Source organism: Deinococcus deserti VCD115, assembly GCF_000020685.1.
GTDB lineage: Bacteria > Deinococcota > Deinococci > Deinococcales > Deinococcaceae > Deinococcus > Deinococcus deserti.
Genome location: NC_012526.1, coordinates 1,559,340 through 1,613,868 on the forward strand (window position 1 = coordinate 1,559,340; position 54,529 = coordinate 1,613,868).

General features: G+C 62.6%; 57 protein-coding genes and 1 tRNA gene. 30 read left to right on the forward strand and 28 right to left on the reverse strand.

The genetic code is table 11. From position 1 onward, the window contains the following. The first annotated feature begins 65 nt into the window (after nt 1-65). A complete protein-coding gene (locus DEIDE_RS07395; RefSeq protein WP_012693326.1) occupies nt 66-914 on the forward strand; it encodes an alpha/beta fold hydrolase in 849 nt (282 codons plus the stop codon). Nucleotides 915-933: 19 nt separating this feature from the next. Here the strand turns inward: DEIDE_RS07395 and lysA are convergent, their stop codons facing one another. Then, nucleotides 934-2,073: a diaminopimelate decarboxylase gene (gene lysA, locus DEIDE_RS07400; RefSeq protein ID WP_012693327.1), complete on the reverse strand. Its 1,140-nt coding sequence runs from the start codon at nt 2,071-2,073 to the stop codon at nt 934-936. Between the two features lie 153 nt (nt 2,074-2,226). On the opposite strand from lysA, the gene mnmA reads away from it, so the two are divergent. Then, nucleotides 2,227-3,402: a tRNA 2-thiouridine(34) synthase MnmA gene (gene mnmA, locus DEIDE_RS07405; RefSeq protein ID WP_012693328.1), complete on the forward strand. Its 1,176-nt coding sequence runs from the start codon at nt 2,227-2,229 to the stop codon at nt 3,400-3,402. Between the two features lie 53 nt (nt 3,403-3,455). On the opposite strand, the gene DEIDE_RS07410 is transcribed toward mnmA, so the two are convergent. From DEIDE_RS07410 to DEIDE_RS07430, 5 genes are all read right to left on the reverse strand, one after another. Then, nucleotides 3,456-4,379: an NAD(P)-dependent oxidoreductase gene (locus DEIDE_RS07410; protein ID WP_012693329.1), complete on the reverse strand. Its 924-nt coding sequence runs from the start codon at nt 4,377-4,379 to the stop codon at nt 3,456-3,458. 3 nt (nt 4,380-4,382) lie between these two features. Beyond that, complete coding sequence (locus DEIDE_RS07415; RefSeq protein WP_012693330.1) at nt 4,383-4,964, reverse strand: GNAT family N-acetyltransferase; 582 nt, start codon at nt 4,962-4,964, stop codon at nt 4,383-4,385. Continuing rightward, nucleotides 4,961-6,013, reverse strand: a complete 1,053-nt coding sequence (locus DEIDE_RS07420) for a 3'(2'),5'-bisphosphate nucleotidase CysQ (RefSeq protein WP_012693331.1) — start codon at nt 6,011-6,013, stop codon at nt 4,961-4,963. The genes DEIDE_RS07415 and DEIDE_RS07420 overlap by 4 nt, the downstream gene beginning before the upstream one ends. Beyond that, nucleotides 6,010-6,789, reverse strand: a complete 780-nt coding sequence (locus DEIDE_RS07425; RefSeq protein ID WP_242402883.1) for an endonuclease III domain-containing protein — start codon at nt 6,787-6,789, stop codon at nt 6,010-6,012. The genes DEIDE_RS07420 and DEIDE_RS07425 overlap by 4 nt, the downstream gene beginning before the upstream one ends. A 76-nt stretch (nt 6,790-6,865) precedes the next feature. After that, nucleotides 6,866-7,435, reverse strand: coding sequence for an Ig-like domain-containing protein (locus DEIDE_RS07430; RefSeq protein ID WP_012693333.1), 570 nt, complete (start codon nt 7,433-7,435; stop codon nt 6,866-6,868). 98 nt (nt 7,436-7,533) lie between these two features. On the opposite strand from DEIDE_RS07430, the gene DEIDE_RS07435 reads away from it, so the two are divergent. Together DEIDE_RS07435 and hisG are read left to right on the forward strand one after the other, a co-directional pair. After that, on the forward strand, nt 7,534-8,736 hold the full coding sequence (locus DEIDE_RS07435; protein ID WP_012693334.1) for an ATP phosphoribosyltransferase regulatory subunit: 1,203 nt from the start codon (nt 7,534-7,536) through the stop codon (nt 8,734-8,736). Continuing rightward, nucleotides 8,733-9,377: an ATP phosphoribosyltransferase gene (hisG, locus tag DEIDE_RS07440; RefSeq protein ID WP_012693335.1), complete on the forward strand. Its 645-nt coding sequence runs from the start codon at nt 8,733-8,735 to the stop codon at nt 9,375-9,377. The genes DEIDE_RS07435 and hisG overlap by 4 nt, the downstream gene beginning before the upstream one ends. A gap of 46 nt (nt 9,378-9,423) precedes the next feature. Here the strand turns inward: hisG and DEIDE_RS07445 are convergent, their stop codons facing one another. Beyond that, nucleotides 9,424-10,605, reverse strand: a complete 1,182-nt coding sequence (locus DEIDE_RS07445) for a MalY/PatB family protein (RefSeq protein ID WP_012693336.1) — start codon at nt 10,603-10,605, stop codon at nt 9,424-9,426. A gap of 182 nt (nt 10,606-10,787) precedes the next feature. On the opposite strand from DEIDE_RS07445, the gene DEIDE_RS07450 reads away from it, so the two are divergent. From DEIDE_RS07450 to DEIDE_RS07465, 4 genes are read left to right on the forward strand one after another with little or no spacing between them, the layout of a single operon-like run. Next, the gene (locus DEIDE_RS07450) at nt 10,788-11,486 is read left to right on the forward strand and encodes a 5'-methylthioadenosine/adenosylhomocysteine nucleosidase (protein ID WP_012693337.1); all 699 of its coding nucleotides are present in this window, start codon (nt 10,788-10,790) and stop codon (nt 11,484-11,486) included. Next, nucleotides 11,483-11,893, forward strand: coding sequence for a CidA/LrgA family protein (locus tag DEIDE_RS07455; RefSeq protein ID WP_012693338.1), 411 nt, complete (start codon nt 11,483-11,485; stop codon nt 11,891-11,893). Before DEIDE_RS07450 ends, DEIDE_RS07455 begins: the two co-directional genes overlap by 4 nt. Next, a complete protein-coding gene (locus DEIDE_RS07460) occupies nt 11,890-12,558 on the forward strand; it encodes an LrgB family protein (protein ID WP_012693339.1) in 669 nt (222 codons plus the stop codon). The genes DEIDE_RS07455 and DEIDE_RS07460 overlap by 4 nt, the downstream gene beginning before the upstream one ends. 58 nt (nt 12,559-12,616) lie before the next feature. After that, nucleotides 12,617-13,213: a TetR family transcriptional regulator C-terminal domain-containing protein gene (locus tag DEIDE_RS07465; RefSeq protein ID WP_012693340.1), complete on the forward strand. Its 597-nt coding sequence runs from the start codon at nt 12,617-12,619 to the stop codon at nt 13,211-13,213. Here DEIDE_RS07465 and DEIDE_RS07470 read toward each other — a convergent pair. Further along, entirely contained in the window at nt 13,200-13,940 is a 741-nt protein-coding gene (locus DEIDE_RS07470; protein ID WP_012693341.1) for a helical backbone metal receptor, read from the reverse strand. The genes DEIDE_RS07465 and DEIDE_RS07470 overlap by 14 nt on opposite strands. A gap of 99 nt (nt 13,941-14,039) precedes the next feature. Here DEIDE_RS07470 and DEIDE_RS17985 point away from each other — a divergent pair, with 99 nt between their 5' ends. Genes DEIDE_RS17985 through sppA form a run of 3 tightly spaced genes read left to right on the forward strand, consistent with a single transcriptional unit; the run spans nt 14,040 to nt 17,358 of the window. Next, on the forward strand, nt 14,040-14,855 hold the full coding sequence (locus DEIDE_RS17985; protein WP_012693342.1) for a c-type cytochrome: 816 nt from the start codon (nt 14,040-14,042) through the stop codon (nt 14,853-14,855). Next, nucleotides 14,856-15,737, forward strand: coding sequence for a group III truncated hemoglobin (locus DEIDE_RS07480; RefSeq protein WP_242402884.1), 882 nt, complete (start codon nt 14,856-14,858; stop codon nt 15,735-15,737). 19 nt (nt 15,738-15,756) lie between these two features. Further along, nucleotides 15,757-17,358 (forward strand): signal peptide peptidase SppA, encoded by a 1,602-nt coding sequence (sppA, locus tag DEIDE_RS07485; RefSeq protein ID WP_012693344.1) that lies wholly within the window; start codon nt 15,757-15,759, stop codon nt 17,356-17,358. 77 nt (nt 17,359-17,435) lie between these two features. Here the strand turns inward: sppA and DEIDE_RS07490 are convergent, their stop codons facing one another. From DEIDE_RS07490 to DEIDE_RS07500, 3 genes are all read right to left on the reverse strand, one after another. After that, nucleotides 17,436-19,202 carry a M3 family oligoendopeptidase gene (locus DEIDE_RS07490; RefSeq protein ID WP_041227490.1) on the reverse strand — a complete coding sequence of 589 codons (1,767 nt, stop codon included), beginning with the start codon at nt 19,200-19,202 and terminating at the stop codon, nt 17,436-17,438. Nucleotides 19,203-19,307: 105 nt separating this feature from the next. After that, a complete protein-coding gene (locus tag DEIDE_RS07495) occupies nt 19,308-19,958 on the reverse strand; it encodes a phosphate signaling complex PhoU family protein (protein WP_012693346.1) in 651 nt (216 codons plus the stop codon). A gap of 34 nt (nt 19,959-19,992) precedes the next feature. Continuing rightward, nucleotides 19,993-20,631, reverse strand: coding sequence for an MBL fold metallo-hydrolase (locus DEIDE_RS07500; RefSeq protein WP_012693347.1), 639 nt, complete (start codon nt 20,629-20,631; stop codon nt 19,993-19,995). A gap of 51 nt (nt 20,632-20,682) precedes the next feature. Here DEIDE_RS07500 and DEIDE_RS07505 point away from each other — a divergent pair, with 51 nt between their 5' ends. The 3 genes from DEIDE_RS07505 to DEIDE_RS07515 all read left to right on the forward strand — a co-directional run bounded on the left by DEIDE_RS07505 (nt 20,683) and on the right by DEIDE_RS07515 (nt 22,804). Further along, nucleotides 20,683-21,261 carry a peroxidase-related enzyme gene (locus tag DEIDE_RS07505; RefSeq protein WP_012693348.1) on the forward strand — a complete coding sequence of 193 codons (579 nt, stop codon included), beginning with the start codon at nt 20,683-20,685 and terminating at the stop codon, nt 21,259-21,261. A gap of 62 nt (nt 21,262-21,323) precedes the next feature. Next, entirely contained in the window at nt 21,324-22,664 is a 1,341-nt protein-coding gene (ffh, locus tag DEIDE_RS07510) for a signal recognition particle protein (RefSeq protein ID WP_012693349.1), read from the forward strand. Nucleotides 22,665-22,728: 64 nt separating this feature from the next. Then, nucleotides 22,729-22,804 (forward strand) — tRNA-Lys (locus DEIDE_RS07515). A 1,240-nt stretch (nt 22,805-24,044) separates the two neighbouring features. Here DEIDE_RS07515 and DEIDE_RS07520 read toward each other — a convergent pair. Both DEIDE_RS07520 and DEIDE_RS19860 read right to left on the reverse strand, forming a co-directional pair. After that, entirely contained in the window at nt 24,045-25,379 is a 1,335-nt protein-coding gene (locus DEIDE_RS07520) for a tyrosine-type recombinase/integrase (RefSeq protein WP_012693351.1), read from the reverse strand. Between the two features lie 481 nt (nt 25,380-25,860). Then, nucleotides 25,861-26,094 (reverse strand): helix-turn-helix domain-containing protein, encoded by a 234-nt coding sequence (locus tag DEIDE_RS19860; protein WP_012693353.1) that lies wholly within the window; start codon nt 26,092-26,094, stop codon nt 25,861-25,863. A 149-nt stretch (nt 26,095-26,243) separates the two neighbouring features. Between DEIDE_RS19860 and DEIDE_RS07530 the strand changes: the two genes are divergently transcribed. The 6 genes from DEIDE_RS07530 to DEIDE_RS07545 all read left to right on the forward strand — a co-directional run bounded on the left by DEIDE_RS07530 (nt 26,244) and on the right by DEIDE_RS07545 (nt 29,203). Then, nucleotides 26,244-26,672 (forward strand): hypothetical protein, encoded by a 429-nt coding sequence (locus DEIDE_RS07530; protein WP_012693354.1) that lies wholly within the window; start codon nt 26,244-26,246, stop codon nt 26,670-26,672. 138 nt (nt 26,673-26,810) lie between these two features. Further along, a complete protein-coding gene (locus DEIDE_RS07535; RefSeq protein ID WP_041227164.1) occupies nt 26,811-26,993 on the forward strand; it encodes a hypothetical protein in 183 nt (60 codons plus the stop codon). 119 nt (nt 26,994-27,112) lie between these two features. Then, nucleotides 27,113-27,379 carry a hypothetical protein gene (locus DEIDE_RS19515; protein ID WP_041227165.1) on the forward strand — a complete coding sequence of 89 codons (267 nt, stop codon included), beginning with the start codon at nt 27,113-27,115 and terminating at the stop codon, nt 27,377-27,379. A gap of 102 nt (nt 27,380-27,481) precedes the next feature. Further along, nucleotides 27,482-27,934, forward strand: coding sequence for a hypothetical protein (locus tag DEIDE_RS19015; protein ID WP_162485415.1), 453 nt, complete (start codon nt 27,482-27,484; stop codon nt 27,932-27,934). 226 nt (nt 27,935-28,160) lie between these two features. After that, nucleotides 28,161-28,865 (forward strand): Ig-like domain-containing domain, encoded by a 705-nt coding sequence (locus DEIDE_RS18415; RefSeq protein WP_012693357.1) that lies wholly within the window; start codon nt 28,161-28,163, stop codon nt 28,863-28,865. A gap of 47 nt (nt 28,866-28,912) precedes the next feature. After that, nucleotides 28,913-29,203 carry a hypothetical protein gene (locus DEIDE_RS07545; RefSeq protein ID WP_041227166.1) on the forward strand — a complete coding sequence of 97 codons (291 nt, stop codon included), beginning with the start codon at nt 28,913-28,915 and terminating at the stop codon, nt 29,201-29,203. A 965-nt stretch (nt 29,204-30,168) separates the two neighbouring features. Here DEIDE_RS07545 and DEIDE_RS07555 read toward each other — a convergent pair. Continuing rightward, nucleotides 30,169-30,426 carry a hypothetical protein gene (locus tag DEIDE_RS07555; RefSeq protein ID WP_162485416.1) on the reverse strand — a complete coding sequence of 86 codons (258 nt, stop codon included), beginning with the start codon at nt 30,424-30,426 and terminating at the stop codon, nt 30,169-30,171. A 324-nt stretch (nt 30,427-30,750) separates the two neighbouring features. Here DEIDE_RS07555 and DEIDE_RS07560 point away from each other — a divergent pair, with 324 nt between their 5' ends. Then, nucleotides 30,751-31,323, forward strand: coding sequence for a hypothetical protein (locus tag DEIDE_RS07560; protein WP_012693361.1), 573 nt, complete (start codon nt 30,751-30,753; stop codon nt 31,321-31,323). Between the two features lie 373 nt (nt 31,324-31,696). Here the strand turns inward: DEIDE_RS07560 and DEIDE_RS07565 are convergent, their stop codons facing one another. Together DEIDE_RS07565 and DEIDE_RS07570 are read right to left on the reverse strand one after the other, a co-directional pair. Further along, a complete protein-coding gene (locus tag DEIDE_RS07565) occupies nt 31,697-32,041 on the reverse strand; it encodes a helix-turn-helix domain-containing protein (protein ID WP_012693362.1) in 345 nt (114 codons plus the stop codon). After that, nucleotides 32,038-32,523 carry a hypothetical protein gene (locus tag DEIDE_RS07570; RefSeq protein ID WP_012693363.1) on the reverse strand — a complete coding sequence of 162 codons (486 nt, stop codon included), beginning with the start codon at nt 32,521-32,523 and terminating at the stop codon, nt 32,038-32,040. The genes DEIDE_RS07565 and DEIDE_RS07570 overlap by 4 nt, the downstream gene beginning before the upstream one ends. A gap of 23 nt (nt 32,524-32,546) precedes the next feature. Between DEIDE_RS07570 and DEIDE_RS07575 the strand changes: the two genes are divergently transcribed. Continuing rightward, nucleotides 32,547-33,032, forward strand: coding sequence for a hypothetical protein (locus DEIDE_RS07575; protein WP_162485417.1), 486 nt, complete (start codon nt 32,547-32,549; stop codon nt 33,030-33,032). A 14-nt stretch (nt 33,033-33,046) separates the two neighbouring features. Here the strand turns inward: DEIDE_RS07575 and DEIDE_RS07580 are convergent, their stop codons facing one another. From DEIDE_RS07580 to DEIDE_RS07610, 8 genes are all read right to left on the reverse strand, one after another. Beyond that, entirely contained in the window at nt 33,047-33,307 is a 261-nt protein-coding gene (locus DEIDE_RS07580; protein WP_041227171.1) for a hypothetical protein, read from the reverse strand. Continuing rightward, entirely contained in the window at nt 33,304-33,477 is a 174-nt protein-coding gene (locus DEIDE_RS19020) for a hypothetical protein (RefSeq protein ID WP_162485418.1), read from the reverse strand. Before DEIDE_RS19020 ends, DEIDE_RS07580 begins: the two co-directional genes overlap by 4 nt. Next, a complete protein-coding gene (locus DEIDE_RS07585) occupies nt 33,474-33,692 on the reverse strand; it encodes a hypothetical protein (protein WP_012693365.1) in 219 nt (72 codons plus the stop codon). Before DEIDE_RS07585 ends, DEIDE_RS19020 begins: the two co-directional genes overlap by 4 nt. After that, a complete protein-coding gene (locus tag DEIDE_RS07590; RefSeq protein ID WP_041227172.1) occupies nt 33,689-33,988 on the reverse strand; it encodes a hypothetical protein in 300 nt (99 codons plus the stop codon). Before DEIDE_RS07590 ends, DEIDE_RS07585 begins: the two co-directional genes overlap by 4 nt. A gap of 239 nt (nt 33,989-34,227) precedes the next feature. Then, nucleotides 34,228-34,476 (reverse strand): hypothetical protein, encoded by a 249-nt coding sequence (locus tag DEIDE_RS07595; RefSeq protein ID WP_041227173.1) that lies wholly within the window; start codon nt 34,474-34,476, stop codon nt 34,228-34,230. Beyond that, nucleotides 34,473-35,024 carry a hypothetical protein gene (locus DEIDE_RS07600; protein ID WP_012693366.1) on the reverse strand — a complete coding sequence of 184 codons (552 nt, stop codon included), beginning with the start codon at nt 35,022-35,024 and terminating at the stop codon, nt 34,473-34,475. Before DEIDE_RS07600 ends, DEIDE_RS07595 begins: the two co-directional genes overlap by 4 nt. After that, the gene (locus DEIDE_RS07605) at nt 35,021-38,473 is read right to left on the reverse strand and encodes a DUF927 domain-containing protein (RefSeq protein WP_012693367.1); all 3,453 of its coding nucleotides are present in this window, start codon (nt 38,471-38,473) and stop codon (nt 35,021-35,023) included. Before DEIDE_RS07605 ends, DEIDE_RS07600 begins: the two co-directional genes overlap by 4 nt. A 106-nt stretch (nt 38,474-38,579) precedes the next feature. Next, the gene (locus tag DEIDE_RS07610; RefSeq protein WP_012693368.1) at nt 38,580-38,828 is read right to left on the reverse strand and encodes a hypothetical protein; all 249 of its coding nucleotides are present in this window, start codon (nt 38,826-38,828) and stop codon (nt 38,580-38,582) included. A 1,874-nt stretch (nt 38,829-40,702) separates the two neighbouring features. Between DEIDE_RS07610 and DEIDE_RS07620 the strand changes: the two genes are divergently transcribed. The 3 genes from DEIDE_RS07620 (at nt 40,703) to DEIDE_RS07630 (ending at nt 47,488) form a co-directional block, all read left to right on the forward strand. Beyond that, nucleotides 40,703-43,390 carry a DUF11 domain-containing protein gene (locus DEIDE_RS07620; protein ID WP_012693370.1) on the forward strand — a complete coding sequence of 896 codons (2,688 nt, stop codon included), beginning with the start codon at nt 40,703-40,705 and terminating at the stop codon, nt 43,388-43,390. 930 nt (nt 43,391-44,320) lie between these two features. Then, nucleotides 44,321-46,210 (forward strand): glycoside hydrolase family 2 protein, encoded by a 1,890-nt coding sequence (locus tag DEIDE_RS07625; RefSeq protein ID WP_012693371.1) that lies wholly within the window; start codon nt 44,321-44,323, stop codon nt 46,208-46,210. Between the two features lie 171 nt (nt 46,211-46,381). Further along, nucleotides 46,382-47,488, forward strand: a complete 1,107-nt coding sequence (locus tag DEIDE_RS07630) for a nitric oxide synthase oxygenase (RefSeq protein WP_041227175.1) — start codon at nt 46,382-46,384, stop codon at nt 47,486-47,488. A 44-nt stretch (nt 47,489-47,532) separates the two neighbouring features. On the opposite strand, the gene DEIDE_RS07635 is transcribed toward DEIDE_RS07630, so the two are convergent. The 4 genes from DEIDE_RS07635 to DEIDE_RS07650 are packed head-to-tail and all read right to left on the reverse strand — an operon-like array spanning nt 47,533 to nt 50,299. Then, nucleotides 47,533-47,931 (reverse strand): barstar family protein, encoded by a 399-nt coding sequence (locus DEIDE_RS07635; RefSeq protein WP_012693373.1) that lies wholly within the window; start codon nt 47,929-47,931, stop codon nt 47,533-47,535. After that, nucleotides 47,928-48,428 carry a guanyl-specific ribonuclease gene (locus tag DEIDE_RS07640; protein WP_012693374.1) on the reverse strand — a complete coding sequence of 167 codons (501 nt, stop codon included), beginning with the start codon at nt 48,426-48,428 and terminating at the stop codon, nt 47,928-47,930. Before DEIDE_RS07640 ends, DEIDE_RS07635 begins: the two co-directional genes overlap by 4 nt. After that, nucleotides 48,425-49,426 carry a heme-dependent oxidative N-demethylase subunit alpha family protein gene (locus DEIDE_RS07645; RefSeq protein WP_012693375.1) on the reverse strand — a complete coding sequence of 334 codons (1,002 nt, stop codon included), beginning with the start codon at nt 49,424-49,426 and terminating at the stop codon, nt 48,425-48,427. Before DEIDE_RS07645 ends, DEIDE_RS07640 begins: the two co-directional genes overlap by 4 nt. Before the next feature lie 45 nt (nt 49,427-49,471). After that, complete coding sequence (locus tag DEIDE_RS07650) at nt 49,472-50,299, reverse strand: undecaprenyl-diphosphate phosphatase (RefSeq protein ID WP_012693376.1); 828 nt, start codon at nt 50,297-50,299, stop codon at nt 49,472-49,474. 66 nt (nt 50,300-50,365) lie between these two features. On the opposite strand from DEIDE_RS07650, the gene DEIDE_RS07655 reads away from it, so the two are divergent. The 5 genes from DEIDE_RS07655 (at nt 50,366) to frr (ending at nt 54,481) form a co-directional block, all read left to right on the forward strand. After that, the gene (locus DEIDE_RS07655; RefSeq protein ID WP_012693377.1) at nt 50,366-51,157 is read left to right on the forward strand and encodes an aminoglycoside phosphotransferase family protein; all 792 of its coding nucleotides are present in this window, start codon (nt 50,366-50,368) and stop codon (nt 51,155-51,157) included. 194 nt (nt 51,158-51,351) lie between these two features. Further along, nucleotides 51,352-52,107 (forward strand): 30S ribosomal protein S2, encoded by a 756-nt coding sequence (gene rpsB, locus DEIDE_RS07660; RefSeq protein ID WP_012693378.1) that lies wholly within the window; start codon nt 51,352-51,354, stop codon nt 52,105-52,107. A 136-nt stretch (nt 52,108-52,243) separates the two neighbouring features. Further along, complete coding sequence (tsf, locus tag DEIDE_RS07665) at nt 52,244-53,038, forward strand: translation elongation factor Ts (RefSeq protein WP_012693379.1); 795 nt, start codon at nt 52,244-52,246, stop codon at nt 53,036-53,038. A 104-nt stretch (nt 53,039-53,142) separates the two neighbouring features. Further along, nucleotides 53,143-53,850: a UMP kinase gene (pyrH, locus tag DEIDE_RS07670; RefSeq protein WP_012693380.1), complete on the forward strand. Its 708-nt coding sequence runs from the start codon at nt 53,143-53,145 to the stop codon at nt 53,848-53,850. Nucleotides 53,851-53,929: 79 nt separating this feature from the next. Further along, a complete protein-coding gene (gene frr / locus DEIDE_RS07675) occupies nt 53,930-54,481 on the forward strand; it encodes a ribosome recycling factor (RefSeq protein ID WP_012693381.1) in 552 nt (183 codons plus the stop codon). The last annotated feature ends 48 nt before the right edge of the window (nt 54,482-54,529 follow it).

Here is a 54,529-nt window from a genome sequence, read left to right on the forward strand (position 1 = left end):
GCAGCGTTCCGGCGCGTCGGGCAAGACCGTTCTCAGGGCATCAGTACGCCTGTCAGACTGGCATGATGTGGACCGAACACGAGATCCAAGTCAACGGAGTGCGCCTGCATTATGTGGAGGCAGGACCGGCCCAGGGTCCTCTCGTGGTGCTTCTGCATGGCTTTCCGGAATACTGGCGGGCCTGGGAACATCAGATTGGCCCGCTGGCTCGAGCGGGTTTCCGGGTCGTTGCCCCCGATATGCGGGGCTACAACCTGAGCGAAAAGCCTCAGGATCTGCACGCCTACCGTCTCGAGACACTGCAGGAAGACGTCGCAAAGCTGATTCAGGCGCTTGGTGTCAGCCGTGCTCACATGGTCGGCCATGATTGGGGGGGCATCGTGGCATGGCAACTGGCGATTCGGCAGCCGGACGTCGTGGACCGGCTGGTCATTCTGAATGCACCTCATCCCGGCGCTGCCCTCCGGGCCATGAACGACCCTGAGCAGCTCAAGCGGTCATGGTACGTGTATCTGTTTCAGCTGCCGGTACTGCCAGAGCTGTTTCTCGAGCGTTTCGGCCGGTGGGCGCTGCGGGGAACCCGGCGTGACGCCTTCACACCCCAGGACATGGAGTTGTACCGGGCGGCGTGGAGGCAGCCCGGAGCCGCAAAGGGCATGATCAACTACTACCGGGCGCTCCGCCGCTACGGCACACGCCACGGCCTTGAACGCCGTCCGGACAACGAGCAGGTCGGGCGGCCCACCCTGATCATCTGGGGAGAGCGCGACGTGGCTCTGACGCCCGAAATGGCTGAAGCAGGGCCCTGGGTACCGGATCTGCGCCTCGTGCGTCTGCCCCGCGCCAGTCACTGGGTGATGCGCGACGAGCCAGTCAAGGTGAACAACCTGCTGATTGATTTCCTTCAGGATTAGGAGTCGCCTACCGGATATTTCAGAGTTCTGAAGCCCACACGTCCTGTGGCGTCTCGCGTTTCCGGATCAGGTGCCACTCGTCTCCATTCCAGAGAACCTCGGCAGGTCGGCTGCGGGTCAGGTAGGTGCCGCTCATGGCTGCGCCGTAGGCCCCGGCTTCCCCGATGGCCAGCAGGTCGCCGCGTGACGGAGTGGGCAGCGTGACTGCGCGTGCAAGCAGATCTCCGCTTTCGCAGGCGGGACCGGCAACGTCCCAGCAGCTGTGACCTGCGCCTTCCCACAAAGGAGTGACTGGATGTTCCGCTCCGTACAGCATGGGGCGCATCAGTTCGGTCATACCGGCGTCGACCAGCACAAAGGGCCGCCCGGTGCGTTTGGTACCGACCACCCGGGTCAGCAGGGTGCCGGCCTGCGCCACCAGGTACCGTCCGGGTTCGACCCACAGCTGGGCGCCGAACACGGCAGCGGCAGCATGAGCCTCACGCGCGATGCCGGGCAGATCGGCGCCCAGGCCCCATCCGCCACCCGCGTCCAGGACAGCGAGCGGACCAGTCTGTGACCGCAGATCGCTGAGCCGCCCGAAGGCCGCCGTAAAGTCTGCGGCGTCACGGATGGCACTGCCGATATGCACATGCAGGCCCAGCGCCGTATGGCCAGCAGTGCGCAGGGCCTCCAGGACGCGAGGTGCCTGTTCCAGCGTCACCCCGAACTTGCTGCCTTCCGAACCGGTGGCAAGGTGATCGTGGGTGCTGACGCTCAGTGCCGGATTCACGCGGACCAGCGCACGGGAACCGGAAGGCAGCAGCCCGACCTCTTCCTCACGGTCCACCACAAAGGTCGCACCCAGGCGCGCACCGGCAGCGTATTCGGCGTCGCTCTTGGCTGGCCCGTTGATGATCAGCTTCTCCCCTGCTACGCCGAGGTGCTCGGCGCGGGCGATCTCGCCAGGGCTGACGCATTCAAATCCCACTCCGGCAGCCTGCAGGCGGCGCAACAGGTGCAGGTTGGGGTTGGCCTTCATGGCGTAGTGCACGCGGGCGTCACCAAAGGCGGCGCGCACACGTCCCAGGGCGGCGTCCAGTTCAGCAGCGTCGTACACGTACAAGGGGGTTCCGAAGCGGGCAGCAGCGTCATGCAGGGCAGCGGCAGGCAGAGTCACGACAGCGAGTGTAAGCGATGGGCCCGGCTGACCGTGTCCAGCTGGCAGGCTCCTCTTGTGCCATCCAGGCAGATGAAGTCATGAACAAAGCCCGTTCAATTGCCGTCCACCTCACGCCAGGGAGCGGACAGAACTGTTAAGCTGCCCGGCTGTATGACGACCGTCACGCCCACTTCTGCCCGCACCCACTCGCCTGCTCCCCAGGGGGAACGGGTGCTGTGCGCCATGTCGGGCGGGGTCGACAGCAGCGTCACGGCAGCCCTGCTCAAGGACCAGGGGTATCAGGTGGTCGGCGCCATGATGCGCTTCTGGCCGGATGACAAACGGGTCGATACCTTCGACACCTGCTGCTCGCCGGACGCGGCCTACGAGGCGCGCCGGGTTGCCGAACAGGTTGGCGTGCCGTTCTATCTGCTGGATTACCGCGAGCAGTTCCAGCGGCACATCGTGGGGCCGTTTCTGGACGAGTACGCGCGTGGACGCACACCCAACCCCTGCGTGAACTGCAACACCAAGGTCAAGTTCGACGAGCTGGTCAAGAAAGCCAAGATGCTCGGGTGCCGCTATGTGGCCACCGGACATTACGTCAAGCGGGTGGAAAACGCGGCCGGTGAGGTCGAATTCTGGCGAGGGGACGATCCCCGCAAGGATCAGACCTACTTCCTCTGGGGCACGCCCCGCGACGCCCTGCCGTACATCCTGTTTCCGGTGGGTGAGCTTGAAAAACCGCAGGTGCGTCAGATTGCCGAGGAACGTGGGCTGCTGACGGCCCGGAAGCCCGAAAGCCAGAACATCTGCTTCGTGCCGGGCAAGGTTCAGGACTTTGTGGCCGAGCACCTTCCCCAGGCCACCGGCTTTATCCGTGAGATTGCCAGCGGTGAGGTCGTGGGCGAACACCTAGGTACGCAGTTCTACACGCTGGGTCAGAAAAAGGGACTGGGGCTGTACCAGTCTCACCGGATCCGGCACGTGGTGCACCTGGACCCAGCGACCAATACGGTCTGGGTCGGGGATTACGAGGACTGCATGTGGACCGGTCTGCGCGCCAGCAGCGCCAACTATCTGCTGGACCTGCGCGACCTGCCGCAGGACCTTGAAGTGCAGGTGCGCTACCGGACGGCCCCGGTCAAGGCCCGTGTCGTGCACGCCGATGAGCACGGTTTCAAACTGGAGTTTGCCGAGCCGCAGTTTGCCGTGGCGCCCGGCCAGAGTGCCGTGCTTTACGCTGGCCCGAGACTGCTGGGGGGCGGACTGATCGAGGACCACAGCCGCGATCTGCCTGCTTTGCAGCCAGCACCAAAGCGGCGGCCAGTGAACGCGCCAGTCTGAAAGCGGTCACAAGAGGAGCGGCGAGCACGTATGCTCGCCGCTTCTCTTGTAATTCAGTAACTCCGGCTGAGATCCACCAGTCCGGGCGGCTCTACGTCCTGAAGCAGATCCAGCAGGAAGTCGCGGGTCAACATGGCTCCCCTGTGCACCAGATCCGTGGTGGTGCTGGCAATGTGGGGCGTGAGAATCACGTTTTCCTGCGCCCAGAGCGGATGTCCCTCCGGCAGTGGTTCGGGGTCCGTGACATCCAGCACCGCCCCGCCCAGGGCGCCGCTTTGCAGGGCCGCCAGCAGGTCGTCCGTGACGATCAGGTTGCCGCGCCCCTGATTACTGATCCAGGCTCCGGGGGGCAGCAGCCCCAGGACCTCTGCACTCACGATGCCTCGTGTCTCTGGTGTGCTGGGAAGCAGCAGCACGACCCAGTCGGCTGACCGGAGCAGACGGTCGCGTTCATGGTCCGGGGTGGAACTGCGGATTCCATGCACCTGCGCGCCGAAGGGACGCAGAAAGTCCTCGACATGGCGGCCGATATGACCATAACCCCACAGCACGACATTCCGGCCATCAAGCGTTTCCAGCCCTGAAGCCGCGGGACTGCCGGGCGCCGTCCACTGTCCACGGCCCTGTGCGCCGCGAAAGCGGTGCAGCCCACGCATGGCGCTGAGCATGCCAGCCACCACGTGCACGGCAACAGCACGGTCATGCAGTCGGCTGGCGTTATAGAGCTGCACGCCTTCCGGCAGCTCGTTGCGCACGTGGTCAATTCCAGCAGTCAGCGTCAGGACCCATTTCAGCCCCTGGGCCTGGATCAGCTTCCGGCGGGTTTCAGCGTTTGCCATCCAGAGCACTGCGCCATCGGCTGAGCCGTCCGGCACCTCGGTCCGGGTGTAGTGGCTGAATGTCACTCCCGGCACGCCATGTTCGTCAGGATGAGCCAGGTCACGGAACTCGGGGAGATCGGGAAGCAGAACGCGCATGGCCTATTGTGCCCCGTCTGGCGCCCAGATCGTGAGCCACTCGGCGCGCGTGAGTTCCATGTTCACGTCAGTGCGTCCGGGCCGCTCACTGCGTCCCACCTCACGGAACCCACAGGCCAGAAAGGCCCGCTGGGCGCGGCGGTTATGCCCGAAGGTCGTCAGACGGACCCTGGACAGGGGCTGCTCGCGCCTGACAAAGGCCCACGACAGCAGGGCCTGCACGGCCTCCCGCCCGTACCCCTGCCCCCACAGCTCGGGCCGGCCGATCATAACCCCCAGCGTGGCGCGTGTGGGGGTGGCGGGCGGCGGCGGCGTCATGTCATACAGCTCTGCACTGCCGATGAGACTGCCCGCCTCGTCGAGGACCCCGAAACCGGCGCGCTCTCCGGTTTTTTCCTCTTCCTGCATGACCCGCCGGAACAGCCATTCCGGCATGCGGATGGGGCGGGCATCATTCCAGTCGGCCAGTTCACGGTCCCGGAAAAAGCGGTGTAGGGTGCGCCATTCTCCGGGCGTGAAGTCCAGTACGGGCTTGAGGGTCACGCGGCCCCAACGCACCGGAGCGTCCGGGTCGCGGCTGGTCATGCCTCTCCCGGCACGCCTGCCTTCAGGGTGCTCTGGCCCCGGGTGACATCACGGGTCAGGCGCTCCAGATGAAAAGCGTCGCCTTCCGCACGTTGCACCAGACCAGTGTGGGGGTCCACCACCACCAGCGCCAGGAGCTGTCCGGCTGCGTGCCTGACGCAGACGCCAGAGTGCATCCCGAGCTGCTCACGGTCTAAGTCGGACAGGACTGTCCACGCCGGGTCCTGTGGCCCCAGACCCAGGTGTGCTGTAGGCAGCGCCCGGCTTGCCAGCTCAGTGTCCAGCCAATTCATTGCCTCCAAGCGCCCACCCATCAGGCCCTGCTCGATGTGCGGGCGTGCCGTGTTGTAAGCCACGGGCCGGCCGTCACGGCGGCGCAGGTCACCTCCTGACGCCCGCAGCAGCGCGTGCCCGGCAGCAATGTCCCATTCACTCCGCGGCGATATGGTGAAGGTCACGTCCGCCTCTCCCGCCGCTATGCGCGCAAGCTTCAGGGCAATACTCCCACTGGGCGCCATGCCGGGCAGATCGTGGCGATGCAGCTCACGGCTGAACTCGGTGTCCGACACACTGACGACGTATGCATCGCGGTCACTGAAACCGGCAGCCTGGCCATTTTTCTGGACGCCCTGGCCCACGACGCCGCTAAACAGCTCGTCCGTGGCCGGTGCATACACCACACCCAGTACCGGCTGCTCGTCAATGCTCAGGCCGATGCTGACGCAGTAGTCAGGGCTGCCGGAGGTAAATTCCTTGGTCCCGTCGATTGGATCGACAATCCAGACCCGCTGCCGCGTCAGGCGTTCGGGAGCGTCTATTTCCTCCTCACTGAGCAGGCCGTCTTCGGGGTAGGACTCACGCAGGCTGCGGATAATCAGGGTGGACGCCTCACGGTCAGCAGCCGTCACCGGATCGTCGGCAGACGTTTTATGTTCGACGGTCAGGCCAGCGTGGAGGTGGGTTCGCAGCAGTTCGCCCGCTTCCCTGGCCAGACGCACGGCCAGCTGCAGTTCCGCAGCAAGGCCAGAAGCACTCGGAAGATCAGTCATGCACCGAAGGATACGTGGTCGGAATCCCGGCGCGGCCCGGCGGCCTTGAAAGCGTCCGGTCCAAGCAGAGCAGCCGAGGGGCACAGACCGCGCAGCACACACTGGTCACAGCGGGGATCACGGGGGCGGCAGGTCAGGCGCCCATGCCGGACTCCGGCAACGTGAAAGGTGGCGCGCTCTGCCCAGTCGCGCCGCACGACAGCGTCAAACCAGCGCTCGACCTTCTCGGGGGTCCAGCGTTGGGGTACAAGTTCCAGGCGCTTGGCTATGCGCTCGATGTTCGTATCCACAGGCAGGGCGGGGCGCAACAAGTCGAACAGCAGGATCAGACTGGCGGTCTTCATGCCGACACCCGGCAGGCCTTCAAGCAGGGTGCGGGCCTCCTGGTCATTCAGCTTCCGGACCGCGCTCAGGTCCAGGGTCCCCAGCCGCTCGTCCAGATGCACCAGAATGCCGTGAATGTAGCCAGCTTTCATCTGCGCCAGCCCGCCGCCAGCAGCCCTGAGCACCGTTTCTATTCCGTCTGGTCCGTCCAGCAGGGCCGCCTCCCAGCGCGGGTAGGCCGACTTCAGGGCATTGAACTGGCGCGTCGCGACTGCAGACGTGTTCTGCTGACCCAGCAGCGTACGAATCAGGGCGTCCAGGACCTGGCGTTCCGGGCGCGGCAAGGGTGGGTCCGGGTGGTACTCCGCCCGCAGCCGCGCAATCACTTCGGGAAGCCATTCCGGTGGAGGCATCTGCTCATGCAGTGGCAGGCGGGAAGCTTGGGAAGGCACCGGCCTACCCTAGCGGGAAGGGAAAAATCCGACCGTGTCGCGCCATCCGGTGAGCGCAGCCGTCACCGCACCAGCTCTACCGGGCACGCTGCTTGCGCGTGTTGCCGGCGGCGTCCATCACTTCGATATCGGCCCAGATGCCGCTGGTCTCGGCATAGAATTCCACGCGCGGTCCCGGCGTGATGTTCAGACGATTGCCGTCGACCACCACCTGTGTGACCCGGATATCGTCGGTGACCACGCCCGCGACACGGATGGTGTTGCCGGTGCGCTCATAACGGGTCACCTTGATCTCCGGGCCCCGGTTGTCCACGGTGACCGGCAGGGTCATGGTGCTGCGGTTGCCCGCCGCATCGCGGGCCACAATGGTGTACTGCCTCCTGCCATCTTCTACCTGCGCCTGGAAGCGAAACTGTGCGAGCCGGCGGCCCGACTCCACGCTGACCGGCTGATCGTCCACCGTGATACTGGTCACGCCGGTGTCATCCAGCACATAGCCCTCTACATTGAAGGTCTTTTCGCGGCTGATCCCGCTGCCATTGCCGCTGGTGATGGTAATGCGGGGCTTGAAGGTATCGGTCTGTCGGGCGCAGCTTCCCATGACCAGGGGCAGCATCAGGGGCAGCAGACACAGCGGGCGGTACATGAGAGGAAGTATACGCAGGGCTGATCCAGACACAGAAGGACGTTTTCCGGGCCGCGTTACCTATCCAGCCCGCCACTCCCCCGGTGCCCAACCGTACAATGCTGCGCGTGAGTGCTCCTGTCCGCGCGGCCCAGAACCGCACCGTTTCCCGAAGCGCCCCGGCCCCGTCTGCCATTCCCGAAGGCACGCGGGATGTGCTGCCGCCCGAATGGGCCCAGCGTGAGCATCTGCGTGCGCGCCTCTCGGCGCTGTTCCGGGGTTGGGGATACCGGGGCGTGGAACTGCCCTCGCTGGAGTTCGCCGACCCGGCTCACCCGCAGGACCGGCGCGCCTTCAAGCTGATCGACTCCGGAGGTCAGGTTCTGGCCCTGCGTAGCGAGTTCACCACCGCCATCGGCCGGCTGGTGCGCCTGCGCTTCCCGGAAGGGCCCTTCCCGTTACGCCTGCAATACAGTGGCCGGCTGTGGCTGCGCACCCAGACCAGCGAACTGGGGCGCCTGCGTGAGTTCAATCAGGTAGGTGTGGAGCTCGTTGGCGTCGATACGCCGCAGTCCGATGCTGAACTGCTTCACCTGGCGGCAGCCGCACTGGCTGAAGTCGGCGTCAGTGCCCAGCTGGAACTGGGCTTCCCCGGCTTCGTGGATGCTGTATTGGAAGACGCCGGGGTGTCTGAGGACGTGCGCGACGCGCTGCATGACGCCATCGACCGCAAAAGTGGTGCCGACCTGGAGCTGATGGCCACCCGGGCGGCCCTGGCGCCTGAGGTCACCCGGACCCTGCACGACCTGACCGATCTGTACGGCGGCCCCGAAGTACTGGACGACGCTGCGCGCATGGCACGGGGGGAGCGCGCCCAGGCGGCCGTGGCCCACCTGCGTGCCGTGGCGGCCCACTATGGGGGTCCGCTGCTGTTTGACCTTGGCGTCAGCCGCCGGTACGGCTACTACACCGGCGTGACCTTCCGCGCCTACGCCGACGGGCTGAACCAGCCGGTGCTGGGCGGAGGCCGCTATGCGCTCGACGGTGGTCTTCCCGGCGCAGGTTTTGCCATTGGTCTGGAGCGCCTGACCGGCGTGCTGGCTCCACTGCTGCCGCCTGAACCCGAGGTGGTCCTGGCCCTGGACCTGGAAGGAGCGCTGGCCGCCCGTGCGGCCGGATTCACGGCTGAACTCGCCTGGACCGACGATCAGGCCCAGTTGCTTGCCTTCTGCGCCGCGCGCGGCATCCGCCGCTGGGCCCGGGGCACCGACCTGTTCGAGGCCGGCTCCTCGACCACCGCGCGTCCCAGGAGCGGCGCATGACCCCGGCCGAAACCCGCACGCCCGACCACCTGACCCTGGCGCTGCCCAAGGGCCGGATTCTGGAAGAGGCCGTGACCCTGCTGTCCCGCGCCGGGCTCCCGCTGACCATGCCGGAAAAATCCCGGGCCCTGCGCCACGAGTTCCCCGGAGTGACCCTTCTGGAACTGCGCAATCAGGACGTGCCGGTCTATGTGGATCTTGGAGTGGCCGATGCCGGAATTGTCGGCAAGGACGTGCTGTTGGAATCGGGCCGGCAGGTCTACGAGCCGGTGGACCTGCGCTTTGCCGCCTGCCGCCTGTCTCTGATCCGTGAAGTGGGCGCAGCAGGGCCGGTGCAGCGGGTAGGCACGAAGTATCCGCGCGCCACGCGCGAGTACCTCAATGCGCGCGGGATTCCGGCAGAGATCGTCAAGCTCAGCGGGAACATTGAGCTGGCCGCCCTGACTGGCCTGGCCGACGCGGTTGTGGACCTGGTGCAGACCGGCAGCACCCTGCGCGCCAACAACCTCGAAGAGCTTGATGTACTGTTTCACTCCACCGCGCGGCTGGTGGTTAACCGGGCGGCGCTCAAACTGCGCCGCGATCGGCTGAGGCCTTTGATCGAGCAGTTGCGCGAGCTGGTTCAGAACGAGCCAGCTTGAGACAGAACAGGGCTGCAGTGAATGCAGCCCTGTTCAGCGCCTGAACTTACATTGCGCCGTTGAGAGCGTCACGCATCCGGTTCAGGGCCTCTTCCAGAATCGACCGGCTGGTGGCGAAGTTCAGCCGCACAAAGCCCTGATACTGGGGCTTTTGGGGCTCCGGCGCAAACAGCGGGCCGTTATGTACCGCCACCTTTGCTTCCTTCAGCAGAAAATTCTGAATATCACCAGCATGTGGGTGGGCCCGCAGGTCCAGCCAGGCCAGGTAGGTGCTCTGCGCAGGATGAAAGCGCACCCAGGGCAGATGCTCGTGCAGGTAGCTGCTCAGGAAATCGCGGTTGCCGCGCAGGTACGCCAGCGTCTCCCTGAGCCAGGGGCCGCCTTCGCGCAGCGCGGCCTGCCACATGGTGACGCTGAGGGCCGACTCGTGGCCCATCAGGCCGCCCGCCGCCCCACGCACACGTGCCACCAGCTTCTCGTTGTGGCCCACCATGGCCCCGATGCCCAACCCGGCTGTGTTGTAGGCCTTGCAGGGTCCGGTCAGGGTCAGGGTACGGCTGCGGACCTTCGGGTCGGCGGCAAAAGCCTCAAAGGGGGCGCCGGTGTACCGCAGGTCGGCGTGCAGTTCATCACTGACCACAAAAAGGTCCCGGGCTACGGCGAGTTCGCGCAGGCGGCTGAGTTCTTCGGCACTCCAGACCCGGCCAGTGGGATTGTGCGGGTGACACAGCAGAAGTAGACGGCTCCCGCGTGAGGCGGCGTCCAGCGCGGCAAAGTTGATCTCATAGCCCGTCTCCGTGTCACGCAGCGGCACCCCCGCTACCCGCCGGCCAAGGTCGGTAATGCTCAGGTGGAAGGGGTGATACACCGGCGTCATGGTGACCACAGCCTCGCCGGGGGTGGTCAGGGCGTGCACCGCTGCGTAAATTCCAGGCACGACTCCGGGCAGAAATGCGATTCCTTCGTCGGACAGGCCGTGCAGACCATGCCCGGCCAGATGTTCACGCAAGGCGGCCTTCAGCACCGGGTCACCGCTGAGCTGCGCGTAGCCGAGGCTGCGGGTCAGGCGCTCCTGCAACGCCGCGACAATGGGCGGCGCCACCGGAAAATCCATATCGGCAATCCACATGGGGATCACGTCTTCCGGGTGCAGGGTCCACTTGTAGGAGTCCGGGTGGCGCAGCGACTCCCGTGAGAGTGCGCCGTGAGGATCGGCAACCTGGGTCATAGGGCGCAGGATAGTGCGCCTCGCTGAGACCCATGTGCGGCCTCTGTGCTGGCTTCGCTGGCATCATGGTCTTGCGTCTGGATCAGACCTTTCCAGGAGCGACGAAAAGGCCTGTCTTTCAGCTCCGTCATTCTGACCGGGCCGGTACGAAGGTCTACTGGCCCGGCGGTACACTGACAGGAATGCTGGCAATTATTGGCGCAATGGATGAAGAAATCGAGTTGCTTCTCGCGGACCTCACCGCCCACGAGCAACTGACCTTTCCCGGAGTCACCCTTCACCGGGGGGTCCTGGACGGCGTGCCAGTGCTGGTGACCCGGGGCGGGATCGGCAAGGTCAACGCGGCCATGACCACCACCTACCTGCTGACCCAGGGGGCCACCCGCGTCATCTTTACCGGCGTGGCCGGCGGTGTTCATCCGGAACTGCGCGTGGGAGACATCGTGGTCAGCACCGACTGTATCCAGCACGATGTGGATGTCCGCGCCCTGGACTACCCGCTGGGCACCGTTCCGGGCGAACTGCCCGCCTGGCCCGCAGACGAGGTCCTGCGCGCCGCAGCGCTGGACGCTGCGCGGGAAGTCGGCGGGGTGCACGTCGTCTCCGGACGGATTGCCAGTGGAGACCAGTTCATCGCCTCACGTGAGGGCGTGCAGCGGCTGTGGACTACTTTCGGCGCCGCATGCGCCGAAATGGAGGGGGCCGCCGTGGCGCAGGTATGTTCCAAGGCGGGGGTTCCCTTCGTGGTGATCCGCAGTGTCAGTGATACCGCCGATCACGACGCCAACGTCGACTACCGCACCTTCATGCCCCTGGTGGCGCGACATGCCAAGCAGGTGGTGCGCGGCATGCTGTCGCGGCTGGCCTCCATGCCCGCGTGACGCCCGCCGCGCCACCGTCCATTACGGCCCGTCTGCCGGCGACCACCCGTTTTGTGCTGGGGCTGGGGTTGCTGATGGCCTTCGCTGCGGCGGGCGACGTGCTGGTGCGTGTGACCGGGCTGCCACTGCCTGGCTCGGTGGTGGGGCTGGCGCTGCTGTGGGCCGCGCTGGGGACCGGCCTGATGAAGCTGCACTGGATTGCACCGGCGGCCGACGGGCTGCTGGGCGTGCTGGGGCTGCTGTTCGTTCCGGCCACCGTGGGATTCATCCAGTTTCTGTCAGCCGGTGCGGCCTGGGGGCTGTGGCTGCTGGTCATGACTGCTGGGGTTCTGGTCGGCGCGGGCGTGGCCGGCGTGGTCGCCTCGAAACTGGTCCGGCCTGAGCCCCAAGCGACGGAACAGGCATGATCTGGCTGATGCTGACACTGCTCGCCTTTGTGCTGGGCAGCCTGCTTCAGAACCGGCTCCGCTCGCCGCTGACGAATCCTACCCTGGTCGCCACGCTGCTGATTGCCGGAACGCTGCTGCTCACGCACTATCCCTACGCGAGTTACCTGCGAGAGGTCGAGTCCATGACCTTCCTTCTAGGACCGGCTGTGGTAGCGCTGGCAGTTCCGATGTACCGGCTGCGTGCGCTGCTGGCAAGACAGTGGCGTGCGCTGCTGGTCGGCGGGGTGTGCGGCACCCTGTCGGGGATGGCGGTGGATACGTGGCTGCCGCGTGCCCTGCAGCTGTCGCCCGACGCGACCCGCAGCCTCAGCACCGCGCCGGCCACCAGTCCTGTCGCCCTGCAACTCGCCGAGTTCACGCAGGCTCCACCGGCCCTGGCGGCCACACTGGCGGTACTGTCCGGTCTGGTAGGAGCACTGGTTCTGCCGCCAGCCCTGAATCTGCTGCGCGTGCGCCATCCCCTGGCCCGCGGGATTGCCATGGGCAGCGTGGCTCACGGGGTCGGCACGGCCCGCGCCCGCGAGGAAAGTGAACAGACCGGTGCGGCCAGCAGCCTGGGCATGGGGTTAGCAGCCCTCAGCGTGACCCTGGTCGTTGCGCTGCTGGCAGGACGCCCGGGCTGAAGGCCGGTCTGACCGAGCGGTTGACTCTTGCCTGCCGGGCGCGGGATGCTGTCCGGCAATGGCGCGCAAGGTCAACCCCATCCAGGACCGGTCCAGGCGTGCAGCGCTGGAAAAGGCGGCATACCTGGCTATCTACGAGCGCGGCTATGCCGGCGTCACCCTGGCCGACATCGCCGCGCATGCCGGGGTGAGCCGCGGGACCCTGGTGTACCACTTCGGCAGCCGCGCCGGTCTGCTGGCCGCAGTGGTGCGGCGGTTCACCCGGACCATCGGGGTAGCGACCCGCCGCGCGCTGCGGCAGGCAGAGTCCCCGGACGCCAAGCTGGTGGCCTTTGTTGAGAACCAGTTTTTTGGCGTGGAAAACACCCGGCGGTTCTATACCGTTTCCCTGGATTTCCTTGCTGCTGCCACGCGGGACCCTGAGCTGATGGCCGTTCAGCGCGACTTTGTGCGTGAAACACTGGAACTGGATCTGGAACTGGCCCGCCTGGCTGGCGAAGACGGCGCCGAGAGGCGCGCACGGCAGCTGCGCGCCCTGGTTGAAGGCCTCAGCGTGCGCTTTGTAGCAGACCCGGCTCCCGATCTGGAGCTGTACCGGGCGGACTGCGTGGCCGGCGTGCAGGCGATTCTGGGTAGCCCTTTCAGGCCAATCTGAGCTCGTCCAGCGCCTGACGTAAGGCCCGCGCGCCCTCAAGGAGCCGTGGACCAGGCCGTCCCAGTCCGCTTTCATGAATGGCGCTGACCGGCACGCCCAGTCCACGCGCCTCAATCACCTCGGGGCGCAGCTTGCGCGCACCGCACCACGAACAGACGATGAGATCCGGCCGCGCGGCACGAACCTCATCGAGGGTCAGCGAGCGGCTGCGGCCCGGCTCTTTACCCAGCGCATTCTCAGCGCCCAGTGCAGTCAGCAGTTCAGTGACCCAGGACTCGCGGGTCGCGGCGATGATGGGCCTTGGCCACCACTCCACCAGGACCCGTGGCGGCCGGGGATAACTTCCCCGCAGCGCTGCCAGCTCGTTCTGGAAGCCCATTACCAGCGCCTCGCCACGCTCCGGCAGGCCAATCGCGTGGGCAATGGTACGGATGTCGGCCAGGGTCCCGGCCACGCTGACGGGGTCCAGCACCAGCGTCGGCAATCCGGCTTCGCGCAGCTCCTGCACGACCCGTTCCATGCCCGGCACGCTGAGACTGGCCAGCACCAGATCAGGCCGGGACCCGGCCACGGCGGCCACATCTATGTCCAGGTCCGGCCCCACCCGCCGCGCGCCCTCCAGCCCCGGGGCATCACTGTGGCTGTCTGCGGCCACCACCCAGCTGCTGGCCCCAAGGGCCGCCAGGATGTCGGAGTTACTTGAGGTCAGGGAGGCGAGGCGCAGCATGAGACCCACTTTAAAGCTTGTCCAAACCGCCTTGCATGTCGGGCGCGCTACCGTGCAGAGCGGGCAAAAGCCCCCTGACCGTATGGTAGGGTGGAAGGCATGAAGAACACGTTCGCCGTCTCCATGACGCTGCTGGTGGCCCTGACCTTGGGCGGCTCATTCGCGGCTTTCCAGAGAGCCATCACGCCCCACCAGGCTGAAGCGGGCCACGGCGGAACCGAGGGTGCGGCCGGTGAAGGGCACGGCGGTGGCGAGGCCGGTGAGGGTATGACAGGCACTAAGGGGGACGACGTGGTGACTGATCAGGAAGCAGCCGTCAATGCCGGTGCAGGTGATCCTCCAGCCGCGCCTGGAGGCACAGGACCCGAGGTCGTCCAGGACCGTGACGTTTCCAAATTGCAGAACAATGCCGGCGGCCCCAACGCTGGCGTGACGGGTCAGGCCCCTGAAACCGGCACCGTGGCAGGCGCTGCCACTTCGGCCCCCGGCGGTAACCCTGAGGTCGCACCTGAATCCCAGGCTGACGACGGTGCCGAGCGCAGCCCAGGCGGAGTGAGTGGCGAGACCGATGAAGGCAACCGCGCCGACACCAACTCAGCGGGCGCGACCGGACAGCCACCTGCCGAATCTGCTGTGGCAGGTGACCCTAAAGGTGATCCGGTGGCCGGCCGCAGCACATACATTGCCAGCTGCGCCGGATGCCACGGACAGGAAGGAGAGGGTGGCGGTGTAGGCCCGGCTCTCAACGGCGCAGACGGTCCGAAAGCCTGGACCCTGGATCAGTTCACGGCCGCACTGCGTGAAGGCCGGACGCCCGAGCGCGAGCTTGCTCCCCTGATGCCCCGCTTTTCCAAGGCTCAGCTGACCGACTCGGATGTGACCAATATCTACCGGCACATCAAGACCCTCAACTGAATGTCTTTTTTTGAAAGGCCCGCCGTTACGGTGGGCTTTTCCGCTGCAGGCCCGAGCCTGCATATGTGCCTGGCCCTGCGGGTGCTGACCCTTTCTCCCCTGCCGGGGCTGCCATTGGTCATGTCCAGTGATCTGGCCCGCTGCGGCGGCCTGCTTGTTCCACACGACGGTGAGCCGGTGGGTGACGTCCGCGACCGCCCCGACCGGTGGGCCGCCCTGCAACTGCTGACCCAGGCCATCAGGCGGGGCGTCCCGGTGCTGGCCTGGGGATCGGGAGCCGCACTTGCTGGCCGCGCGCTGGGGTCCGCCGTAGAGCAGACGGACGGGCTGGAATGGGCGCAGGCGCCCAGAAACGCCGAAGTCCTGGTGTGGAGGCAGGAGCGACCACAGCACTGGCAGGTCGGACGTGTGAATGCCTGGGCCAGCCCGGAGATGCCGGCAGAATTGGCCGCCGCCTTCCTGAGCACGCTGCCCGCACAGCGGTCCCGTCAGCCGGCGTCGCCGCTGGAAGCAGTGGGAGGTGAGGCGGCCCTGCGCCCGCTTCTGGCAGACTTCTATGCACGCGCCCGGACCGATGAGCTGCTGGGACCCGTATTCACCTCGCACGTGACCGACTGGCATGCTCACCTTGACCGGGTTACTGCCTTCTGGGTCACCATGCTGGGCGGCGGGCCCGCATGGCGTGGCAACCTGAATGCAGCGCATGCGGGGCTGGGCGTCAGCAGCGCTCAGCTGGAGCGCTGGCTCACGCTGCTGGCCCAGGCGGCGCACGCGCATCTTCCGGCGGAAGCTGCCGAAGTGCTGCTGACTCGGGCTCATGCCATGGCCAGGCAGCTGGGCAGACGTGGCAAACGTGAATCTGCGGGAACGCGCCGCTGCTAAGGGACGTACTCTGGGATGTATGCTTTCCAACATTCCCTTTCTGAAAGACAAGACCCTCCCTGACGGGGTCTCGCACCCTACCTGGGTCATTCTCGACGTGACGGGGCCCTACCCGGAACGGCAGCCCGGCAGTCCGCTCCAGGCGCTGCTCAACCGAACCGAAACGCTCGAAGCCCTCAGCGCCAAGGTAGAGAAGTTACGCCACGCCGAGTGGCTGCACGGAGTGCTGGTCCGCGTCAGTGGGTTCACCGGCTCGCCAGCCACTGCCCATGCGGTGCGGGGGATCCTTTCACGTCTGGCCCAGGACAAGCGCGTCGTCGCGTACCTGCCTCAGCTGACCATGACCGCCCTGATTGCCGGAAGCGGCGCCCGGGAAATTGTCGCTCCGGAATCGGCTGATGTGGCGCTGGCCGGCTTTGCCACCGAGCCGACCTTCATGGGCGCTTTCCTGAAAAAGCATGGCATCGAATTTGAGAACCTGCGCATCCGCGAGTACAAAGCGGCGCTGACACGCTTCTCGCAGGAGCACATGGACGATGCCAACCGCGAGCAGCTGCAGGCCTTTCTGACAGGTCTGGAAACCGCCTGGGCCTCAGACCTGGCTGCCGCGCGGGGAGTCAGCATAGAGACCGCCCAAGCCTGGCTGGACGCGGACCTGACCTCGGCCCAGGGCGCGCTGGAGGCTGGCCTGATTACCAAGGTCGCCTATGAGGACGAGCTTGTGGGGCCCGGCACCCGCCCACTGGCAGCAGTGATGGACCTGCTGATGCCGCGCAATGCCAACGCCAAGGCCGGCCGCGTGGCCGTGGTTCCGGTGATCGGCACCATCGTTCCCGGCAAGAGCCGCAACAATCCCATCCCGCTGCCTCTGATGGGCGGACCGATGGCCGGATCAGACACGGTGGTTGCCGCCCTGAAGCGGGCCAAGGAAGACAAGAAGACCAAGGCCATCGTGGTCTACGTCAATAGCGGAGGCGGCAGCGCTCTGGCCAGCGACCTGATGTGGCGTGAGATAGCGACCTCCGAAAAGCCGGTTGTGGTGGTCATGGGCGAGTACGCGGCCAGTGGCGGTTACTACCTGGCCACGCACGCCCGGCATATTGTCGCCTCGCCCTACACCCTGACCGGCAGCATCGGCGTGGTCAGCGGCAAGCCGATCATGCGTGAATTCAACGCCCGCCACGGCCTGAAGCCCGAGCGGGTCGGCCGCGAGCGTGCCCTGATGCACAGCGCTTCACAGCCGTACACCGTCGAGGAACGTCAGCACGTGGAACGCGCGATTGCCGAGGTCTATGACCGCTTCATCACCCGCGTGGCCGAGGGCCGCAAGCTCAGCAAGGAACGCGTCAACGAAATCGGGCGCGGGCGTATCTGGGCTGGTCAGGATGCTCTGGAACTGGGACTGGTGGACGAACTGGGTGACCTGCATACCGGGGTCCTGCGCGCCACGGAACTCGCCGGTCTCCCCTATGACGCTCCGGTCTGGAACGTGGCGCCCAAGAGCAGCGGGCCTCTGCCTGAATTTGCGCAGGAGGCCGCCCGGGCTGCTCAGGTCACCATCTGGCCCTTTGGAAATGAGCGGGTCCTGACGTGGTTTGATTCGGAAGTGAAGGTGCGCTGAGGTTACCAGACACACAGAGGCCGGAGCAGATACGCTCCGGCCTTTTTCTCAGTCCCTGCTGTGGTTATTGGTTCGGTTCAGCCGACAGTTCTGACATACTCGTCAATCTGGGCGCGGATGACGTTCAGGCTGCCTTCCCAGAACTCGGGTGCGTGCAGGTCGATTCCAAAGCGCTGGGCCAGGGTGCGGGCGTCGGCCAGACCGGTGCTGGACAGCAGATCGTCGTAACGCGCCTGGAAGTCTGCGACGGTCCCGTCAGCGCGGGCCTGCTCGTACTGGGCGTACAGCCCCAGCCCGAACAGCAGCCCGAAGGTATAGGGGTAGTTGTAGAAGCTCGAGCTGTAGTAGTGGGTTTTGACCGCCCACATGTAGGGATGCAGGGTGTCCAGGGCGTCCCCATACGTTTCACGCTGCGCCCAGGTCATCAGGTCGCTGAACTCCTGAGCAGTCAGCTCGCGCTGCTCGCGCTTCTCGTACACAGCCCGCTCGAACAGGTAGCGGCTGTGGATGTCCACGACCACCTGCGCGTGGCCCATCAGCTGCGTTTCCAGCACATAGAGCTTTTCCTCCCCCTGGGCCTGCTCAAGCGCCGCGTTCTGAATGATGGTCTCGCAGAAAATACTGGCGGTCTCAGCCAGGGTCATGGGCGTTTCACGTTGCAGGGGCGTGCGCGGGGCCTTGAGGAGGTTGTGGTAGCCGTGGCCCAGCTCATGGGCCAGGGTGGAGACACTGTCGAGACTGGGGCTGTGGTTCATCAGGATGCGGCTGGCGTCACCCTTCCAGCCCATGCAGAACGCTCCGCCGCGCTTGCCGTCCCGGGGGCCTGCGTCGACCCAGTCCTCCTGGAAGGCACGCGCCGCGAAATCGCCCAGCTTGTCGCTGTAGGCACGGAACTGATTTTCCACAAAGCGGGCCCCCGCTGCATAGGTCCATTCGGTCTCGCTGCGCCCCACGGGGGCAAACAGGTCCCACCAGTCCAGCCCGGTCTTGCCCAGCGCACGGGCCTTGGCGGCAAAGTACCGGCGGAAGTCCGGCAGCGAGCGGACCACGGCAGCCTGCATGGCGTCCAGCGTGGCGCGGTCGATGGCGTTGGTCAGCAGACTGGGCTCGACCGGGTCGGCAAAGCCTCGGCGGCGGGCCAGGGTGCCTGCTTCACCCTTTACGCCGTTGAGGCAGGCGGCACAGACCAGTTCGGCGTCCTTCCAGGCGGCCAGTTCCGCATCGAAGGCCTCCCGGCGTATGGCCTCATCGGCTTCGGTGGCCAGGGCGCGCAGGGCCGTCACGGGCAGACGCTCGCCCCGGAACGTGCCGCCCAGCTGGCTGGTGTAGTTCCCGTGCAGCTTTGCCCAACCGCCTGCGCCACTGGGGGTCAGACGTGCAGCGAGGTCCTCTTCCTGGGGAGTCATCTGATGACGGGCGAACTGAACGCTGCGCCGGACCAGGTGCTCGTGCTCGCGTACAGGCTCCGACTGCTGCACCGCCGCTTCCAGGGCAGCGTCATCCAGACTGCCCAGCCAGGCGGTCAGGCGGGAACGAAGGGGCCCCAGTGGGAGGGCCAGGGTCGTCAGCTCACCCACCCTCTGCTGGGCCAGGGCGTCCCGGCTATCGGTGGAAGCAAAGGCATTGATGTAGCCGCGCAACGAAACGAGTTGCAGCGTAACAGCGTTCAGACCGCTTATTACCTGCTCAAGCGCCTCGGCCGTAACAACCTCGCCTTTGCGCACACCCAGGCGGTCAAAGGTGCTTTCCAGTTCCGTCACCTGCGTCCTCAGGGCGGCCAGGTCGGCGTCTACACGGGCATGGTCAAGGCTGGGGTACAGGTCGTCGGTACGCCAGCGGGGCATTTCAGGCATCTGGGTTGTGGTCACGCCGGCAGTTTAGCCCCAGGGCAAGAAGTGCTTTCCTTACGCCAGATGGCTTAGCCGCCTTCTTCAGGTCTGGAAGTGATCTTAGCCGGCCGCCTGAATCCTGCGCTGATTCAGCACCATCGTCTCCAGACGCTCGGCCACGTTCACCAGATGGTCTCCCAGGCGTTCCAGATTCCGGGCCATCCGCCCGGCAGTCAGCGCCACTTCAGTGTCCTCGGGGCGTTCCATCAGGCGGGTCAGGCTGGCCCGCTGCATCTGCTCATACAGCGCGTCCACCTGCTCGAAATCCAGCTGCATGACTTCACGCGCGGCCTGGACGTCCCGCTCGGCAAACGCGAAGGCCAGAGTTTCCACCATTTCAGACAGCAGGCGCACCAGAGGAAGAGCGTCCTGCAGGGTGGCGCTGCGTGTGCGGGGCGCCAGGTTTTCCAGGTCGCGCGCCACGCTGAAGGCATAGTCTCCCACGCGCTCCAGGTTACTCAGGCTGCGGAACACCACCAGGTAGAAGGCCAGTTCATGGGCGCTGAGCCCACTGGCGAAGGCGGCCAGACAGGCGTCTTCGATCTCGCGTTCCAGGGCGTCGGTCTCCCGTTCCAGCACCTGAGCCCTGACAGTCAGCCCGGCAAATTCGGCGCGGTCGTTGGCATCCCGCACGGCTTCGAGCTGCTCAAGCGTAATGCTGAGCATCCTCAGAAAGCGTCCGGTGACCAGGCTCTCGTAAGCGACCGTCATAGCGTCACTATGGTAAGCGCTTGTGATGCCCTGGTCAGGGACCTGCGCCGCTGTCCCACTGCGCCCGGGCCCGGATCTGCTCAGGCGTGAGGAGACCGCCGTGAGCGGGCAGGACGCAGCGCAGGTCCATTTCGGCAATGGTCTTTAGCGTCTTGCCTGCCTGGACATGATCAGCGTTGTACGCCGCCCGGGGCAAATGAGCTCCTTCAGGTGACCCCACCACAGCGTCCGCAGCGATGAGCACCCCGTTGTGCAGGAGACCGACCTGCCCGGCGGTATGCCCCGGCAGACCCACGACCTCCCAGCCGCACACGATTTCGCCGGGAAAAACGCTGCGAACATCAGACGCCTTCAGCTTCGGATGGAGCCGGGAAACGATTTCCCCGACCCAGGGACGGCCAGCTGGATACGGCAGGTCATGCACCTCACCAGTCAGCTGCGCGTGTTCCAAGGGGTGGGCGAAAATTCTTACTCCCCGGCGGGCCGCCACGAATGCCCCACCGGCGTGGTCCACGTGCGCGTGGGTCAGCAACAGGGCGTCAGGCTGGAAATCACGCATAATCTGCGAAAACAGAGGGGCGTAGGGCAGCGCCCCGGCATCCACCAGCAGTCGGCCCTGAGGCCCACTCAGGAGGAATATGTTTGCATACAGGGTGCGAACCGCCAGCTCCATCCGGCCGATAATGCCACGCTCCCTGCGCAGGGCGGCTAAGCTGAGGCCACCATGAACCGAATTTCCTGGCTGGAGGTGCCTGACGAGCACAGCGCTCCTGAGGGCGTGCGCAAACTGTGGGGCAAGGCTGAAGCCAACCTGGGGTTTGTGCCCAACGTCTTCCGGGCTCAGGCACTGAATGGCGAGCAGTTCCTCGCATGGTGGAACTATTTCAATCTACTGGTCAATAAGGAAGGTCAGCTCTCCAACACCGACCGCGAGCTGCTGGCCGTGGTCGTCAGCGGGATGAACCGCTGTGTGTACTGCGCGGTCTCGCATGGAGCAGCCCTCAGGGAATACAGCGCTGATCCCGTGCTGGCCGACACCGTGGCTATCAACTGGCGTCACGCGAATCTTGGGGCCCGCGAGCGGGCCATGTGTGCCTACGCAGAAAAACTGACCCGCACCCCAGAGGCCATGACCCAGGAGGACCTGACGCCATTGCGCCAGGCCGGACTCAGTGACCCGCAGATTCTGGAACTCGTGCAGGTGGTGGGCATGTTCAATATGACGAATCGGATCAGCAGCGCACTGGGATTTGCGCCAAATGCCGAGTATCACGCCCAGGCCCGCCCAGACAGTCAGAGCTGAACGTCACCCCAGGGCTGTGTGCACGACAGTTGTCTGCCTGAGAGCGTGGTAGCCTCGCAGACATGTTTGAGGCGCTGGGCAACAAGTTGCAGGACATCCTGGACCGCGTAGGGCGCGAGAGCAAACTCACCGAGGCGCAGGTTAAGGCTGCCATGCGCGAAATCCGCATGGCCCTGCTGGAAGCAGACGTCAATTTTGGGGTGGCCAAGGACTTTGTGGCCCGGGTCAGTGAAAAGGCTGTCGGGCAGGAAGTGCTGGGCAGCCTGAATGCCGGTCAGACCGTGGTTAAGCTGGTTCACGACGAGCTTATTGAGACCCTGGGCGGCAAGGCGGCCCAGCCAGAGCTGAAAAGCGAAGGCAATGTGTGGTTCATGGTGGGCCTGCAGGGTGCCGGTAAAACCACCAGTACCGGCAAGCTGGCCGCGCATTACAAGAGCAAGGGGCGCCGCGTGCTGCTGGTCGCCGCTGACACCCAGCGTCCGGCCGCACGGGACCAGCTGGAAGTCCTGGCCAAACAGGTAGGCGTGCCGGTCCTGAAGGTCAATGATGGCGAGACCCCCCAGGAAACGCGCCGCCGTCTGGACGAGCATCTCAAAACTGACTTCCGTGACCTGGTCATCGTGGATACGGCTGGTCGCCTGCAGATTGACGAAGCGCTGATGGATCAGCTTGCCAATCTCCAGAGTGAGTTGCAGCCCACTGAGACCCTGCTGGTCGTGGACGCCATGACCGGCCAGGAAGCCCTGAACGTGGCCCAGACCTTCGACCAGCGGGTGAACCTGTCTGGTCTGGTCGTCACCAAGATGGACGGAGACGCCCGCGGCGGCGCCTCCCTGTCGGCACGCAGCGTCACCGGAAAGCCGATCTACTTTGCTGGCACCAGCGAGAAGCTGACCGGACTGGAGCCTTTCTACCCTGACCGGGTCGCGGGTCGCATCCTGGGCATGGGCGACGTGCTGGGACTGATCGAGCGGGCGCAGCAGGCTGACCTTAAGGCCATGGAAGTCAAGAAACCGGGCGATTTCGACCTGGAAGACCTTCTGACCCAACTGCGGCAGATTCGTAAGATGGGCCCGCTGGGCGAGCTGATGAAACTGATCCCTGGGATGAGCCGCGCCCTGCCTGAAGGTTTCAACATCGACGAGAAGCAGATTCAGCGCATCGACGCGATGATCAGCTCCATGACCCTGAAAGAGCGCCAGAACCCGAAGATCATTGACGGCAGGCGCCGCAAGCGGATTGCCGCGGGCAGCGGACACACTGTTCAGGACATCAACAGGCTGCTCAAAATGCATGAGCAGATGAAGGACATGATGAAAATGCTGCAGCGCATGAGTGGTCCTGGCGCTAAAGGCATGAAGCCGCCACGCACGCCTGGAGGCCCACAGGCCTTCAAACGTTGACAGACGGCGGCTGCCTCCGTATACTCACTCCCGCTGCGAAACGCGCCTTCAGGCGCTGCACAGCGGGTCGTTAGCTCAATCGGTAGAGCAGCTGACTTTTAATCAGCGGGTTGTAGGTTCAAGTCCTACACGACCCACCACAGAAACCCCGTCCAGTACGGGGTTTTCTCTTTGCCCTTAACCCGCTGTCATGGCCCGGCATGCCCGGCGTGGCCCAAACGCGGCCCATTCAGTTTTCAGGGGGCACCTGCAGGGGCCAGAGTGTCCCGTCCCCCAGTCTGCCCCAACCGACCCCTTGTGGGGACACAGCGTAAACACCCGAAAAATATAATTACTTCTCTATACCCCTAAGTCAGTGGGGGCATTGGGGACAGTTCGCTAAAAACAGGGCTTAAATGCCGTGCAGAACAGCATAAATCACTGTCCCCAGGGGCCTGAGGCCGCGGGGACATTCAAAATTGACCTCAAAGAGAAACACCGTCTAGAACGCTATTTCTATCTGCCCTCAAAGTGTCCCCGGACTGTCCCCAGGTGGGGACACGGCTATTGACCCATAAGCTGTGAAACAAGCAGTCTAAAAGTTTAGACGAACTGTACAGGGCGTTTTCGTAACAGGGCCTTTTCCATGGGTCGGGCCATGCTCTGCCACACCTTTAAACAGATTGCCCTGAGCGCCACCAGGTTTGATAATGCACCACACAGCCGTAAAGTCCATGAGCCCCACACCCACTTCGACTTCTTTGTTACCGATGTACACCTCAAATGGCAGGGTCCGGTTATATGAGTTTCCTTCAGGCCCTGCTTTTCCGCTCCAGTGGGACTGATTTCCCCCTATCATGCCTAGCCGCCAGGCCCCTTTAGGCGTAGTGACAATCCAGTCTTCCCCGGAACTAGGGGTAATTGGCCATTTCCAATTCACACCACGGGGGGCGAGTTGAGCGCTGCAAGTTCCCTTCTTAATCGGCCTATTGGACTCGGGTGGATAGTACTCCAGTCTTCCTTTAAGCGCCCCAGTAGGCCCAGGCTTGAGCGAACACATCCACAAGTCACGCACCATAGGCTCCGACTCCGTCATCCTCAAGACGCGCTCGCCAGTCTCTTCATCAATAACAAAGCCACCAGAGAAAATCCCGCGCGGGTTCTGGATCCGAACCCGGGTGCCGCTATTTCCGATCGAGACCAGCCAGGACTCTCCCCGCATCTTGAACTGCCAGAATTGGCCAGTCTTTCCTACCGGGACTGGTTCACCAACTGAACTTTTGGCGCGTGTTGGAGAGAAGGTAACGGATGCGAAAAAAAGTAGTACACATAAGGGAATCCGAAAGAATAGTGAACTCACAATTCAATAATAAGCGAGGCTCAACTTGTATAGTCTCACAGCTACCCTTTTCGGCGTGGGCCAGCCTTCCGTGTCTTCCGGCGAAGGGGGACCGCACCTTTTACAGTCTCTTCTTCGCCGGTCTTCGTGACCCCTTCCTGCACCGCTGGCCCCGCGTCCCCCCTCAGGTCTGCCAGGCCGTACCCCAGGCCCCGCAACTTCTCCGGCAGGGCGTGGGCGTAAATGTTCAGGGTAGTAGACACCTGAGCGTGACCCAGCAGCGCCGCCACGCTCACCGGGTCATGGCCTCGCGATATGAGGTAGGTCCCTGTGCTGTGCCTCAGGGCGTGAGGGGACAGTAGCGGCACGCCGGCGACTTCACACGTACGGCGCATGATCTGCCGTAATGAGTCCTGTCGCATGGGCCGTCCATCCACAGAGGGGAAGACCGGAGCATGGTCTTTCAGTCCTTCCCCCTGGTAGCCTTCCGCCCGCGCTTCGATCTTCACTCTTCGCCGCATGTCTTCGATCAGGGCCAGCGCGTCCCCCCCCAGGTACACCCGGCGCACCCCTGCAGCGGTCTTAGGCCCTCCCGTGTAATACGTGCCTTCAAACTCGCTGCGGGTCTTCGAGACTTCCACGAAGTCCGCGCCTGTCTTGTCTTTCTGCACGTCCGCCCAGGTCAAGGCCAGGCATTCCCCAATCCGTAAGCCTGTCAGGGCCAGGAAGGCCAGCGGCAGCGCCCACCTGTCTTTCAGCGCCGCTTCGATAAAGCGCCCCAGCTCTTCCGGATCAAAGTACTTCACCTTCGCTGCCCTGACCGTCCCGCCCTTCGTGGGGGACAGGGGCCGGGCGTATGTTGCCGGGTTGTCTCTCAGCAGGCCATCCGCTATAGCCCGCTTGTACGCGCCGGACAGCAGAACGTGAATCTGTCTCTGTCCTGAGTAGCCCAGGGGGGGCCGCACGCCCTCACCGTCCGGCGTGGGTCGCTTCTCGCTCAGCCACTCGAAGTAAGCCCGTAAGCGCCGGGCGTCTATGCCTGCCGCTTTCAGGTGGGCAAGCTCCGGCAGGACGTGGCGCGTATACAGGGCGTCGTTATTCAGGGCTGTCCGTTGCGACCAGGTGGCCCCTTTCGCCCGCATGTACTCCGTGACCATCTCACCCACGGTCAGCGTGTCCGAGACGGGCCGCTTGCCTTCCTGCGCTTCTTTCTGCGCGGTGATAATGGCCCGCTGCGCTTCCGTCTTCGTCCTGGCCGTGCCGCTGCGCCTTTCCTTCGTGCCGTCCGGGTACTGCACCCGCACGCGCCACCGGATGCGGCCAGAGGGCAGCTCTTCCATGTTCCCGGCGTGCCAGCCCTGTCGCCCTTTCGCCCGGCCTTCGCCCTTCCCTGTCATAGCCCACAGGTTAGGGCCGCAAGAGGCAGCGGGCTACCGGAAAGCCCCGGCAGGTGGGCCGCCATTCCAGCGCATGAATGCGCCCGGTATGAGCACTGAAAAGCGTTAAGAGTTGAGGTCCGGCGACGAAGTCGAATGTGCTTACTAACCACCAAATGTGCCCCTGCTGATCGATAACTTGGTATCTCCCTGTCATCAAATAGAATTTGATCTATTTCGATGTGATCCCACTGACCAACGATGCACTCCGAAATACATTCTCGTGTAAAAAGAGTTATGGTTCTATCTTCCATATCATCGGTAAACATCAACGAAAACTCTGCGCCACTACTCGATAGCTGGGTTAAAGCATGGTATGTGTGTATAGGAAAAAATTTGCGACTCTTTTTCTTCAGACTGTCCTCAAGAGCATATAGGTTGAGGCCATTTCCTTTTTTAAGGTAAGAAACCTTAACAAGAAGCTTGAAGTGCCGCACCGGCTTCATAGGTCTCTCTCCCCCACCTGCACTTCTCGGCCCGTTTCCACCGTCAGGCGAAGGTCTAAGGCTTCGAGAATCGCGGCCCAGAGGGGAGGGACGCTTCCCCCACGCGGGCCACCATTTAACGCTCGGCTGATCTCCTGAGGTGTTTTTCCCAGAGCGCGGGCTAGATCAGCACGTGTCATGTGCTTCTCGTGTAACCGGGTGTCCACCTTCGCCCTCACTTCGTCATTCATGACGCCATCTTAACACATGTGGCTAATTAGCACATTAGGCTTGCAGTATAAGCCACATGTGCTAACATTTATCTCAGCAGACAGAGACGCTTCGACCGGCAAGTTTCCGCGTCCCTGACTGACTCCCAGCCCAAAAGAGAGGAAGCAAGATGAACGATACCACCCAGCCCCGCGCCACCTTCCGACAGTGGGAAGCCACCGTGACCGACAGGGAATGCGGCGTGACCGTCTCCCGCACCGTCTATACCGTGACCCTGACCCGCACAGTAGTCGGTCTGCAGGCCACCGTAGACGGCGAAGCGGCCCCCCTGGCCCGCGCCGTGGGCATTCTGCAGGCCGCGCACACCGTCATCCTGACCGCTCAGACGCTCGAAGCCCCCACGCCCCCCACCATCGGGAAGGCGCAGGCTTCGAAGCTTCATCGCCTCTTGGCGCGGGCAGGCGTCCCCACGGGTGAGCATTACGGCTTCGCTGGCGCTGCCCTTGACCGGGCCGTGTACAGCCTGGCCGCACTGACCGAGACGGACGCCCGGCAGGTGTGGCGCTTCCTGCAGGACACCCACGCCCGCGCTGCCTGACCCACTCAGGGGGGCCACGTGCCCCCCGCTTCCCTCTCGAAGCCCTATCCGCGTACCCAGTTCACCCGGCGAAGAGGAAGACGCCCATGCGCCCGCTTCGCCCCCTGTTTCGAGGGCACCACACAGGAAGGTCCCACCATGACGCGCACGCTTACCGCGCTTTACCTGACCTGTCTTCTCTTCGCCGGGTCTGACAGCCCCCACGCTTTCACCTTTACCGTCTGTGGCGTCTACGTGGGCTTCCTGGCGCTGGCCTTCGTCTTTCGCCGTGCCATTGCTCACACGCAAGCATCTCTTCACCGTGAAGAGGCAACGCCGTGAGGAAGCCCACACCTACCAGGAAGGCGAAAGCTCGCGCCCCGCATCCTGTCTTCCCTTTCGCCGTCACCCTCCGGGCCGCTTCCCTGATCTTCGAAGGGGACGGCAGACCTGCCCTATATGTGTGCGCTGACAATTACACCGGCACACTCGGTCTGTACCGCGTCCCGGAAGACTGCCGCGTGACCGTGAAAGCACCACATCCGTTGCCAGAAGCCGGGCCGCGTGTCTTCCTGCCTGCCGGATCTGCGGTGATCTTCGAAACAGCAGACAGTAAGACCGTCCTGCCCCTACACGCCGTCCGGGTCTGCCGTGAATTACTCGAAGCCCTGGAAGTGCACGCGCACGCGCTGCAGTCGTGGAAAGCCCATCGGCAGGGGGCCGCATGAAAAGCCTGCATCCCAGGTCAATTCTTGACTTTTCCTACGAACTATCGAGGCCCAGTCCTTCAAACCAACTGTGACATACTCATACTAGGGCACAATAAGACAATGAAAAAAATTCTGACATGGTCCTTATTGCTTTCAATGTTGTGCTCTGTGGAAGCAGGAGGTTTACTCGGCTTCAAAATCTGCGCGCCGACGACAGCGAATGTTATGGTCGATTCGAAAACTGCTCAATGGCTTCCAAATGTCAAATCAGAATTGACTAAATCATTAAACACGATAAGCAAAGCTTACCGGCTTTCTGATTCGTGCAAAAATGCCGATCTGAAAGCCGAATATTTTGTTTCAATGGTTTCTACTGCTCCTGTTAAAGGCGGGGCTCGCGCGTACTCTGTCAGTTTATCTGTTTATGATCCAATTATGGAGTGGCACCTGTACCATGACCACATCATAACAATTACCTCTGCTTCTACAACAAATAACACCGAGGAGGTCATAAAATCATTCCGCGAACTTATGGATAAAATGGCAGCCACTTATTGGGAAGATAACTCATAGCTTAAATAAGCAGTCCCCAGCGCTTCCCCATATCCCAGGCAGTCCACGCGGCCCGCTGCAGCTAGTTGAAACGACGAAAAAGGAAGTCTCCTTAGAGTTTGCTCAGCGGTCTGTTGACTGATTTCTGCTTTGTCGCTTTCAAGCGCAACTAGACAGGCATCGTCTCACGTAAGCATCTTTTACAAATTGCGCCTCACCTGAAGGTGAGGCGTTGTACTTTGGAGGTATGCAAAAACGCACAGTGGTTCTGCTGCCTTTCCTGACCTTGATTGTTGCTTGCGGAGGCACAGGTGCACCTTCTGATCGGGAGGCTCCAGTTATCCGCAACCTGTACCCAACGGTCTTTAAGGGGAATCTGCAGATGGATGGCAGCATTATGGTGGCCTTCAGTGAGGAGATGAATCCGGCCTCACTACAGGCAGCGGTGAAGCTTCAGGACAGCACTGGGGCGACTGTGCCAGCCACTGTGACCACTGGGTCATCCTCCGCCAGTATCAAACCAAGCTCGGCGCTTAAATCAAGCACTTCATATACGTTAGTGGTGACACGCGAAGCGAAAGACCTGGCTGGGAACCAGCTGGCTGCGGAGTCACGCACGGCTTATATGACGGAAGCGACCCCCTACACTATCCGCCTTAACCACTTCACAGCTTCTCGGTATGACACAGCCACCGTCACAGCCACTTTCACTTATACCGGCACGGAAGAAGCGGGCAGCATTTGGGTGAGAGCCTCCTGCTCGGAGGACGGGTATTCATATCTGTCCACATCGCTGGCTACCGCTGCAACTCCCAGCAAATGGACGCCCGGGCAAACACAGAACATCTTTTTGCGCCATTCTGGAGGCTACCCCTACTTTACAGACAACACTGTCCGCTGCCGATTTTCCTCTGATGATTCAGCGAATACGCGCCGAGTCATAGTGAACTAATTGTTTGTAAGGTCAATAAAAGTTTTTCAGGACTGTTATCCTTGAGCATGCAAAAACTGAAGACATTTGGGTTGGCCCTCGGCCTGTTCGCTGGTGGCATGGTGCTCGGTCAGGCGTTTGAGGGTGACGTGGGTCCCATGATTAACCTCAAGCCAAATGAAGCTGTCAAGCGGGCGGACGCAATTTACACGGAGTACGCCGGACTTGTGGGCATGGCAAAAAGTGCCGTGCAGGTTAGTCAAGCGTCCGACGAAGCACGTGTGCGTCTGGAATATCTACAGGTTAAACAGAATGCAGAGATTATCCGCCTTCTGGGGGACCTCAAGAACAAGAAGTAATCCTCTTAGGCTCTCGAGCTCCGCCGCGTGCGGGGTTTTTTTATTCCCTTCTACAAGAGGTAACCTATGACCTGAACTAACCTCGGAGAACTCTCCGTCATCACGCCAGGAGGCCGCTGCTATAGCGCCAGTACACCTTCTTATGTGTACCCTTCACCTGTTGTGACCATCAACATCACCGGCGTGTGCAGGCCAATCGGACGGCCGGAAGGTACGCTTTGAGGTCGTCGAAGTTGCCAACTGTTCACACCTGGCTCTTCTGACGCGTCAAGAATTCCCCATTGAGGAGAAACTACAGCATGAGGCCACCTAACCTTGGCCGACACGACCTAGCACCACAGCCTGCCCCTTTCCTGCAGAAAGACCGCGCACACGATTTTCGCCAGTCACCGTCAGTACGGCACCGTCAGCCTATCTGCCCGCTCCGCCCACCAACCAAAGAGCATGACTGCACCTGTTATCAGCCCAAAAAGTAGAGCAAAACCAAGGCCAATCAGAACAAGACCTGCAGCCTCTGCTCCAGCCTCTTGAAAGGCCGCTTTGGGCCCCCGCATCCGCCACACCTTCACCAAGGTGACGACGGGTGACAGCACGATGAAGAGCGGGTACCACAGGACTGCAACGCCTCCCAATAAAACCCATCCCCAATCGGCCCAAGACATACCGCACTATCCCATTATCGAGCCTAGTCTTTCCCTTTCGCCTTCATGGCTGCCCGCTCAGGACTTCGCACAAGGCCGCATCAAACAGCCACACGGCCCGCGCATACCGGGCCACGGCCTGCCCGGCTTCACGGGTCACGCCGTCCGGCAGGTCTTCGCACACTTCCAGGTGCGCCAGTAATTCCGTGCAGCGGCCCGCCTCTTCGATGAAGTAAGCGGCGAAGGAAGGCAGGTCAGACGGAACCGGGTAAGGCTGCCCGTCCGGCAGGTCATCAAGGGCGGGGGCGCGGTGGTGTCCTTGCTTTACTTCTTGTCCATGGCGTTATCTACCATCGCATCGGTAATGGGCTCAGGAACGGACTGAAGGTCATCAGGGTGAATCACCATGCTCGTGATGATGTTCATGCTGATTTGGTCACTAGGCTGGTTCGGATCACTGTTGTTGAATTCCAAGATGTTCGGGCCGCCGCTACTGCTGAAGATTTGGTATGTGTCCACGTACTCCTGCAGAACTTCCTGTGAACCTCTGTAGGTGTGCCTTCCACCCTTGCTGGTGGTCACGACTAGGATTGGCATAATTCACTGTAGCGCTCGGTGTGGGGCGAGCCTGCCGGAGTTGCACCGCCTGCCTATCGGCATCTACTGGCCTGCATGTATCGCTTCTTGTGCATGTCCACCCCCTGTGGGTGCCTTGGAAACTCAATGAACGAACGTTGTAATCGGCTATTCCTTCAGTTTCATCTTTATGACGGTCTGCCGCGTCAGGCACTCGGATGGTCAGAGCGTAGTGTTCAATAGGCCTCCAATAGAAAGACCCCATCATTGGCAGGGTCCAGTGACGGGGGGTCGCTGGTCTTGGAGAAATCCAGTTGCTAGAGTTGCGTTATGAGAAAACTATTAGCCCTTGTGGCGGTACTCCTGCTCAGCTTTACGACCTATGCAAGCGCTGCGATCAACTTTGCCAGTCTGGAATGGGGCCTTACAGCCAACCAAGCGCACGCCATCATGCTCAAGAAGGGCTACAAGTTCGTTGCGGTAGTGCCGGTGGATGGAGCTAGGGACGTTCGGTACACAGGAATTGTGGGTACTGCCAGCGCTAACATTTTCTTGAAATATAATTCTGATGACGAACTCGCTTGCGTTACGGTTATTACGGAAGAGGTTTCCAGTCCAATGCAACTTTTCAATGCTCTGTCCTCAACTCTGACCGAGAAGTACGGAGCCCCTGAAAGTGAACAGGATAAGCGGAGTGCGCAGTTCGAGGACATTACATCGGTCACCCAGCTCTCTCAGGGCATTCGCTTGGGAGAGGTGTACATGGAAACATACTGGTCAGACGATGAGGCAGGAGTAGCCATTGAAACACTCAAGGGTGGAAACATTCGACTCGACTACTACGGACCACTTTGGCAAGATGAATATGACCGTAGGGAAGCAGGAAAAACTAACGATTTGTAAATCAAAAGGATAAGCAGAGGCCGTAAAAAGTCTCCGTTTCCTTGTACTTCTTGATTAGTGCTTTCCTATCCCACCCCACTGCCATGAGCAGGGCGGCCTCTGTGATGCATACGCGTTGACGCTCAACGCGAGTAGTGCGAACAGCCACTATTACCGACTGGCGCTTCATATGATGTGACAAGCTGAATAAGCAGATTGGTCCAAGCATTTAACAGGTATCGGGACCAGTAGTAGGCGTTAGGCCACGCGGACAATTGACTACTTTTTCTTCGCCGTAATCTCAGCGAACGCTACTGGTGAAAGACACAGCGCCCACCCTCACGGCTTCCCGCCTGCAGGATGGGCGCTTCGAACACCTGAAAAAACCTGAGGCTTACTCTTCCGCCTCTTCCAAACTCAGCAGCTCCGAGACGCCCACTGGCTGCCCGCTCAGGGCGTCAATAATTCCCGCCACGGTTGCCAAGGTGGGCAGATCAATACGCGATGTGTCCCCACGGGCCAGCCGGTACACGGTGCCTGCGTCTATGGTGCCCTGAGCTAAACCGGACATGGCGACTTGATACACGCTCAGGCCCCGCGCCTGGCAGGCTTCCCGCACCGTCACACGGGCCACGTAAGGGACAGGGCGGCAGGTGCCGTAGCCCAGGTGGGTCAGGGGTCTGCCGCCCATCGTGTAATGCCCGGCCAGCGCGTCCCCATTCTTTCCTTTCGCCGTCATGGCTGCCCCCCAATCACGCGCACCGCTGCAGCTTCGAAGCGCCACTGTGCCGTTACCCACCGGCTCATGCTTTGAGCTTCCAGGGACAACGGGACAGCGCGGGCCATTTCTTCGCCCCTCCTGGCTTCCGCTTCGAAGTACCCGGCGAAAAGAAAAGTATCAGCAGGCAGCGGGAAGGGCACACCGTCCGGCAGGTCTGCCAGCTCGCGCGCCCACACCCGCGCCTCTTCCGCGCCTGGCAGGTCCAAGGGCATGTCTTCCAGGTGGGCCAGCATGACGCGCAAACGCGCCCACAGCGCCACGTCTTCCTGAGCATCCATGCATTCCCAGAATGCCGCCCGATCTTCCCCGGTCAGCAGGTCCAAAGCGCGGGCCAGGGTGGCCGTCTTCTGTTCTTCGATCTTTACCACCCGCGCCGCGTGCCGGTCTTCCAGCACTTCAAGCCGGGCCAACGTCCCGCGCACTTTCTTCTTCGTCGTCATACGACCCCCGATACACTAAGGACATGCGGAAAAAAGGTGGGTTTCTGGTCCTGGTGGGGCTTTTGACTGCTTGTGGCCGTGAGGGCCCAATCGCCCTGAGTGTCCCGGCCAATCCTCACATCCTGCACGGAGCTTGGCGAGGCAACGTCACTTCACGGAATCAGCCCAGTCCAGTGGAAGTCATGACGTTGAATCTCACCGCTCGTTACAACACCACCGAGAAATACGACATAGACGGCTCCCTTACATTCAGGGGGAAAACCTACGATGTGGCCGGTGAAGGTGAGGGGCGGTGGGGTGCGACGCTTACGCCTCAAAGCACGCAAGGCCACCCCACTCTGTTCTGGGAGGTGACCATAAAGAAAAACGGGGAAGTGGTGGGGGACATGGTGGGGGCAAATAATCCTTACGGTTCGGTTGAACAAATCGCGGTGTTTCGCCTGTTCCCTGTCGAGACAGGACAACCCTTTATGGATGTCTACGACGCAAAGCTTTCGCGCCGACAGTAATGTCACCGATGACCTCACAAGTCACCCCAGTACACGCCTGATATGACCTTAGCCCCACCGGCAGGGGCCAGCATCAGCAGCCCACCGCCTGCCGTATGCAGGCTGCCCGCTTCCCTCAGGTCTTCCGGTGAAAGAGGAAGCGTCCGGCCCTGGCCCCCTGCTATTTCACGCCACACGCCCGCTTCTAGATCAGCCTCGAAGATGCCCATCATATCCCCCGCGTCTTCCTCACTTCGCCGGGCTTCAAGCTTCGTCAGCCTGCCGCGCCTGGTCATGGCTGGCCCCCTGCCGGATACAGCAGGACTTCACGCCGCTCAGTCCTGACGGGCACCGGCACACCGTCCGGCCCGTGATCCACGATCTGCCGTGTGATAACCACCCGCACCGCTTCCCCTGGCTGCTTCGCTGCCAGTCGGGCTAGACGCCCGCGTGTCCCTGCCTTCATGCTGTCCCCCCGATAAGTGCAGCCACACGCTGCGCCTTCTCACTGACCAGGCGACCAGCCACACGGCCCACCGTGTCCGGCCCGCCTCCCTCTTCGACGATCTGCAGGACGGCCAGCAGGAAGCCTGGAATGTCTGAGATGCGCACGTGTGACGCTTCGAACGCCCGGCGTTTCGCTTCCAGTCGGGCCAGTCGCTGCGCTTTCCTGCCGGTCATGCTGCACCCCGTCCCAGCCGTGGGCCGCTGCCTTCCTCTTCACTGCCGTCCCCTTCCAGGGCCGCTATACGCGCTTCCAGCTCTCCGACTTCCACAATGCGGGCATATGCTGCAGCCCCCTGTGAAATGGCGTGGATGGCTTTCAGGCTCAGGGCCGGGTCTTCCTCTTCCAGCAGCTCACCGGCCCGCGAGAGGGCACGCCACAGCAGGGCACGGGCATCTTCGAGGGTGCCGGGTTTGCCTCTTCGCCGGGCGCGTTTGGCCTTCCGGGCTTCTGTAGGGTTAGGGTTTGCCATGCTTCACCACCTGGCCCACAGTGGGGCCGTCTATAGAGAGGGGGGGGACCAATACGCCCCGTAAGGTTTCGAGGGCCAGCGGCAGGCCGGAAGGTGTCAAGCTGCCCGCGTGCATGTGGCTCCGTTTGTGAACTTCAACGACGGCCCGGCGAAGGAAAGACAGCCAAGCGACCCGGACAGGTAAGGGGCCACGTTTTCGAGGGTGAACAGCGTACAGGCCAGCATGTAGGCGCCCGATGTCATGCTTTCCCCTTCGCCAGGTCCAGACCCAGCCGGGGCAGGAAGGCGCGGGCCGCATCCCGGCCAAACTCGGTTATCCGGCCCCGCTCGATCATCCCGGACGACTGCGCCACGCTCAGGGCCACACGCTGCGCTGCAGGTCCGGGCGTGCCCTTCGCGGTAGCGCCTTCGATCACCTGCCGCGCATGGCTGCCAGGTGGCAGGACACGGGCGTAAGCACTCAGGACGGCCCACTGTAAGCCCGTCATGCTGCCCCCCCTTCCAGCGTGGGCAGGTCATCCCAGGCCACGGGCACGGCTGGCCCCCAGCGCTTCCCGGTGTGCCGTGACCGCCACCCGCGCCCCACCTCTTCGCCTGCGTGCAGGTAAGCGCCGCACCGTGCGCCCACGTGCAGGGCGAAAGGGGCAGGCAGGGGCCACCATGCCACCGGGTCACACGTACACGTGACCATCAGCGGCCCCCAGTCCGGCGCATCTTCCGCACGCGTACAGCTTCCACAGCGGCCCGGCTGTGCGCTGATCTGTGCCCAGTCCGGCAGGACGCGGCCTTCCGTTGTGTTTGTAACAGAGACGCCCGGCAGAACTTCCGGCGAAGGAAGAGACGCTCCCCCCTGCCCTTCGTCTTCCTTCGCCGTGAGGTAGGCCAGCACGTCCCCTTTTCCAGCCTGCAGGGCGTTCAGGAGGTCAGCAGGGGGCCGTTTGCCGGTCAGGGCCAGCGTGCCCCCCTGGCCCACAGACAGACGTACCCCGCAAGCTTCCAGGGCTGTCAGAAGGCCGCGCACGTCTTGGCCGATCACAGCGTCACCACGCCGGGCAGATCTGCGCCTTCCTCGATATCTGCCAGGTCTTCGAGGGTCAGGGTGTGAGGGAAGTCCGGCGAAGCGAAAGACGCGCCCCTTATAAGAGGAAGTGTCCCCATTGTCCCCAAACAATCAATAAAAGTATTAAAGCTGGGGACAGAGCGGGACACCGTGCTAGACGTTCTTTCTTCGCCGTCTGTCCCCAGTGTCCCCAGATTGTACGCTTCCGGGTCTATGGGAAGCCTCAGCGCCACGAAGCGCCCACGCTGTCCCCGTGCAGTGGCCTTGTAGTGGGGCCGCACCCGTCCGGGCCTTCCTTCGCCGCCTTTCTCCACCTCACAGCGCATGAAGCCCTGAGCGTGAAAGCGGTCTTTCATGTTCCCGTACAGGGTGGAGGCGTCCGGCAGGACGGCCCCGCCCTGCGCCTGTGCGGCCCGCTGCAGCTCCCCGTGTAAGGCGTCCGGCAGGAAGTAGCCCCATTCGTCCCCGCCCGTCCGGGCGTAATACCCGATCAGCCGCGCACCGGGCCGCGTGCGGAGTTCTACCCCTTCGCCGTGTTCCGTACGCCAGGTCTTCGCCTGCCAGCCGTACAGGTGGGCCACGTCTTCCGGTGGGGCGTGCGCCTCTTCGCCGCTGGCTTCTTCGAGGAAGACCGCGCCCTGACTGAGCAGGCCAGCCAGAAGAGAGAGGGCTCGTGTTACCGGGTCTTCGTCCTGCAGGTGTGCGCCCTGACCGCCTGCCGTGTCCCTCAGGGCCGCGACCACCCGCGACCACATGCGGGCCGCTGCGTCTTCCGTGATGGCCCTCACGTGTACGGCGAAGGTCAGGAAGGCCGCGTGTCCGTATGCCAACTCTGCCGCTGCGGGGCCGGTGCGCCCGTGTGCGCCTTCGAAGTGGGGGGCCAGGTCCCGTGTCATGGCCTTATGCGCCGGGCTGCCTACCCGCACTGCGTCATAGTGCGCTGCTATCCACTGCACGAAGCCGGCCATAGCCAGCGCATAAACCCCCTGCCCGGCTTGGTCCTCTGCTTCGTAGTACGCGGCAGACATGGCCGGGTTGTGGATGAGTTTGCGCTCTACCGGCACCACGACCACCCGCGCCCGGTTGGAATGCCCACGCGGTAGCGTCTCACTCGACGACATGACCGTACCGCGTGGCGCTAGTCCTGCCTGCCGCTTCCGGTCTATCCCCATGCGCCCTCGTCCCGTGCCATCTGCCACGCCCTGTAGGGTCTTTGTCAGGTTGCCGTGGGCGCGGTTCACGTCCGTCTGACTGCCCCCCGGCTTGAAATCATCAATCATCAGCAGCGCGTCCTTAATCGTGTGGGCCGTCTTTTCAAGCGCGTTCGCTGTGGACAGCCAGCCTTCCGGCAGCCGGTGCCGGTTCCAGTCAGCTCCGTAGTGCGCCTGTATCAGACCCATCAGCGCCGTCTTATTCCGGCCTGTCTCGCCTGTGGCCCATACGGCGAAGTCAGCTCGGCCCAGCGGGGCACGGTAAGCCGCACCCAGGACCGGCACACCCACCGCGTCCGGCGCAAGCTCCAGGAGAGCTAGTGACGCCCGCACGGCCTGGCGCACGTCTTCCTCTTCGCCGTCCTGAGGGTCTGGCAGTGCATAAGCGTTCAGACCCGGCCCTAAGTCCACTTCCACGCCCTGGACAGCTCCACGCGCCCCGATCACCGCGCCCGCGGTCAAGTACACCGGGCCGTGGTCCGGATGCATCAGCCAGCCTGTGTGGGCGTAGACGGTGCGCTGTGTGATGCCCAGGCGCTTACTGAGGTGCTGTATCGCTTCGCGGGCTTTGTCTTTGCGTCCCTGCCCGTTCCTGACGATGGCTTCCGCGCCGTACACTCGCACGGGCCAGTTCATGCCGCTAAACTCTGCCGCGCTAATCATAGGGGCCGTCATGGGCCGCATGGGCTGACCGTCTGCCCAGCGTCCGGCTACCTCAAAAGACAGCGGGGCGTCCCCGGTGCCGTCTTCCTGGCTGACCTGCGAGACGATCAGCGCGGAGAAATTACAGAGGGCTTCCGCGCTTTCGTACACTTCGCCGTCTTCGTCTTTTTTCATGCTCAGGGCGCACAGCACGCCACCGCGAAGCCCGAAGCCTTCACGTTTGGACAGCCACACGTCCCCCTCTTCGCCCTGGCCATCCGGGCTGCCTTCCTGCCCGTCTTCCTTTGTCTGAGGCTGCCAGGGCTGCGCCAGGTCCAGCGCGTCCAGCAGCTTCACCCCACGCCAGGCCGCGTAGCGTCCTGTCGTCATGCCCACCGTGTCCGGCATATTCCCCAGTGCATCACAGGCGTCTGCTATCAGGCCCTCACCCGTGCCCCCGTCTTCCACGGCGAAGGGGAAAGCCTGGCCGGTCTTCGTGGGGCCGAGCTGGTAGACCTGTGCCCCCTGAGCGGCCAGCACTTCGCCCCACTTCACGCGGGCCGCGTCCCCTTCCGCGTCCGGGTCTGCGTACAGGTACACCCGCGCTCCGGCTTCGATGTGGGCCACGTGCGGCCACGCCACGGCAGACGCCACGCCCTGCACTTCCCACCCGTGGGCGCGGGCGTCTGGCTGCAGGGCCAGGGTTCCCCGGCCCGCCGCTTCCAGCATGACGGCCACGGCCACAGCGTTTAACTCCCCTTCGACGATCAGCACACGTCGTCCCTGGCTTTCGTCTTCGCCGCCCACGCGGGCCACAAACGCGGGCGTACTCTGTCCCGCTGTGGCATACACGTACCGCTGAGCGTTGACCACTTTCAGGGCTTCCTTATCGCCGGGGTTCCTGGCTTTCACTGCCCAGGGCGTCCCGTCCGGGCCGGGCACCTCGAAAGACAGCGCCCCCGGCAGGATGTGGCGCGGCAGGCTGCGACGTTTCCCGCCTTCCTCTTCGCCGGTCCAACGGTAGGCTGTCAGCAGGCCGGAAATCAGGGCACCGCTCAGGCCGCGCCGGGCCACTTCCTGCGCTTCGGGGCTGTCTTCGCCCACCTCGATACGCTGCCAGCCCCTCAGGGCCGCATGTCGTTTGCTGTCTTCCAGAGGGTGCAACTTTTCCAGAGCAGCGCGTGCTTTTGCCAGTCCTGCCGCCTTCCGGCCTGAGTGCTTCCAGGGCGCGGGCGTCTTTCCTTCGCCGGGCGTGCGGTCTTCGTCCGTCAGTCCGGCCCATTCGATCAGCCGGGCCACCGCATCAGGCTTCGAGAGGCCCGCCGACTGCAGGAAGAGCAGAGCGCCGCCCTTAAATTCATCAGCCCCGAATCGGAAAAAGACCGACCCACCGTCCCCCATCTTGTAAGACAGAGATGCGTTCTTTTCCTCACAGCCAGGCCGGAAGTCGCACACTTGGCCGTATGTCCGGCTGCCCTGCATGTGTGGCGCAGGCTTTCCCAGGTACGCGGCCAGATGTTCCAGCACATCCCCAGGCGTCAGCAGTTCCAGGGCGCGATCAAGGGCACTCACTGGCCACCCCCACCGGCAGGGGGACACGTGGGCCGCGTGTGCGCTCTATGCTGTGGGGGAAGCTGCCCGCTTCTCTGCTCTTGCCGCCCGGTCTTCGTGCCGGGCGTCATTTATTGCCTACCCGGAGCGTTTCACGCCACGTCAGGAAGTCCGACACGGCGACCAGGAAGCGAGGTTTATCACCGCGCCCGGCGTTGTACGCGGGCAGGTCTTCCGTATGAATGGCTTCATAGATCAAATCACGGGGCAGGCCGTACCGTTTCCAGAGGGCCTGTGGGGTCAGCATCCGGTCTTCCGCTTCGATGTAGGCAGCGGGCACACCGTCCGGGCGTGCGGTCTGAGAGTTCAGCGTCATATGTTCCCCTGCACCTGCCAGGCTTCGCCGGGTCAGGTGAATGTCTGAGGGCCACGCCTTCCCAGGGGGAAGGGGCACACGTCAGGCAGGGCCGGGCCTACCGCTTCGCTACTGAGTCAGAGTCTCAGCAGCCCGGCAGACAGGTCACAGGGGGGGCACAGGGGCACGTGGGAGGCCGTGGCTTGGCATACAGGGGCCGTGGGGCACGGGTACGCCGGGCAGGGGGCCGGACGCGCCGAGTGACGTGGGCGCGAAACGCTGCAGCTTTTAGGTCACGAAGCGCTACCGCTTCGTGCAAGCGACAACGCCACAAACGCCGGGCGTTCAGGTTGGCGTATATCAGGGAAACAGTGCGCTTGTCTTTAATCAAGAGAGCGTAGGCGAGGGCATTACCAAATTCGGCAACTACGTCTGCTTCGCCAAAACCTATGAAGTGGGTCCCAAACTCTCGTATCTCGGCACCCATTTCTACAATTTTTTTCACTTCTTCGTAGTGGTTACGTGCAGCCTCTAGAGAACGAGTATCTGTGCCATCTGCGCTGCTTTCCCAGTAAGCGGGGGCAAAGCCCCGTAGACGATCATGGAAACGCTCAGAGGCTATATCTAGCGTAGCTTCCTTCCTGGCCCTCTGTGTCTTAGGGGCCATGAGTCCGGTAAGGCCCTTTCGCCCTTCCTGCTTCCGGCAAGCCATCAGCGCCGCGTAACTTAGGTCAGACAGATATTCCCGCTTGGCTTCTTGCCTGCCTTCCCGACTTGCACCACGCCACAGTGTCAGAAAACCTATGCGCCGCCCGATCTTTGTCTTGCGGCGTCCTTGGGCACAGCGCACGAAGGCCAGGAAGTGCGGGCGCATGTTCAGGCGGGCCGCTTCCACTTCCAGCGGCGAAGGCGAAGGCACTTCCATGCAGGGCAGGTCTTCCCCTTCGCCGGTCTTCGTAGCCCACACGATCAGGGGGCCGCGTGTGCGCTTCGCTTCAACCTTTCCGGTCCAGTTCACCGCGTACTCTGCCCAGGTCACGCCGGACACCACACGCGCCCATTTCGAGGGCGTGAGGGTATTCAGGGAAGGGGCCGGAGTCATCTGTACCCAGCGTACACCACCGGAAAGCCCCGATCAACACAACAAAATACTGCAGGTTGTCATATAGACCTTGTGGCCCAAACGTGGCCCATTTGCCCCCGAAATATACCCTCTCGGGCCGGAAGCTCCCGGCGAAGGAAAAGGGACTTTATACTGTCCTATACGAATGCTGGCGTACTTTCCCGGAAGAGGTCAGGATACCCCCGAAATGCCTATCCGCCCTCTTTTAATCAGCGGGTTGTAGGTTCAAGTCCTACACGACCCACCACAGAAACCCCGTCTAGTACGGGGTTTTTTCCTTGTTCCAAAATATAAGGAATAGGCAGAGCGAAAGACCTTGCAGCACTGTCCGGATATGGCCCATCTGGATCATGTCAGTGCTTAGTCTGGAGTTTCTTTGCACCGCACCAGCCCGATATGACTCGGCTTCAAGTACTGCATGAGAACTGCTGTGAGATTAAAGGCAGTATAAACGGTGAGATTATCTTTATCAAAGTCTTATTCTGAAGAGTCATTCTCTTATCTTCGCCTCTAAAAGTTTAATTTTGTTTTTAAAAATTAAACTTTTTAGACGCGGAATTTAATTGCCGTCAGCTTCGAGTTATATTTTTAGGAAAAATCAAAAATAAATTATATTCATGATGTGATTCCTGCTTGTCAGGTGAGGAAGCTCCGATATAGAAGTAAGGAGTTCATCGGGGGCCACAACAAAGTTCTCACACCGACACAGGTCAAGCCACCTCTGTCGCATTTGCACTCATGGCTAACTGATGCACATCTCACGGAGGCTTATATGCATAAGAACATGAAGATCGGGATCGTTGCTTTAACCAGTGTTCTTCTTCTCGCCTCTTGCGGTGGTGGCACCACTACACCAGCTCCTGTCACTACTACGGTTGGCAGCGTTGGTATTCAGAATCCGAACGGTTATACCGTAGTCGTCAAGGACGCCAATGGGAATGTAGTTCCTTCCAGCAGTTACAACAGTCTGGCTCCTGGCACCTATTCGGTGACCTACAGCAAAGAAGGCTTTGTCAGCCAAACAGTCCCATTCACAGTTTCGGCCGGTCAGAGCGTATCCCTGGTAGCCCCCACACTGCAGGCTGTTCCCGCCAACAATGGTGCTTTCTATCTAGATGCCGACGGCAAGGTTGTGCCGATCACACGAGAAGACCTGAACAATGCCGGAACGCGCTTCGTGTTTTACGCATGGATGGAAAATGAGGCCGGAGGCATCAATCCAGCCAACCTTGGAGCCGTCACGGATCCAGGAGCGCCAACCCCCGGAGAAATGAATGAAGTGGCGCCTCTCAATACTCAGAACGTGGCGGCAGGCTACGTGGGCTATAAGACAGCGGACGGCCGTGTCTTCCCGATTGTGGGAGCAAACGTACGCTGGGACATTCTGGAGCAGACGGGCAGCGTCCGCTTTGCTGCAGCGGATGACGGCGGCCAGCCTTCCGGCGCGCCTGTGACCTCCCAGGACATCAACGACAATGCGTTGAGCGCCAACACCTACACGAACAATTCCCTTGGCAACAATACGCGTTTCCCCAGTAGCACTGAGTTCCCGCTGTACAACGTGACCGGAGTCAATACCCCGGACGTTAACGGATTTACGTGGACCGCTCTGAACCACGATCCTAATGTCACCACGCGCGCCACCGCCCGTGTCCGCGCTGTGGCTTACGTCAACGGCACCGAAATTACCAAGCGCTTCCTGGACAAGACGTTCGCCCCAAGCGCCCGCCTGACCATTACCAAGACGCCCGAAGCCCAGCAGGCAGGGTTGAACCAGGCGCGCAACTTCACCATCACTGTAGCCAACACTGGCGCCGGCCCAGCCACAGGTATCAGGCTCAATGATGTGCTGCGCACTGGCGACGGCAACGCCTACAGCATTACAGCGCCCACTGGCGGCACCGCCAACGCCAACGATGGCTTCGACGCTACGTTCGACCTCGCCCCGGGTGCCACGCGTAGCTTTACCTTCCCTGCCCAGGCAAATGCGGTTGGTGTGTACTGTGATGTCGCCTCCATCGTCAGCTACAACAACGGTGAATTTGGTCTGGTGACCCCCAACGGACTGCAGGACGAAGCCTGCCTGACCGTCACTGCTCCGAACCTGAACATCACCAAGAGCCTGGTGGACGCCAACGGCACGCCTATCGCCGACGGCATTACGGTTGCGCCAAACACCCCTGTGTTTGCCCGTATCACCGTGACCAACAATGGCAACGCGCCTGCCACGAACGTGGTCGTCACGGACGCCCTGGCCAACAATACGAACGCCGCCAACTACGCCATTCAGGGTCAGGTAACCGCCGCGCCGCAGGCAGTGGCCACCACCATGGCCGGCAATGACGGCTTCAGCACCGCTCCCTTCTCGCTGGCCGCCGGTGCGACACAGACCTTCACCTTCGCTGCTGCCGGTACGGCCGACGGCACCTACTGTGACCAGGGAACCATGACGGCCACCAGCAACAACGGCGCGGCTATTGGCCCGGTTGCTTCGCAGATTCCCTGCTTCAAGGTTGCTTCGCCTCGCCTGGCGATCACCAAGACCAACACCCAGGTCGCCGGTCAGCCACCCATCAATGCGTTGACCCCAGGAAGCAGCTACGCCAGCACCATCACCGTGACCAACAACGGCTCTGCTACAGCGACCGCTGTGGCTGTGCGTGACCTGCTCGGAAACCTCAACGGCACCTTTATGAACTTCGGGTCCGGTAACTACACCGTCAGCGGCACTGCCCAGACCGGCAGCGTGAGCTTTGACTCTGCCAGCCGCACGGTGAGCACGGTCCCTGCGACCATCAACCTGGCACCTGGCCAGACGCTGACTCTGAACATCACCAGCACCGTTGCACCCGGCACGCCTCGCGGCGAGTACTGCGACACGGGCTCGTTCGCAAGCACCAACGGCGGCACCGGGGAAGCCCGCGCCTGCGTGACGGTCACCTCCTTTATCGCTGAGCAGACCCAGCTGGTTGATACGGTCGACCCGATCCGTCCTGGTGACGCCAGCGGCACGATCGTGTCTAGCATCGCCACTGTTGAGCCGGCCAGCAACGAAGGTGCCACCAACAATGTGCTGATCTACAACTACGGTGCTCTTGATCCGGTTCAGACGACACCCGGCATCTTCAACTACAGCAATACTCAGGTCTATTACGATCCGACCCCTGTGCGTGATGCCCAGACCGGCGCCATTACCAGCACCCATACCAACCCAAGCGCCACGCTGGTTACCAACTACACGGCAAACGCAGCCTCAGGTACCGGCCAGCAGACTCTGACCTTTGCCCCAACCTTCCGTGTTGCACCCGGTGGAGCTATCTTCGTGCGCACTCAGGTGAGTGCCCCGGCTGGCACCGCCCCACGCCAGTACCAGCAGACTTTCCGCTGGAACAACACTGCCGAGAGCAGTGGTCAGGCTCAGACCAACTACAAGGCGGAATCCACCACCGTCGTTCCCTGAGGCTGGCTCTTCGCAGTCAGGTTCAGTAGGAAAATCAAGAAGAGGGCTGCCTGCAGGCAGCCCTCTTCTTGATACGACAGGAAGGAGCCCCTGATCATCAGCCAGGAACCGGCCAGGCCGGAGCTTCCCGGCTAGCGCTGCACAGCACCGACAGCCGTTCTTGTTCTCTTCGACCACGGAGGTCCAGCTATGGCGCACGCTTGTGGTGAATCCAACGTATATTTTTCCTCCAGCACAGGCGGCAGTCTTACCTGGCCTAGCGTCAGGCAAATCTGCCCTGGACCCGATTGAGGACAGACCTATGGAGGTCAGTGCACTGGTACAGGGCATCATGGGAGAGCAGCTGCCGGTCACGATCGTTCACTCAAGAGTGGATCAAAAATGGCAGATAAACGGTTCACATCTTTTACTCCGCACTCTCTGGGCTGCTAAATGAACAGCCAACAGAAGCGAGCGCTGAAGCGGTCGACTTTCAAGAGCTCGTTCCTAGATCTACCCCGCAGTCATCATCAGCAAGCCTGGTCCCAGTACCCTAAAACTGAAACACCGCGCATTCCCTATTGGTCTGTCCCGCTGTAGCCTAGAATCATCGGCTCAGGCAGACAGACACAGATCAGGCACCGCCGGCAGAAAAGACCGGTACACGCTGAGTCCTGCCAGGTAGACCCTGCCAGACCATTTCCAGAGCGGCAGCAATCAGCACCAGGCAGACCGAAAGCAAACCCCAGGTGCCCTTTTATGAATGATGTGTTCCGACCGTGAACGTTAGGAACATAGTCAGCAGCTGGTTAAGGAACCACAATAACGGGGCCAGCACCTTTTTCCTGTCACATGCTGGCCCCCCCTCTGTTCATGGACCGGCCTCAACCCCCATGGAGAGTGACGACGCATTGGCAACCGCCTTTACCCTCAACCGACTCGAGAGGAGACATGGTGAAGTACTCGACCCACCCAGAACCCATGCTGGAACGCGAAGACTGGCGCGACCTAAATGGAACGTGGCGGTTTTGTTTTGACGATGATGCCCGCTGGAAACACCCCAGCGAGGTCACATTTGACGGTGAAATCGAGGTTCCTTATCCTCCAGAAAGCCGTTTAAGTGGGATCCACGACGAAAGTTTTCACTCGGTGGTGTGGTACGGCCGCACTATCACCCTGAGCGAAAAAGAACGGAAGGGGCGACTGCTGCTGCACTTTGGAGCGGTGGACTACGTCGCAACTGTGTGGGCCAACGGCCGCATCGTCGCCCACCACGAAGGCGGACATACGCCGTTTACTGCGGACATCACGCAGCAGGCCCAGGCAGGCGAGACAGTCGAGATCGTAGTTCGGGCTCACGATAACCCCTACGACCTGGCCAAGCCCCGGGGCAAGCAGGACTGGCAGCGTGAGCCGCATTCCATCTGGTACCCCCGCACCACCGGTATCTGGCAGACCGTCTGGCTCGAGGCGGTCCCCATGACCTACATCAGGCGCCTGACCTGGACCAGCAATATGGAGCAGTGGGAAATCGGAATGACGGCCGAGATCGAGGGCCCGCTGCCCGAGGGTCTGACCCTGCGGGTCCGGCTTTACCGCGATGAAGAATTGCTGGTGGAAGACCGGTACGGGATGCGGCATGAAGAAATCGCCCGCCAGATCTCTCTCTCCGACCCAGGAATCGATGATTTCCGCAACGAACTGTTGTGGAGTCCACGGCATCCACAGCTGATCACGGCCCAGGTCGAGTTGATGGTCGGTGAGGAAGTTATTGACCGGGTGTACAGCTACACCGCCCTGCGCTCGGTCACCGTGTCTGGAAACCGCTTCCTGCTCAACGGCCGGCCGTATTACCTGAAAATGGTGCTGGACCAGGGATACTGGCCCGACAGCCTGATGACGGCTACGGATGAGGAACTGCGGCGCGATGTGGAACTGATCCGCCAGCTCGGGTTCAACGGCGCACGCAAGCACCAGAAGATCGAGAGTCCGCGCTGGCTGTACTGGTGCGATGTCCTGGGCGTGCTGGTCTGGGAGGAAATGCCGAGCCCTTACCGCTTCTCCAAGCGTGCGGTAGAGCGCCTGACCCAGGAGTGGACAGAGGTGATCGCGCGTGACATCTCACACCCCTGCATCGTGGCATGGGTGCCCCTCAATGAATCCTGGGGCGTGCCGGACCTGCCAACGAACCCGGCTCACCGGGACTACGTGAGGGCGCTGTATTACCTGACCAAGACGCTCGATCCGACCCGGCCGGTCATCGGGAATGACGGCTGGGAACACATCGCCACCGATATTCTGACCATCCACGATTATGAAGACGATCCAGAAGTGCTGCGCCAGCGCTACGCCAGCCTGGACATCACGCGCCAGACGCTGAAAATGCAGCAGCCAGCCGACCGTGTCCTGACGCTGACAGGGTTCGAGGAAGCGGGGCATCCGGTGGTCCTGTCCGAATTTGGCGGAATCGCCTATATCCCGGACCACACCAGCGGGTGGGGGTACAGCGAGTCGCAGAGCGAAGCCGACTTCCTCAAGGACTACGAAGCGCTGATGGCCGCCATCTACGAGGCTCACGGGCTGTCGGGCTTCTGCTATACCCAGCTTACCGACACCTTCCAGGAGAAAAACGGGCTGCTGTACGAGGACCGATCGCCCAAAGCCAACCTTCTGGCCCTGGCGCGCAGCACCCAGGGAAACCGCACGGCACGCGAGATGACCATTGATCCGGTGATGAATCCCTACGGTCACGCTGCACGCTGGCTGGGCCGCTATGACGGAATGCAGGGTCCTGGACAGGCACCTAAACCCAGCCAATCGGTGGAAACTGACGGCGAATAGCCGGTCTTCTTGAGTGACTCTCCAGGCTGAGACCAGGGCAGGCTGAGCATAGCCTGCCTCATCTCATTTATCTCTCGGGTACAAGGATGAGGCAGACAGGCCAGCTCTTCTGGACAATGCAGCTGATCTCTATATTTCTGGGACATTCCACTGCAGTTCTCTGGCCAGGATATGGAAGTGGAAGCCCGAGTGATCTACCGTCCCGATGTGGAAGCCGAGTCCTTCATTCGGCAATACCACGTCGAGACCCGGCGGCCGGGGATTGAAACCCGGCTGTCGGCCTGGGCACGGGACCCGGTCCTTACCGAAGAGGAACTGGCCTATGGAGCCCGTGTGGCCTGGCGCAACAGCACCCGGTGTATCGGACGCCTGCCGTGGGCGGCGCTCCAGGTCCGTGACCGCCGCTATGTGACGCAGCCAGATGAGATTTTTACGGAACTGATCGAACATCTGCGCATGGCCTATGCAGGCGGGAAAATCAGGCCGGTCATCAGCGTCTTCGGGCCGGGAGTGCGTATCGTCAACGACCAGCTTCTGCGCTATGCCGGATATGTGCAAGCTGACGGCACGGTCATAGGCGACCCTCAGAACGTAGCCCTGACGCAGTACCTGCAGAAGCTGGGCTGGGCTGGAGGCAAAGGAACCTCCTTCGACCTGTTGCCGGTTGCCATTCAGAGTGACACGGGCCGAACCGAACTGTTTACCCTTCCACAGGACGTGACCCAGGAAGTTCTGATCACGCATCCGGACTGCCCGGCCATCGGAGACCTAGGGCTGCGCTGGCCGGCCCTGCCCGTGATCAGCAATATGACGCTGTCCGTCGCAGGCCAGCACATGACCTGCGCGCCATTTAACGGCTGGTATCTCCAGACCGAGATCGCGGCGCGCAATCTGGCCGACGAGCATCGGTACAACATGCTGCCGGCTGTGGCTCAGGCCCTTGGCCTCGACACCAGCCGGCGACGCTCACTGTGGCAGGACCGGGCACTCGTGGAGCTGAATGTGGCCGTTCTGCATTCGTTTGACCAGGCTGGCGTGCGAATTTCCGATCACCATGCGGTCACCCGGCAGTTCGAGCGCTTCGCGGCGGAGGAGGCCCGCGCAGGGCGCCGGGTAAGGGGCCGCTGGTCGTGGCTGATTCCCCCACTCTCGCCGGCCACCACGCCGGTGTGGTCCAGGCAGTATCTGGATCAGGAAATCACCCCGAATTTTGTCAGGCAGACCCCAGCCTGGACGACTCCCCGAAGTGCAGCACGCTGTCCCATGCACGCGGGCTGAACGCCGCCTTAAAAAATAACGACCAGGCCCGGAAGCGCATGTGTCTACCAGTGCCGCGTGTTGCTGTCGGCCTCCTCCATCAGCAGCCAGAGGTCACGCCCCTGCTCTGCCGCTGCGCGCTGCGCATCAATCAGGACGGACTCAAGCTGTGCGCTGAGGTTGTTCCGGCGGTTCCGGAAGCGGGCATAGTCATACAGCACCAGGGCCAGACGCCTGGACGTACTCGCAGGATCCGTCAACACGTCGAACAGGGCGTCCCAGTTGTGTCCAAAGCGGTCCGTCAGCCCCAGACCGGACAGAAAAGCCAGCATCAGGCTGTCTTTATCGTGAACCTTTGAAAAGTCCACTTCCCGCACGGCCACCTGATGTCCAGCCGCCAGGATACGCACGTCATGCGGCGCAACCTGCAGGCCTGCCGGTGGACCATTGAAAATCTGGATCATGGCCGGACCCTCCTGAAACTGGCGTAGTGATCGGCCGTGTAATAACACTCGGCGACCGTTGTCTCGCTCTGTCTACCACAGACCAGCCGGCGGGCCCCACGGTCAGATTCACCAGGTGTCCGAACGGTGTACTCGCGGTAATACCCCCGTTCTGCCTGTGGCAGGAGCCTCTCGCGGTTGCCAAAGGCAGCCCCGTCCCTGCTGTACCGGAACGGCCCACCGCGGGCAATCAGCCTGAGCATCTCCCGGCCTTCAGGAGGCAGCTCACTGCGGGCAATCCAGCGCAGGCCACTGTGAGGGTCCCGCGCTGATGTGGGGGCGGGCAGGGTCGCTGGAGCTCTGCTGGTCTGTGCAGCCTGGTTCGGAGCAGCGCTGGTGGTGGTCTGTGTGGTGGCCTGGGACCCGGCAGGCGTGTCGCAACTCCCCAGAGCCGTGATGGCCAGAGGCACGAACAGGGCCAGCAGAGCGCGGCGAAGTGGCGCATGGCAGAGAATCACGTGTCTGAGTCTATGGCCTGGTCAGACAGCCAGGACAGGACGTCTTTAAGAATTGTTTCCAGTCCCTTGTAACGAATCTGGTCTGGGGTCATGCTTCGCAGCGCCCGCACCAGGGCCAGGGCCTGCTCAGCGGTAACCACAGCGTCCCTGAGGGGCGTGGTCAGCGGCCGGATCGTAAAGAGCGCGCCGCTGGCCTGGGGAAAGCCGGTCAGTGTCTGGCGCTCCACCCGCAGGAACGCATGGTCGGGGTTGAAGCGGGTGTCGGAGTGCCGGTCGGCGTCGGGAGGCCCGGCCGGATGGTGATCCAGGCGGTCACTCATGCTCAGACCCCAGGCAAAACGCACAAACGGTCCGCGCTGGATAACGGCGTCCACCAGTCGGGGTGCGGTGGCATTCATGGGGCCGCTTCCAGCGACAGGCGTGTGTACGGCTACAAAATCGCGGCCCAGCTTATCCCTGGGGTCCCAGTGCTGCGGGGACAGCACGTGCGTGGCCGCCAGCCAGTCAGCGCGCTCGTCGCGCGCGATGATCGCCAGGTCCTCCTGTGTATTGAGGCCCAGAAAGTCCAGGGCGTGAACCGCCTGCACGCCCTGGACCAGGTTCGCGTGCGGCGCCGGAAACCGGCGCACAGTCCCTACAGCACCCCAGCGGGGGTCGAGGTCAGCTTCCCAGCCGAGCAGGTCGTTGCGCAGGGTGATGCCGTTCCAGTGCAGGGCGCCTCCGCTCTCGGCGGCAAGTGTCCCGGCTACATGGGTCAGGGCCGCTTCCCGCAGGTCGGGCGTCAGTCCTGCCTCGCCCGAATACTGGTACAGGCCCCGGCGATGAGCCGCGACCTTGCTGGCAATAAAACGCGGGTATTCGTGGTCCAGCGAGAAGGTATGACTCTCGGGCCGGGCGTCCTCACGCCAGGGGATGGGCTGGACGCCCAGACGGAACAGTCCCGCCGACACGCTGTACTGGCCGTCCAGGAACGGGCGGTACAGGGTCGGCGGGTGCATAGGCTGATTCTGCCAGATGAACCTGCCCCTTGACGTGGCTGGACCTCAGGCCAGACTGCCGTTGCTCATGACCCCGGTGGCGATCAGCACCAGAATCAGCACGCCCACAGCCACGCGGTACACCGCGAAGCCCTTGAAATTATTGGTCGAGACGAACTTCAGCAGCCAGCCAATGGCCAGGTAGGCCACCACGAAACTGACCCCGGCGCCCAGCACCACGTTCAGCAGGCCAATCTCGCCAAAAATCAGTTCGCGCTCCTTGACCAGGTTCAGCAGAGCGGCGCCCCCCAGGGTAGGTACACCCAGATAGAAGCTGAATTTGGTGGCAGTGGGCCGGTCCAGCCCCAGCGCCATACCGCCCAGGATGGAACTGGCGCTGCGCGAGAAGCCGGGCCACACCAGCGCCAGGCATTGAAGCACGCCGATCAGCAGCGAGCGGCGCACGCCGATCGTTTCGATGGCATGAACCTGCGGCTGTACCCGGCGGCTCTCGATCAGCCACATCAGGACGCCGCCGACGATCAGCGCCCAGGCAACGACGCTGGGCTTGAACAGCACCGCCTGAATCTGGTCTCCGAACGCCAGTCCCAGAACCACTGCTGGAATGGTGGCGACCAGAACTCCCGTCCACAGGGTCTGCTGGCTGCGGTCATGGCCCAGATGACGGATCTTGAGAAAGTCGCGCCAGTAGTACACCAGCACGCTCAGAATCGCGCCGCCCTGAATCACCACCTCGAAGGCGTCCTTGACCTCCTTGCTCCAGGGCACGCCCATCAGGTTGCCGGTGAGAATGAGATGGCCCGTGGAGCTGATCGGCAAAAACTCCGTTATGCCTTCCACGATGCCGTAAACAATGGCGTACACCCAGTCCATCACCGCGCAAGTGTAATGCCCCAGTCCCGGCTGTAGGCGTCAGCCGAATGATGGACACTGGCCGTAATGTTCTCGTACTGGCTTGACCTCTGGTCACTGACCCCGGACGGCGCTCCCATTCACACCCCCACCAGTGACCTGCTGCCAGTCCTGCGGGACGGCAAGCACGCCATGCTGAAGGTGGCCCGCGCCGCCGAGGAGGAGCGGGGCCACCAGCTGATGGTGTGGTGGAATGGTCAGGGGGCCGCCCGGGTCCTGAAGCATGAAGGCGCTGCCCTGCTGATGGAGCGCCTGGGCTCCGGGCCCTCACTGGTCACGCTGGCGCAGGCCGGTGAAGACAATCAGGCAACCCGGATTCTGTGTGGCACAGCTGCCCGGCTGCACGCGCCTCGTGCCCAGCCGTATCCGGAGCTTGTGCCTCTGGACCACTGGTTCCGGGCACTGGAAGCTGCAGCGTCTGATGGAGGGCTGCTGGCGCGGTCCTGGGAAACAGCACAGGACCTGCTGCGCCGTCCACAGCAGGTATGCCCACTTCACGGCGATATTCACCACGGCAATGTCCTGCGCAGCTCTCAGGGACGCTGGCTGGCCATAGATCCCAAGGGCCTGATCGGAGAGCGAACCTTCGACTTTGCCAACGTGTTATGCAATCCCACGCTGGACCACGCCCGCCGCCCCGGCCGCCTGGCACAGCAGGCCACTGTTCTTGCGGAGGCTGCCCGACTGAGCCGCCGCCGGCTGTTGCAGTGGACAGTCGCCTATGCCGGACTGTCTGCCGCCTGGCATCTGGAAGATGGGCAGAAGCAACAGGCACAAAAGGTCATGGAGCTGGGCGAGATCGCTCTGGCGGAGCTCTGACAAGAGGTGGACCAAGGTCTCCCCTATTCCCAGGCAGCTCAACAGCCGGTATACTCTCGGTTTGGGTGCCCCCGTGATCCCTGCCCCCTCGCGCTCGAGCGTCGCGTGGGAGCCTGGCCCAAGAAGCGTCAACTGACGTAAGGCTGGCACGAGGACGGCAAACTCTTCCCGATCTCTAACGCTCAGGAGTCATGATGTCGTACATCAGCATGAAGCAGCTGCTCGAAGCAGGCGTTCACTTCGGCCACGAAACCAAGCGCTGGAACCCCAAATTCAAGCGTTTCATCTTCGCCGAGCGCAACGGTATTTTCATCATCGACCTGCAGAAGACCCTCAAGCAGGTTGACCGCAGCTTCGATTACATCAAAGACCTGTCCGAGCGCGGCGGCGTGATTCTCTTCGTCGGGACGAAGAAGCAGGCCCAGGAAATCGTGGAGCTCGAAGCGCGCCGCACCGGCATGCCCTTCGTCACCAGCCGCTGGCTCGGTGGCATGCTCACCAACTTCAAAACCATGCGCACCCGCATCGACCGCCTGACCGAACTCGATGAACTGTTCGAGTCTGGCCGCATCAATGACCGCCTCAAGGCCGAGCGTATCAAGCTCGGCGCCGAGCGCGAGCGCCTCCAGCGCTTTGTCGGCGGCATCCGTAAGATGACCCGTCTGCCCGACGCGATCTTCGTGGTGGACCCCACCAAGGAAGTTATCGCCGTTCAGGAAGCCAACAAGCTGGGCATCCCCGTCATCGCCCTGGCCGACACCGACTCTGACCCGGATGTCATCGACTACATCGTGCCTGGCAATGACGACGCCATCCGCAGCATCCAGCTGATCACCCACCGCATCGGCGACCTGCTGGTCGAAGCGCGCGGCGGCGGCGAGGATGTCGCGGCCGAGGGCATGGAGCAGGGCGCCCAGACCGACGAGCAGGCCGAAGAAGTCCAGGCTTAAGGCCGCACCTGCAGGACCCCAGGAGGGTGCTGTCCGGGCCACGCCGCACGGACTTCGCCCTCTTTGCCCTGGACCGCTCCCAGCGGGGCCAGGGGCCTGCACAAGCTCTTTATCTACTCTCTGGAGGTAACCAAGCATGATGGAATCGATCAAGAAGCTGCGCGAACTCACCGGCGCAGGCATGATGGACGTCAAGAAGGCCCTGTCCGACGCAGGGAACGACGAAGACAAGGCTGTAGCACTGCTGCGCGAGCGCGGCATCGTGAAGGCGGCCAAGAAGGCTGACCGTGAAGCCAAGGAAGGCATCGTTCGCTTCGTGGTGGAGGGCAACCGCGCTGCTATCGTGGAAGTCAACAGCGAGACCGACTTCGTCGCCCGCAACAGCGACTTCCAGGCACTGGTCGAGAAGCTGGCCCAGACCGCGCTGAGCGCCAAGACCAACGACGTCGAGGAGTTCCGCAACTTCAGCATGGACGGCGAGACCGTCGGCACTGTGGTGGCCGCAGCCGCCGGCAAGATCGGCGAAAACCTGGTGCTCAACCGCGTGGCCTACATCGAAGGCGACAAGGTGGCCGGGTACGTGCACAGCAACGGCAAGATCGGCGTGCTGGTGGACGTCGCGGGTGGCGACGAAACCAAGGCCAAGGATGTGGCTCTGCACGTCGCCGCTGAGCGCCCCCAGTACCTCAGCCGCGATGAAGTCAACCAGGACGACATCGAGAAAGAGCGCGAAATCCTGACCAACAAGGCGCTCAACGAGGGTAAACCCCAGCAGATCGTCGAGAAGATTGTCAGCGGCCAGATCGGCAAGTTCTACGAAGAGAAGGTTCTTCCCGAGCAGCGCTACGTGAAGGACAACAGCATGACCGTGGGACAGTACCTTGGTGATGCCAGCGTCAAGCGCTTCGTGCGCTTCGAAATCGGCGCGTAAGACCCGCAACACGGGCCCCCGCACCTGCTGTTTAACCGTCCGGCGGCCCTCTGTGGTTGCCGGACGTTTTTCTGTCTTCCTTCCCTCTTCACCGCGAGGTTCTCATGTTTAAACGCGTTCTGCTCAAGCTTTCCGGTGAGTTCCTTGCCAACGAAAACGGGTTTGGTATCAACCCCGACACCACCGCAGAACTTGCACGGCTGATTATTGGAGCCCTGGACGGCACCGATGTGGAGCTGGCCATCGTCATCGGAGGCGGCAACCTGTGGCGCGGCGCACGCAACGGCAAAGGCATGGACCCTGCCACAGCCGATTACATCGGTATGCTCGGCACGGTCATGAACGCCATGGCTCTGCAGGACGCCATGGAAACCGCCGGGCAGCCCACCCGTGTGATGACCGCCATCCAGATGCAGGCCGTGGCCGAGCCGTACATCCGCCGCCGCGCCATGCGGCATATGGAAAAAGGCCGCGTGGTCATTCTGGGTGGGGGCAACGGCGCCCCTTTTTTCACGACAGACACCACCGCAACCCTGCGTGCCCTGGAAATTGGCGCCGAGGCGGTGTTCTATGCCAAGAACATGGTGGACGGCGTGTACGACAGTGACCCACGCAAGAACCCGGATGCCCAGCGGCTTGATCAGCTGACACACCTGGAGGTTGTCGAACGGCGCCTGGAGGTTATGGACGCCACAGCCCTGACGCTGTGCATGGACAAGAACCTGCCGCTGGTGGTGTTCGACCTGTTCCAGCAAGACAACCTGCGCCGCCTGTTCAAGGGTGAACGGGTCGGCACCCTGATTCAGAGCTGAAATGCGGGCGGCGCGCCATTTCGCCCCTGGCACGCCACACGCTAGACTCCGTCCACTTCCCTGTAAGGAGACTTCCACCATGGCAGACATGAAATCCATCCAGGCCGACGCCCGCGAACGCATGGGCAAGGCCATCGAAGCACTGGAAAGTAACCTTTCCGTGCTGCGCACCGGCCGCGCCAACCCCGGCATCCTGAAAAAGGTCATCGTGGACTACTACGGTTCCACCATGCCCATCGATCAGGTGGCCAGCATCACGACGCCCGACGCGCGCACCCTGGTGATCACGCCCTGGGACCGCGGCGCGCTGGGACCGATTGAAAAGGCCATCCGTGACAGCGACCTGGGCCTGAACCCCAACAACAAGGGGGACACCATCTTTATCAGCCTGCCCATGCTGACAGAAGAGCGGCGCAAGGATCTGGTCAAAAACGCCAAGAACTATGCCGAGGATGCTCGCATCGCGGTGCGCAATATCCGTAAGCACGCTCTCGACGAGGTCAAGAAAGTCGAGGGTGTCGGCGACGACGAGATCAAGCGCGGCGAAGCAGAAGTTCAGAAGATCACCGACGAATTTATTGCCCGCGTTGACAGCACGTTCCACAAGAAGGAGCAGGAAATCCTCGGGTGAGGCGCACTGGCGCCTGGAGACGTGACCGCCGGCCAGCCCGGCGGCGCG

What these genes read in the sequence shown, in the direction of transcription:
- DEIDE_RS07395 (WP_012693326.1), top strand. Translation starts at nt 66, where the DNA reads ATGTGGACCGAACACGAGATCCAAGTCAACGGAGTGCGCCTGCATTAT.
- mnmA (WP_012693328.1), top strand. Translation starts at nt 2,227, where the DNA reads ATGACGACCGTCACGCCCACTTCTGCCCGCACCCACTCGCCTGCTCCC.
- DEIDE_RS07410 (WP_012693329.1), bottom strand. Translation starts at nt 4,379, where the DNA reads ATGCGCGTTCTGCTTCCCGATCTCCCCGAGTTCCGTGACCTGGCTCAT.
- DEIDE_RS07415 (WP_012693330.1), bottom strand. Translation starts at nt 4,964, where the DNA reads ATGACCAGCCGCGACCCGGACGCTCCGGTGCGTTGGGGCCGCGTGACC.
- DEIDE_RS07420 (WP_012693331.1), bottom strand. Translation starts at nt 6,013, where the DNA reads ATGACTGATCTTCCGAGTGCTTCTGGCCTTGCTGCGGAACTGCAGCTG.
- DEIDE_RS07430 (WP_012693333.1), bottom strand. Translation starts at nt 7,435, where the DNA reads ATGTACCGCCCGCTGTGTCTGCTGCCCCTGATGCTGCCCCTGGTCATG.
- DEIDE_RS07435 (WP_012693334.1), top strand. Translation starts at nt 7,534, where the DNA reads ATGCTGCGCGTGAGTGCTCCTGTCCGCGCGGCCCAGAACCGCACCGTT.
- hisG (WP_012693335.1), top strand. Translation starts at nt 8,733, where the DNA reads ATGACCCCGGCCGAAACCCGCACGCCCGACCACCTGACCCTGGCGCTG.
- DEIDE_RS07445 (WP_012693336.1), bottom strand. Translation starts at nt 10,605, where the DNA reads ATGACCCAGGTTGCCGATCCTCACGGCGCACTCTCACGGGAGTCGCTG.
- DEIDE_RS07450 (WP_012693337.1), top strand. Translation starts at nt 10,788, where the DNA reads ATGCTGGCAATTATTGGCGCAATGGATGAAGAAATCGAGTTGCTTCTC.
- DEIDE_RS07460 (WP_012693339.1), top strand. Translation starts at nt 11,890, where the DNA reads ATGATCTGGCTGATGCTGACACTGCTCGCCTTTGTGCTGGGCAGCCTG.
- DEIDE_RS07465 (WP_012693340.1), top strand. Translation starts at nt 12,617, where the DNA reads ATGGCGCGCAAGGTCAACCCCATCCAGGACCGGTCCAGGCGTGCAGCG.
- DEIDE_RS07470 (WP_012693341.1), bottom strand. Translation starts at nt 13,940, where the DNA reads ATGCTGCGCCTCGCCTCCCTGACCTCAAGTAACTCCGACATCCTGGCG.
- DEIDE_RS17985 (WP_012693342.1), top strand. Translation starts at nt 14,040, where the DNA reads ATGAAGAACACGTTCGCCGTCTCCATGACGCTGCTGGTGGCCCTGACC.
- DEIDE_RS07480 (WP_242402884.1), top strand. Translation starts at nt 14,856, where the DNA reads ATGTCTTTTTTTGAAAGGCCCGCCGTTACGGTGGGCTTTTCCGCTGCA.
- sppA (WP_012693344.1), top strand. Translation starts at nt 15,757, where the DNA reads ATGCTTTCCAACATTCCCTTTCTGAAAGACAAGACCCTCCCTGACGGG.
- DEIDE_RS07490 (WP_041227490.1), bottom strand. Translation starts at nt 19,202, where the DNA reads ATGCCCCGCTGGCGTACCGACGACCTGTACCCCAGCCTTGACCATGCC.
- DEIDE_RS07495 (WP_012693346.1), bottom strand. Translation starts at nt 19,958, where the DNA reads ATGACGGTCGCTTACGAGAGCCTGGTCACCGGACGCTTTCTGAGGATG.
- DEIDE_RS07500 (WP_012693347.1), bottom strand. Translation starts at nt 20,631, where the DNA reads ATGGAGCTGGCGGTTCGCACCCTGTATGCAAACATATTCCTCCTGAGT.
- DEIDE_RS07505 (WP_012693348.1), top strand. Translation starts at nt 20,683, where the DNA reads ATGAACCGAATTTCCTGGCTGGAGGTGCCTGACGAGCACAGCGCTCCT.
- ffh (WP_012693349.1), top strand. Translation starts at nt 21,324, where the DNA reads ATGTTTGAGGCGCTGGGCAACAAGTTGCAGGACATCCTGGACCGCGTA.
- DEIDE_RS07520 (WP_012693351.1), bottom strand. Translation starts at nt 25,379, where the DNA reads ATGACAGGGAAGGGCGAAGGCCGGGCGAAAGGGCGACAGGGCTGGCAC.
- DEIDE_RS19860 (WP_012693353.1), bottom strand. Translation starts at nt 26,094, where the DNA reads ATGAATGACGAAGTGAGGGCGAAGGTGGACACCCGGTTACACGAGAAG.
- DEIDE_RS07530 (WP_012693354.1), top strand. Translation starts at nt 26,244, where the DNA reads ATGAACGATACCACCCAGCCCCGCGCCACCTTCCGACAGTGGGAAGCC.
- DEIDE_RS07535 (WP_041227164.1), top strand. Translation starts at nt 26,811, where the DNA reads ATGACGCGCACGCTTACCGCGCTTTACCTGACCTGTCTTCTCTTCGCC.
- DEIDE_RS19015 (WP_162485415.1), top strand. Translation starts at nt 27,482, where the DNA reads ATGAAAAAAATTCTGACATGGTCCTTATTGCTTTCAATGTTGTGCTCT.
- DEIDE_RS18415 (WP_012693357.1), top strand. Translation starts at nt 28,161, where the DNA reads ATGCAAAAACGCACAGTGGTTCTGCTGCCTTTCCTGACCTTGATTGTT.
- DEIDE_RS07545 (WP_041227166.1), top strand. Translation starts at nt 28,913, where the DNA reads ATGCAAAAACTGAAGACATTTGGGTTGGCCCTCGGCCTGTTCGCTGGT.
- DEIDE_RS07560 (WP_012693361.1), top strand. Translation starts at nt 30,751, where the DNA reads ATGAGAAAACTATTAGCCCTTGTGGCGGTACTCCTGCTCAGCTTTACG.
- DEIDE_RS07565 (WP_012693362.1), bottom strand. Translation starts at nt 32,041, where the DNA reads ATGACGGCGAAAGGAAAGAATGGGGACGCGCTGGCCGGGCATTACACG.
- DEIDE_RS07570 (WP_012693363.1), bottom strand. Translation starts at nt 32,523, where the DNA reads ATGACGACGAAGAAGAAAGTGCGCGGGACGTTGGCCCGGCTTGAAGTG.
- DEIDE_RS07575 (WP_162485417.1), top strand. Translation starts at nt 32,547, where the DNA reads ATGCGGAAAAAAGGTGGGTTTCTGGTCCTGGTGGGGCTTTTGACTGCT.
- DEIDE_RS07580 (WP_041227171.1), bottom strand. Translation starts at nt 33,307, where the DNA reads ATGACCAGGCGCGGCAGGCTGACGAAGCTTGAAGCCCGGCGAAGTGAG.
- DEIDE_RS19020 (WP_162485418.1), bottom strand. Translation starts at nt 33,477, where the DNA reads ATGAAGGCAGGGACACGCGGGCGTCTAGCCCGACTGGCAGCGAAGCAG.
- DEIDE_RS07585 (WP_012693365.1), bottom strand. Translation starts at nt 33,692, where the DNA reads ATGACCGGCAGGAAAGCGCAGCGACTGGCCCGACTGGAAGCGAAACGC.
- DEIDE_RS07590 (WP_041227172.1), bottom strand. Translation starts at nt 33,988, where the DNA reads ATGGCAAACCCTAACCCTACAGAAGCCCGGAAGGCCAAACGCGCCCGG.
- DEIDE_RS07595 (WP_041227173.1), bottom strand. Translation starts at nt 34,476, where the DNA reads ATGACGGGCTTACAGTGGGCCGTCCTGAGTGCTTACGCCCGTGTCCTG.
- DEIDE_RS07610 (WP_012693368.1), bottom strand. Translation starts at nt 38,828, where the DNA reads ATGACGCTGAACTCTCAGACCGCACGCCCGGACGGTGTGCCCGCTGCC.
- DEIDE_RS07620 (WP_012693370.1), top strand. Translation starts at nt 40,703, where the DNA reads ATGCATAAGAACATGAAGATCGGGATCGTTGCTTTAACCAGTGTTCTT.
- DEIDE_RS07625 (WP_012693371.1), top strand. Translation starts at nt 44,321, where the DNA reads ATGGTGAAGTACTCGACCCACCCAGAACCCATGCTGGAACGCGAAGAC.
- DEIDE_RS07630 (WP_041227175.1), top strand. Translation starts at nt 46,382, where the DNA reads ATGGAAGTGGAAGCCCGAGTGATCTACCGTCCCGATGTGGAAGCCGAG.
- DEIDE_RS07635 (WP_012693373.1), bottom strand. Translation starts at nt 47,931, where the DNA reads ATGATCCAGATTTTCAATGGTCCACCGGCAGGCCTGCAGGTTGCGCCG.
- DEIDE_RS07645 (WP_012693375.1), bottom strand. Translation starts at nt 49,426, where the DNA reads ATGCACCCGCCGACCCTGTACCGCCCGTTCCTGGACGGCCAGTACAGC.
- DEIDE_RS07650 (WP_012693376.1), bottom strand. Translation starts at nt 50,299, where the DNA reads ATGGACTGGGTGTACGCCATTGTTTACGGCATCGTGGAAGGCATAACG.
- DEIDE_RS07655 (WP_012693377.1), top strand. Translation starts at nt 50,366, where the DNA reads ATGTTCTCGTACTGGCTTGACCTCTGGTCACTGACCCCGGACGGCGCT.
- rpsB (WP_012693378.1), top strand. Translation starts at nt 51,352, where the DNA reads ATGTCGTACATCAGCATGAAGCAGCTGCTCGAAGCAGGCGTTCACTTC.
- tsf (WP_012693379.1), top strand. Translation starts at nt 52,244, where the DNA reads ATGATGGAATCGATCAAGAAGCTGCGCGAACTCACCGGCGCAGGCATG.
- pyrH (WP_012693380.1), top strand. Translation starts at nt 53,143, where the DNA reads ATGTTTAAACGCGTTCTGCTCAAGCTTTCCGGTGAGTTCCTTGCCAAC.
- frr (WP_012693381.1), top strand. Translation starts at nt 53,930, where the DNA reads ATGGCAGACATGAAATCCATCCAGGCCGACGCCCGCGAACGCATGGGC.